Here is a 57,051-nt window from a genome sequence, read left to right on the forward strand (position 1 = left end):
AAGATGAACGAGACGGTGAAGTTGACGGTCGAGAAGGAAGGCGCCTACGTCGTCAAATGCACACCGCATCTGGGCATGGGCATGATCGCGCTCGTTGTCGTCGGCGACGCCGCGCCGGCCAATCTCGACGCCGTCAAGAACGGCAAACTGCCGAAAAAGGCACGTGACCGGCTGAACGACGAGATCGCCAAGCTCGGCCTCTAGGCGCATATCCCTTCGGTTCCGCGGCGGCTGTTGCTCCACAATCGGTGTGGAAAGCCATAATGGCCGGCGCGGACCGCAGGTTGAGAAAAGTTTCGCAATCATGTTGTATCCCGGTTGACCGGGACATATCTGGAAGACAGTAAATGACCGCGGTTTATACGAAGCGCCGAAGGGCGCGGGCGGGCCGCGTGTTTTTCTTCCGGCGTCCAGCCCCACGGGCAGAGGAGACTATGACGACATGATCGACCGGATCACCGCTTTGATTCAGGCAGCCTTCAGCGCCATCGGCAGGGCCGCCGGTCTTCTCGTCGCCTGGCTTTTGTGGCCCTTCATGGCCGCCCATGGCTGGTACAGCGGCCGCAACTGGCTCATCAAGGGCCCGATCGCCCTCATCGTCATTCTTCTTGCCGGCTTCTACGGATATTTCATCTGGCAAACCCAGGTCTGGACGAATTTCGACCCGGATTACGTCGCGCGCTACAAGCTTGAAGAGCGCACCGTGCCTGCCGGGCAGGAATTGCCGGCCGCCGCCCCGGCGGGTGGCGCAACGGGCGCCGCCGCAAACACATCCGCGCCGGTCTGCCAGCGTTCGGCCATCGTCGACGCGGCCGCCGATCTCACCGATTTCAACGTCAACCAGAACGCATGGATTTCCTCCATGCTGCTCTATCGTCTCGGCCTTTTCGGCATGGACTGGGACAGCACGCCATTTCTGGACAACAAGGCGTCATTCCAGCGCGGCGTAAATCAGGCCGTGCGCCGCACCTCGGTGGAACTGGTGGATACGCTCGGCCGCGTGCGCGGAACCTCCGGCATCAACAACAATCTCCAGGAAGCACGCGGGAACATGCAGTTCAGCGAATATTCCTGGTATTTCGGTCTCGATCCGTTCGGCCCGAAGACGCCGACCCCCAGCTATTACCGCGCCGCCATCCGCAGCTTCCAGGCCTTCAACGGCGAACTTGCCGCCTGCAAGGCCGTCTTCGATACACGCGCCGACAACCTCATCCAGTTCATCGACCGTATCGCCGGCGATATCGGCTCCACGTCTGCAATTCTGCGCGAGCGTTCGGAAAACTATAATGGCGGCTGGTTCGATACCCGCGCCGACGACCGCTTCTGGTTCGCCTATGGCCAGCTCTACGGCTATTACGGCGTGCTTTCCGCCGCCGGATCGGACTTCGCGCAGGTCATCCGCGAGCGTAACCTGACCAACCTTTGGAACGACACGCTGTTGCAGACCCGCGCAGCCCTGCGCATCCAGCCGGCGATCATTTCCAATGGTGAGGAAAGCGGCTGGATCATGCCCTCGCACCTCGCCACCATGGGATTTTACGTTTTGCGGGTTCGCTCTAATCTCGTCGAGCTTCGCTCGGTTCTTGACCGGTAAGGCGAGGCCTGCCAGCGACGACAGGATCGATCAGTCTATGAGGCCAAGGCGTATCGTCTTGGCCACGAGCTGGGTGCGGTTGACGCAGTCGAGCTTGCGGATAGCGTTGTTCATATAGGCATTGACGGTATGTTCCGAGATGGACAGAAGCTCGGCGATCTCCACGGAGGTCTTTCCCTGCGCCGTCCAGCGCACGACGTCTAGTTCCCGCTTCGTCAGCGGCGACGGACCTTTTGAGTTGGTGCGGCAAAGCCGGTCATAAACCTCCAGCGCATGCAGCACGATCATGCTCAGCTCGTTGAGCGCGGCTTGCGGCAGGATATCGCGATCGCCTGCGAAATTCATCAGATGCCGGTTGCCGTACATGCCGTGCACCGGCACCATCAGACCGGACGTAATGCCCATGCTGCTCAGCGAGGCCGCCGCATCCACCAGCGGTCCGCAGGCAATATCCGGATCCTGCAGCGACCAATATTGCGGCATCATCGATGACGCGCCGCGCTTGATGACGGGACAGTCCCCAAGCGCGCCGTCCCTGGTCATCGCATTCACGACCCAGATCGGCAGGCTGCTTTCGACAACCGTTGGCAAGGCATAGGCATTCTGTCCGCCGGGCAACCGCAAAAGCGTCACATAGGCGTAACCGAAGGCGCGCATCACTTCCCGCAGCGCCTCCAGCCATTGGGATTTGTCGGCCGCAGCCGACAGATCGTCGCAAAGTCTGGCCTGACGCTCCGTCTTCACCATTCACGCACCCTCGACACGCCGGGACGCAGCGCCCGGAGCGTAAAACATGCGGCATGGCCAGAACGGGGTTGCGACCTTCATATCGGCTGGACCATCCTGATCAAAGCACCGGCTTTTCGGATTTGTCCTTCGGCTTGGCCATCAGTTTTTCCAGGAAACCGAGCATGACCGCCGAGACGACAAAAGCCAGATGGATGATGGTGAACCACATCAGCTTGCTGTCCGAATATTGACTGGCGTTGAGGAAGATTTGCAGCAGGTGGATCGACGAGATCGCCACGATCGACGACGCGACCTTGATTTTCAGGCTGCCGGAATCGAGCTTGCCCAGAAAGGAAACCTCGGCATCGGCATCGTCGAAGCGGCTGACGAAGTTCTCGTAACCGGAAATCATCACCATGACGATCAGGCTGGCGACCAGCGCCGCATCGATCAGACCCAGCATGGCGAGGATCATGTCCGCTTCGTCGTAGGTGAAAACGTTCTTCGCAACTTTCAGAAACTTGAGCGCGAAGGAAAATGCATAAACCGCCAGTGCCGCGACGAGCCCGAGATAAAAAACGACGAGTAGCCAGCGGCTGGAGAGGATGATCCGCTCGACGAGCAGTTCAAGAGACTTCATTTCCGTATCCGATTAATAATCTGTTTATTGTTGGGGCATGGTTTGTTTCGCCATGTAAACTGGCTGCGAATATCCTAGCAAGCGGCAATGTCGGGACTTTGACCGTACCGTGGCGTTTTCACACCCCATTCGCCAGTCAGGTTCGAGAGCGGATAAGCGTCATATTTTTGCAACATACTGTTATGCTTTAAAACATGATGCAAAAAGTCATATATAATATGTTGACAGTTATCATCATGTTTTTTAGTCCTCGCTTATCGGCTCGCCCGTAACAATCAAAACAGTTTCAGCCGCGACGGCAAGCGCGGCGTGCTTTCGCACGCCGTGGCCCATTCGCGCGCCTACCTGGGGGTACTTAATGTCCATTTCGCGCACGCATTCCGCGCTGCTTCTGTGCACTGCCATCTCTTTTCTGCCGCTTGCCGGCCCCGCGCGGGCACAGGATGCCGCGGCGCAGGCGGACGGCGCCACCACGCTTGAAAGGATCGTCGTCAAGGGCAAGCGCGTCAAAAGCGCCAATGCCGCCGCCGACACGCCGCTGGCGAGCCAGACCACGGCGGAAGACATCCGCAAGAAGGACATCGGCAGCATCAAGGACCTCGGCAACAGCACGGAGCCGGGCGTCGATTACGTCGATGCCAAGCCCGGCCGGCCCGGCGGCCTGTTCATTCGCGGCCTCGGTGGCGCACGCGTCGTCACTTTGATCGACAATATTCCCGTTCCCTTCTTCGAAAACTTTGCCCGGCAGGGTCAGGCCACCACCACATTGAGCAATACGAATTCGAGCTTCGATTTTTCCTCGCTTTCGACGGTCGATGTGGTGCGCGGCGCAGATTCCAGCCGTATCGGCTCCGGTGCTCTCGGCGGCGCGCTGGTGCTGCGCACGCTCGAGCCGGAAGACCTGATCGGCGAAGGCAGGGACTGGGGCGGCGTGGCCAAGACCACCTATGACAGCGAAGACAGAAGCGTGGGCGGATCGCTCGCCGTCGCCAAGAAGATCGAGAATACCTCGGTCCTGTTCCAGGGTTCCTACAAGCGCGGCAACGAGACGGACAATAAGGGCACGGCCGATGTCTACGGCACGCGCCGTACCAAGCCCAATCCCGCCGACACCTATGAAAGCAACCTGATGTTCAAGATCCGTCAGGATCTTGAAGGCGGTCACCGCATCGGGCTGACAGCCGAGCGTTACTCGGTGAGAAACCGCAGCGACATGAAGACCCTGCAGGGCGTCAGCGTTTCGGGCTCGACCTACCGGATCGGCGACTACCGGGGCTACGAGGATACCGAGCGCGATCGCGTATCGCTCGACTATGAATACGAAGCGCCCTCGACCGACGGCTTCATCGATGCCGCCAATCTTTCGCTCTACTGGACGCGTCTTTCCAAGGAATCCGGCGCCGGTGACCGCCTGACCAACAATTCGCTCTATATTCGCGAAGACAGCATGCGCAACAGCGCATTCGGCATCGTCGGCGGCCTTGAATCCGGCTTCGAGCTTGGCGGTGTGCAGCACACGGTTCGTTTCGGCGGCAACGCCATGACGACCGATTTCAGCCAGGAGCTTTACGCCAACACGGCCGGCGTGACGTCTTCTTCCCAGTCCGACATGCCTGACGTGAGCGGCAAGAGCCTCGGTCTTTATCTCGATGACGAAATCGCCTTCGGCAACGGCTTCCGCCTGACCCCCGGCCTGCGCTTCGATTCCTATGACTACGACCCGGACGGCTCGGTTTCCAGCAATGGCGGCTACAGAACCTTCGGCCTGCCGACAGGCAACAGCGGCTCGCGCTTCTCGCCGAAGCTTCTCGCGACCTATGACGTCACACCGGAACTGCAGCTCTTCGCGCAATGGTCGATGGCCTATCGCGCCCCGACGATCAACGAACTGTACTTGAACTTCTCCAACATCAGCTCCGGTTACGCGGTGGTCGGTAATTCCTCCCTCAACCCCGAGACCAGCAACGGTTTCGAAATCGGCGCGAACTACGCCTCCGGCGACCTCACGGGAAGCCTGACGCTGTTCCACAACAAGTACAAGAACTTCATCGAGCAGTACACGACCTCGACGACGCTCTTCCCCGGCTTCGGCGGCAGGGGCAACGGATCGCTCTTCACCTATCGCAACCGTAACAACGTCGAAATCTCCGGTGTCGAAGCCAAGGTCCGCAAGGACCTCGCAAACGGCTTCTTCGCCCATGCTTCGCTCGCTTACGCCTATGGCAAGGACACCGACACCAACGAATTCATTCGCACGGTCGCGCCCTTCAAGTCCGTTGTCGGCATCGGCTACGAGCAGGACGTCTGGGGCACGGAACTTACCGGTGTCTTCTCCTCCGGCATGCGTGACGACCGGGTGGCCAACACCTTTGACGCCCCCGGCTACGGCGTCTTCAACCTGACCGGCTGGTGGGAACCGGAACAGACCAAGGGCCTGCGCATCCAGGCCGGCATCTACAATCTGTTCGACAGGAAATACTGGAATGCCGTCGGCGTTCGCGACGTGAACCCGAATTCCGTCAGCACCGTCAACCAGCCGGTGGACTTCTATACGGAAGCCGGACGCACCTTCAAAATCTCTCTGACCCAGAAATTCTAAAACCGGGCAGAAACATCATCTCCAGTCGGGGCGGCCTTCGGGTCGCCCCTTTTTTATCAGCGGCAATAGAGATAGCCGCCCTTGCGCTCCAGCACGTCGAGATGCAGGTGATCCTGATGGGTGGCGTCGCTGCCGGGCGAAAGAACCGTGCGGAAGAACAGGCAGGCGGCGGCGGTAATCGTGCGCTGGAAAGCGCCTTCCGGCGTTCCGTCCTCACCGCGCGGCTTCATCACCAGCGGCTCGCCCTTATCGAAGGCGATCGTGGAAATATCGACGGCATTGCCCTTGGCATGTTCGGAAATCTTGCCGTTTTCCGCGCTGTTGCGGTTGCGGCAGATATAGGTCGAGGCATTGGCGATGGCCGTCACCTTTTTCTCCGGCATAGCCAGAGCCGCCGCCGGCAGCATCATCTCCTTTGTCCAGCGGGAAAGCGCGAGCGCGGTTTCGCAGCGCATGGTGCCCGATGGTTCCAGCTTGATGCCGGGCAGAACCACGGAAAGCTCGACAGGCGCTTCGATGCCGCAGCCCTGCTCCGCATCGCGGATCGGTTCAAGCTGCTTGAACTCGGCGCCGATATCCTTCAACGCGCCAAGGCATGCCTGAAGCGTGGCCGGATCTTCCGGCTTCATCGGTTCCTGCGGCTTCTCTTCCGGTTTTGCAGCGTCAACATCCGGTTTCCGTTGTTCGCCCTCCTCTTTGCCCTCACCCACCTTGTCCTCGACGCCCTTCTTGCTGTCATCGGACCCCTTGTCTGCCGGCGTCTTGCCGTCATCCGGTTTCCCCTCTTCCGGGACCTGCGGTTTCGGGGCCGGTTTCGGCGCTTCCGTCGGGCTTTGCGGCGGCTCGTCCGATGGCTTGTCCGCGGGGGTGGCGGATTGCCCCTCACCCGGTTTCGGTTGCGGCACCGGCACCTGCGCCGGCGGTTCAGAGGCGGAAATCAATGCGATGGTGGTTACCAGAAGACACAGGCGATGAAGCATTTTTCGGGGCACTCCTGACCGTTTCGGCAGGAGTGCAACGCCGCGACGGCCCGTAAGGTTCATTCCCTCACCGAAATCCGCTTGCCAAGGCGGATCGTGCGCGCTAACAATTTTCCCATGAACATCGTGTCTAAGAACATTGCTAACTGGTGGTGGGGCAGCTTTTCGCGGCCTTGACCAGTCATGTCTTCAGACAAAGTCCAAGCCGCCCGAATTTTCAGGCGGCTTTTTTGTTATTTTGCCGCCTGTCATCGGGCTTGAACAACAGAAAGCATGCGCGCAAAAGTGCTTGACGGTTTTGCGATAACGACATGCGAAAAAACGAGTACGAAAGAAATGGTAACGATCATTCAGGATGACGGCGCGGAAACCTACGAGACGAAAGGCGGCATCAAGGTCAGCCGAAAGCGTCGGCCCGCCGATTACGCCAGCGCCATCGATAATTATATCGAAAAGCTCGATTCCCATCGCGGCGCGGTTTTTTCGTCCAACTATGAATATCCGGGCCGTTACACCCGCTGGGATACAGCTATTGTCGATCCGCCGCTCGGCATTTCCTGTTTCGGCCGCAAGATGTGGATCGAGGCCTATAATGGCCGTGGCGAAGTGCTGCTTTCCTTCATCACCGAGAAGCTGAAGGCGACGCCCGATCTCACGCTTGGCGCTTCCACCACGCGCCGTCTCGATCTCACCGTCAACGAGCCGGACCGCGTTTTCACCGAGGAAGAACGCTCGAAAATCCCGACCGTCTTCACGGCGCTGCGCGCCATCGTCGACCTCTTTTATTCGAATGCGGATTCGGCCATCGGCCTGTTCGGCGCCTTCGGTTACGATCTCGCCTTCCAGTTCGACGCGATCAAGCTGTCGCTTTCGCGCCCGGAAGACCAGCGCGACATGGTGCTGTTCCTGCCCGACGAAATACTCGTCGTCGACCACTATTCCGCCAAGGCCTGGATCGACCGCTACGATTTCGAAAAGGGCGGCGTGACGACGGACGGCAAGTCCTCCGACATTGCACCCGATCCCTTCAAGACCACCGATACCATCCCGCCCAAGGGCGATCACCGTCCCGGTGAATATTCCGAACTGGTGGTGAAGGCCAAGGAAAGCTTCCGCCGCGGCGATCTGTTCGAGGTCGTTCCCGGCCAGAAATTCATGGAGCGTTGTGAAAGCAATCCGTCGGCGATTTCGCGCCGCCTGAAGGCGATCAATCCCTCCCCCTATTCCTTCTTCATCAATCTCGGCCATCAAGAATATCTGGTCGGCGCGTCGCCGGAAATGTTCGTGCGCGTTTCCGGCCGCCGCATCGAGACCTGCCCGATTTCCGGCACCATCAAGCGCGGCGACGATCCGATTGCCGACAGCGAGCAGATCCTGAAACTGCTCAATTCGAAGAAGGACGAATCCGAACTCACCATGTGCTCGGATGTCGACCGTAACGACAAGAGCCGCGTCTGCGAGCCGGGTTCGGTAAAGGTCATCGGCCGCCGCCAGATCGAGATGTATTCGCGCCTCATCCACACGGTGGACCACATTGAAGGCCGCCTGCGCGATGACATGGACGCCTTTGACGGCTTCCTCAGCCACGCCTGGGCCGTCACCGTCACCGGTGCGCCGAAGCTGTGGGCCATGCGCTTCATCGAAGGCCATGAAAAGAGCCCGCGCGCCTGGTATGGCGGCGCGATCGGCATGGTCGGTTTCAACGGGGACATGAATACGGGGCTCACGCTGCGCACCATCCGCATCAAGGACGGCATTGCCGAGGTGCGTGCGGGTGCGACGCTGCTCAACGATTCCAATCCGCAGGAAGAAGAAGCCGAAACCGAACTGAAGGCCTCCGCCATGATCGCCGCCATTCGCGATGCGAAAGCCACCAACGCCGCTTCCACCAAGCGTGATGCCGCCAAGGTGGGCACCGGTGTCAAGATCCTGCTCGTCGACCACGAAGACAGTTTCGTGCACACACTGGCGAATTATTTCCGCCAGACGGGCGCGACCGTCTCCACCGTCAGAACGCCGGTTGCGGCAGAGGTGTTCGATCGCTTCCAGCCCGATCTCGTCGTGCTCTCTCCCGGACCGGGCAGCCCGACGGATTTCGACTGCAAGGCGACGATCAAGGCCGCCCGCGCCCGCGAATTGCCGATCTTCGGCGTCTGCCTCGGCCTTCAGGCGCTGGCGGAAGCCTATGGCGGCGAACTTCGCCAGCTTGCGGTGCCGATGCATGGCAAGCCATCGCGCATTCGCGTGCTGGAACCGGGTCTCGTCTTCTCCGGTCTGGGCAAGGAAGTGACCGTCGGCCGTTACCACTCGATCTTCGCCGACCCCTCCACCCTTCCGCGTGATTTCATCATCACCGCGGAAAGCGAGGACGGCACGATCATGGGCATCGAACATGCCAAGGAACCGGTGGCCGCCGTTCAGTTCCACCCGGAATCGATCATGACGCTCGGCCAGGACGCCGGCATGCGCATGATCGAAAACGTCGTGGTGCATCTGACCCGCAAGGCGAAGACGAAGGCGGCATGATGGCTGCTGCCGACGCCATCAGCATCGAACCCATCCGGGCGGAGCACGTTGAAAGCTTTCACCGTGCTCTCGATGCGGTATCGCGCGAGCGGAAATATCTGAGCTTCCTGGAGGCGCCGCCGCTCGATTCGGTCCGCGCCTTCGTTCTCGACATGATCGAAAACGACCATCCGCAATTCGTGGCGATTGCGGATGGCAAGGTGGTCGGCTGGTGCGATATTCGCCGCGAGAGCAGGCCCACCCATGCCCATCGCGGCACGCTTGGCATGGGCATCCTGCCGGCCTATCGCGACAAGGGGCTGGGTGGACGGCTGATGCGGCAGACGCTCGATGCCGCCCGTCAATGCGGGCTGCACCGTGTGGAACTGAGCGTGCATGCGGACAATACGAGAGCAATTGCGCTTTATGAAAAGATCGGTTTTGTGCATGAAGGCCGGGGCCGTGATGCCGTTCTGATCGACGGGCGTTACATCGACAGCCTGAACATGGCGATCATCTTCGGCAACTAACCCCTCGGCAGCGAGGCGGAAATGCACAGTGCGAATTTCTTCAGCAGCTGCATGTCGAAATGCCCCTCCCTTCGCAGCATCCAGGTCAGCGCGTCATTCGCCGTCCACGGCTTCTTGTAGGGCCTGACCGAGGTGATGGCGTCATAGACGTCGCAAATCGCCGCGATACGCGCATAGAGGCTGATCTGGCTGCCCGCACGGCCGCTTGGATAACCGCCGCCATCCATCCGCTCATGATGATTGAAGCAGACATCGAGCACCATCTCCGGCATCTGCGCGTTGCGCGACAATATATCCCGGCCGAATGCGGGATGGAGATTGATGATTTCCCGCTCGCTGGCGCTCAACCCTTCCGCCTTGTTAAGGATCGATGAGGGGATTTCCACCTTGCCGATATCATGCAGCAACCCGCTGATACCGAGCAGATTGACCGTTCCCCTGTCGAGCCCGAGATAATTGCCGAAGAGGATCATCAGCCCGCTGACGGAGACCGAGTGCACGAAGGTCGTTTCATCTTTCGATTTCAGGCGGGTGACGCCGATGAAAATCGCCGGGTTCGACTGCACGGCATCGGAAATCTTGCCAGCCGCCGCAGCCATGCCCTTCAGCGAAACAATGCCGCCGTCTTCTGCAGAAGCAAAGGTCTCGGCAATCGTATCGGCGGCCGAGCGTACGGCATGGGTGACGGCGGCGACGGTTTCCGGGCAATTGCCCGGTTGCGGCGAAACCGCCGCGGAACGCGCGCTGCCTTCGGTATCGTATCCCTTGGCCGTGTTGATGACGATGCTTTCGGCGCCGCTTGATTTCAATTGACGCATTAATTCCTCGTGCCGCAAAAGAAAGCGGTGCCGTTTTAAAAATCCCTGGTTCGAAAGCGTTCCTTCGATCGCTTCGATAAACATGCCAATCGTCAGTTGCTGGGTGGAAATTCGTTTGAGCATCAGATGCTTTTATTTTCCTTCCCGGGAATGATAACCTGAAACCGTAATTCGTAAAAATGTCGGCGCGCAACCGGCTAAACTATAAAGGTGAAGTCAAGTCTTCCCAACGCTGCCTAAACTTGCACCTCGGAAGATTAGATAACACAAATATGAAAATTTTTTACTCTGGATATATTTAAAACTCAAAGAATCAATCCGAATAGACCAAGAAACAACCTTAGAATGTAAATAGTGAAAATTCTCGCATACGACGTAAATCAGGAGCCGAAGAGACCCGCATGAATTCCACACTTGAAACGCGCATCGATCAGGGTACGGGCCGTGAACCGGCGGATATGGTTCTCAAGGGCGGACGCTTCTTCGACCTCGTCACCGGAGAACTCGTCGCTTCGGATATCGCCATCTGTGGCGACACCATCGTCGGCACCTGCGAGAACTACAAGGGGCGACAGGAAATCGACATTTCCGGAAAGATCGTCGTTCCGGGTTTCATCGATACGCATCTCCATATCGAATCGTCGCTGGTGACACCGCACGAATTCGACCGCTGCGTTTTGCCCTATGGCGTTACCACCGCCATTTGCGACCCGCACGAGATCGCCAATGTTCTGGGCGTTGAAGGGCTTCAGTTCTTCCTCGACAGCGCCATGGAAACCATCATGGATATCCGGGTGCAGCTCTCCTCCTGCGTGCCCGCCACCCATCTGGAAACCGCCGGCGCCGATCTGCCCATCGAAAAGCTACTGCCGTTCCGGGAGCACCCGAAGGTCATCGGCCTTGCCGAATTCATGAATTTTCCGGGCGTCATCCATAAGGATCCGGTGTGCATGGCGAAGCTCGAGGCGTTTCAGGGCCAGCATATCGACGGGCATGCACCGCTTCTCTCCGGCACGGCGCTGAACGGCTATCTCGCCGCCGGCATCCGCACCGAACATGAATGCACGAGCGCGACTGAGGCGCTGGAGAAAATTCGCAAGGGCATGCATATTCTGGTGCGTGAAGGCTCGGTCTCGAAGGACCTGCACGCCCTGATGCCGATCATCACCGAACGCCTGTCGCCCTATCTGGCCCTCTGCACGGACGATCGCAACCCGCTCGACATCGCCGAGCAGGGCCATCTCGACTATATGATCCGTACCGCAATCGCCAGCGGCGTGGAACCGCTCGCCATCTACCGCGCCGCCTCCATTTCCGCCGCAAAAGCCTTTGGCCTGCGGGATCGCGGCCTTGTCGCACCGGGCTGGCGGGCCGATCTTGTGGTCATCGACAGCCTGCAGAACTGCAAGGCCAGCATGGTGCTTTCCGGCGGCCGGATCGTCGATGACGCCCTTTTTGCCACGCGCAAACCGGTCGCACCCGTCGGCCTCGACAGCGTCAAGGCAAGACCCGTGCTCGCTTCCCATTTCGGCGTGCCGGTTACGGAAGGCGAAAGCCCCGTCATGGGCGTACTTCCCGGCAAGATCATTACCGAGCACCGCCGCTACAGGCTGCCGACGGATGGCAACCAGACCACCGTCGATCTTGCGAACGACATCATCAAGGTCGCCGTCATCGAACGCCACGGCAAGAACGGCAACCATGCCAATGGTTTCGTTCAGGGCTTTGGCCTGAAAAAGGGCGCCATCGCCTCCACCGTCGGCCATGACAGCCACAATATCTGCGTCGTTGGCGTGAGCGAGGACGACATGGCGCTGGCCGCCAACCGGCTCGGCGAAATCAAGGGCGGCTTCGTGGTGGTGGAAGACGGCAGGGTCACGGGCGAGATCGCGCTCCCCGTCGCAGGGCTGATGAGCCTCGAACCCTATGAGACCGTTCGCGATACGCTGCACACGCTTAGAAAAGCAGCCTATGCGCTCGGCACGACGCTGGAAGAACCCTTCCTGCAGGTCGCCTTCCTGCCCCTGCCCGTCATCCCGCATCTGAAGATTTCCGATATGGGTATGGTGGATGTGGACCGGTTTGCGCTGATCTGACGGTGGCTTGCCGACCGGAGGCAGTGGAAAACACTCAATCCGCGTTTTGAGGCCGCGAGAGCGGCCTCATGCTTTCGTCTCCGAAGGCCAGGTGACGTAATAATATTTGCCCGCGACCCGCCCAAAATAGGCGTGTTTTCCCGTCGCCTTGTCGACATAGCTTCCGCTTCCATCCTTGGAAAGCGCGCCGTCTTCGCTGCGCTTCAGCTGCGTGTTGAGGAAATCTACCCAGTTGGTCTTGGCAATGTCAGTGGCTGTCGTCGGCTTGGCGTTTTTCTGGTTCGGATCCCACGCATTAATCGTTTTGCCCTGGGTGGGGTTCGAAACCTGCAAGGCCCCACGCTCGAGAGCACTCATCATCGACCGGGCGCGCAGATATTGCGCCGGATCGTCCCCCGCCAGAGAAAGCTTGGCCCTCAGATTCCGCATGAAGGCGGGCGATGCGATATAATCGGCTGACGAGGTTTTGGGGGCTGGTTTCGGTGTCGATGCGCGGGCCGCCGATTGTCCGGAAAGGAAAACCTCTCGGATGGATGGAGGGGCGGCCTTAGCTTTGGCGCGCGGCGAGGTGGAATTCGCGGTATTGGGCTGATTGAAATTCTTGATTGAAACGGACATGACAATCCCTGCTTCACTTTATGGGTGGAGACCGAAAAATCTGTAGGTTTCAATGATTAATACTGGAAGCTTGCCCAAAGCTCGCTAAAAGATAAGTAAATTTGAAAAAACTACTGTTTAATCGTCATTAATACGATTAAATATAAGTTTTAATCATGAAATAATTAAAATTTAAGATATTATAAAATTCATAAATACTTAAATAGTACTATTCAACGCCCAAGACGCAATCATGGCGCCGCATCTGATCGGCGAAAGGCGGCCGCGAAGACTGACATCATCCGCTGGCCTAACAGTGTCGAGAGGTCATGAACCCAGAGGAAGAGACTTACGGAAATAAACCACCCGCTGCGTTTCCTCAAATCCCAGCGCCGCATGCATGCGGTGTGAATCGACATTGGAAATATCGGCATCGGAAGCAAGCTCGCTCACACCCTTGCTGGTCGCCCAACGGGTTACTTCGGCAATCAATGCAGCCGCAACGCCCTGTTTGCGAAAGGCCTCCTCCACATAAACGCCTTCGAGAAACGCCACGGGCGAGGTGTCGCATCCGTTGACATAATCGTGCCGCAGGCTGGCTTCGGCAAAACCGATGGCCATGCCCGCCGGATCATGGGCAATAAATCCAACCTCATTGTCGGAGACGTCCTGCAATTCCGCCCGGTGTTCGGCGGGTGAAGCATCGGGCCACAAGCGGTGCCGCAGAAGCGACCACTCATCGAGCGATGCTTCGCCAGCCGTCTCGATGGCAAATTGCGCGCTCATGCAACGACCCCGCAAAACACATCCAGCCCCTCGAGCTTCACGATCCCCGCATCGAATAGCGGTGCGAAACCCGGCATCGGCAGTATATCGGTGACCCGCATGGCCTTCGGTATCGGGAATTCCACCGCTTCGCGGGTGAGGTTGAAAACGAAGAGCAGTTTTTCATCGCCCTTCTGGCGCGTGAAGGCCAGCACATCGAGATTGGTCTTGATAAAGTGCATGTCGCCATCGCGCAGCGCGCCATGACCTTTTCGGAAGGACAAAACCGCGCGGTAATGGTTCAGAACCGAGTCCGGCTTGCGCTCCTGCGCATCCACAGCCTGCATGGCATGGACATAGGGCACCGGCAGCCAGGGTTTTTCAGCACTGGAAAAACCGGCATTCGGCTTGCCGGTTTCCCACACCATCGGCGTGCGGCATCCGTCCCGCCCCTTGAAGGCGGGCCAGAAGCGGATGCCGTAGGGATCGCGCAGATCCTCGAAGGCAAGTTCCGCCTCGGTCAGACCCAACTCCTCGCCCTGATAGAGACATATGGAACCGCGCAGGCTGGCGAGAACGCAGATGGCAAGCTTCGCCACCCGCACCTGCTCCTCCGCACTTTCGGAAAAACGGCTGAGGTGGCGCACCACATCGTGGTTGGAAAAGGCCCAGCACACCCAGCCATCCGTCACCACCTTGCCGAAGGTCTCGACCGAGGCGCGCAGATGCTTCGCGCTGAAATCCGGCCCCAGCAGGTCGAAAGTGTAGCACATGTTGAGCTTGTCATTTCCGGACGTATAGGCCGCCACCGTCTTCAGCGACCGCGCCCCGTCTCCCACCTCGCCCACCGTGGCGCGGCCCTCATAGTCGTCGAGCAGCGCGCGAAAACGCTTCAGGAAAGCTACGTTTTCCGGCCGCGTCTTGTCGTAAAGATGGTCCTGCATGCCATAGGGATTGACGTCGGAAGCATCGAGACCGAAACTTTCCTCGTCGAAAAGCGGCGGGTTGTCGCGCAAAAGCTTATCATGGAAATAATGGTTGACGGTATCGAGCCGGAAACCGTCCACCCCACGATCCAGCCAGAAACGCACGGTTTCGAGGAGCGCATCCTGAACCTCGCGATTGTGGAAGTTCAAATCCGGCTGCGAGGCGAGGAAGCTGTGCATATAATATTGCTTGCGCACGCCGTCCCATTCCCAGGCCGGGCCGCCGAACACGGAAAGCCAGTTGGTGGGTGCCGTGCCATCCGGCTTGGGGTTGGCCCAGACATACCAGTCGGCCTTGCTGTTGGTGCGGCTCGCCCGGCTGTCCACGAACCAGGGATGCTGGTCCGACGTGTGCGAGATGACCTGATCGATGATGACCTTCAGCCCCAGCCGGTGCGCCTCGGCCATCAGCGCGTCGAAATCGGCAAGCGTGCCGAACATCGGATCGACATTGCAATAATCGGAAACGTCATACCCCATATCGGCCATGGGCGAGGTGAAGAAGGGCGAGAGCCAGATGCCGTCGACACCGAGCGAAGCGATATAGGGCAGGCGTTTCGTCACCCCGGCAAGATCGCCGTAACCGTCGCCGGTCGTGTCCTGAAACGAACGCGGATAGACCTGATAGATCACCGCTCCCTTCCACCAGTCCGATTGCGCTTGGGGTTTGTGGACCGGGGCATGGGTTAGCGGCATGGGCGATCTCCTGATGGCGGCCGGCGCATGTCTCCCAAAAGTGTGACGCGGTTTTGGGAAAGAGACATGCGCAAAAAAGAGACACGGCGCTTTCGCGATTCGAAGAAAAGCGAAAGCGCCGTGGCACGAGAATATAAAGCTGTCGCGGCCGCGTAAACCGGAACTTCGCACATGCACAAACGGCCACAACCGCCCTTGTCAGCGGCGCGCACTCGTCGTAAGCCGCATGGCTGGAAAAAACGGGAGGATGACGGCGTGGGCGGACGGTTTCTGTCGATTGGCGAATGCATGGTGGAACTGTCGCAGGCCGGCAACGGGCTGCTGCGCAAGGGTTTTGCCGGCGATACGTTCAATACCGCATGGTATGCCCGGGCCTGCCTGCCGGGCGACTGGTCGGTCGATTATTTCACCGCGCTTGGCGACGATCCTCTCTCTGAAGACATGCTCACCTTCATCGCGGAAGCCGGCATCGGCACGGAAAAAATCCGCCGCATCAAGGGTGGCACGCCCGGCCTTTACCTCATCAACCTGAAGGATGGCGAGCGCACCTTCAGCTACTGGCGCAATGCCGCCGCCGCAAGGCAGCTCGCCGCCGATGCGGATTATCTGCGCAGGACGGTGGAAAGCGCCGATGTCGTCTATTTCTCCGGCATCACGCTCGCCATTCTCGCCTCCGCCCATGATGTCGATACGTTCCTCGCCGAACTGCGCCGCGCCAAGGCGGCGGGCAAGCTGGTGGTCTTCGACCCCAACATCCGACCGCGCCTGTGGGCGGATAAGGATACGATGCTTGAGACCGTCTCCAACGGCGCACGCGCCGCAACGCTTGTCATGCCAAGCTTCGATGACGAGGCGAGCCATTTCGGCGATGTCTCCGTGGAAGCGACCATCGACCGCTACCGTTCGCTTGGTGTCGAAAACATCGTCGTGAAGGACGGCGCCAAGGGTGCGACGCTCGATTTCGGCGGCAGTCGCAGTCACGCCCCGGCGGTGAAGGCCGTGGACGTGGTGGATACGACAAGCGCCGGCGACAGCTTCAACGGCGCTTTCCTCGCCCGTTATGTGACCGGCAGTTCGCCGGAGGAAGCGGCCACCTTCGCGGCAAGGGCGGCGGCAACCGTCATCGGCCACCACGGCGCGCTGATCAGCCCCGAACTGCTGCCGCTGGTGGGATAAGGCTCCGCCGCACTGGGAAGCGCCGTGAACAACCGCAAACTTCTGCGCGCAAACCACGCTTCCCCGCCGTCACACACCCTGACATGATCCTGTAACACGCACGCCGCATATACGGGCAGAAGCCGGGCAATGGGGATTCGCCCGCGCGCAGATGAGCAGGATCAGTGTTTCATGACGAGAATCACGATTGTCACAGATGCCTGGCACCCGCAGGTCAACGGCGTGGTTCGCTCCATAGAAAATACCAATACCGAACTCGCGCGGCTCGGCGTCGATGTGCGCATGGTCACGCCGCAGAGTTTTTACAGCATCCCCTGCCCCACCTATCCGGAAATCCGCCTCTCGGTCGCCGGTTATCGCCGTGTGGCGGCGGAGATCGAAAAAAGCCAACCCTCCTTCGTGCATATCGCGACGGAAGGGCCGCTGGGTTTCATGGCGCGGCGCTGGTGCGTGAAGAACCGCATGCGTTTTTCCACCAGCTATCACACCCGCTTTCCCGAATATGTCGCAGCGCGCTTCCCCGTGCCGGAAAGCTGGCTTTACGCCTTCGTGCGCTGGTTCCACAATGGCGGCAACACCTGCATGGTGGCGACGCCGAGCCTTGAGACCGAACTGGAAGCGCGCGGCGTGCGCAACCTGAAGCGCTGGAGCCGCGGCATCGACGCCGAGCTTTTCCATCCCCGCCCGAAAGCAAAACTGCCTTTCGACCTACCGCGCCCGATCTTCATGACGGTGGGACGTGTGGCGGTGGAGAAGAACCTGCCGGAATTTCTGGAACTGGACCTGCCGGGTTCGAAGGTCGTCATCGGCGACGGCCCCGCCCGCCATGAATTGCAGGAGAAATATCCGGACGTTTTGTTCACCGGCGTCAAGACCGGTGAGGAGCTGGCCGATGCCTATGCGCAGGCCGATGTCTTCGTCTTCCCCTCGAAGACCGATACGTTCGGCAACACCATTCTGGAAGCGCTGGCAAGCGGCGTGCCCGTGGCCGCCTTCCCCGTCACCGGACCAATCGACATCCTCGGCGGCAACCCGGCAGCCGGTGCGCTGGACGACAATCTTCACGCTGCCTGTCTCGCGGCGCTTCATTGTTCGCCGCAGGAGGCGCTGGCGCTTTCCAGAAGCTACAGCTGGGAAAAAGCCTCGCGGCAGTTCCTCGACAATGTCATTCACGCGGCGGGAAAATCCCTGCCGCTGCTGTCGCGTTCTCAACTTGCATGAGGCGATCCCCGAGATTCTGTTCGGGAGCGGTGGACGAAACGAAGCGGGAATGCCACAAGGCAATCAGGACGCGACTGCCGTTATCTTTAGAACGGGGTCGGGCTGCTGATTGACGTCAGGCGGCTGCCGCGAGAACACGCTGGCCGTCCTTTTTCCGGATGATACCGCCATTTTCAGATGCCGCTTCAGGATAAGGGAAGAAGCTCTTTCTGCTGGGCTGCGCACCAGTGATTGATCTTCTCGATGATGTCCTTTGCAGCAATCGGCAGAGCGCTGTTGGGTATGACAGCCACCGTCCCGTGGAAAACCAGCACCAGACTGTCCGGCGGCGTGAGTGCGAGGTGGTAGCGCGCCCAGCTCAGCTGCACGGTGTCCAGTCTTGTGACCTGCTTGTAACCCTCGGGTCCTATCTCGACCTCCGTGTGAGGCGAATACATCCGATCATTGGCAATATTCCAATGTGCCAGGACCTCGTAATAGGATTTCATCTCCTTTCTCGAGCCCCGCGCGATAATGAACCATATGGCGAGGGCCACAAACGGTGCGGGTGCAAACACCCAATAACCGACCACCGGCCAGACGCCCGGAAACCACGGCAGGCTTAAGGAATAGATGAAACCGGCAGCAAGTCCCGCAAACGAGGATAGATGCGCTCTGGCCGAGGCAAAATGCCGCTTCCAGGACTTGTCGAAAATCATGCTGTAATTTTCATAGGCCTGATGTTGATAGCCGTGGACATACTCAGGCACATGTTTCGGATCGGGCGTGAAGCTTATTGAAATGGTGTCATCGGCCATAGGAACACGTCACTCCCGTCGCTGTTGAAGCCCAGTCTGCGTAGCAACATTGCCCCTATAAATCAAAAGACCTTTTGCTGACAAAACCTTCGGGATCGACACTGCGCGGCGTAATCTGCCTTCACCACGCTCCGGTGAGCATCTGGCCGGAAAGCGGCACGGTCCGCGCCTTGCCGTCGCGATCCGTTACCGAAAGCGAAGCGGCCATCTGTTTCGGCGACTTGCGGAACCAGTTGGCGGCAACGCTCGCCATATCGCCGATCATCGCCTGCCTGTGCCAGTCGGCAAAGCGCTTGGCCGTGGCTTCGGGTTCGGAGCGATAGAAGAAATCGCCGGATTGTCCGAGATCGTTGATGGATGCCGCCATGGCGGCAAGCGGCCGCTGGAACATTTTCGCCGGCACGGAAAGCCCATCGGCGCCTTCCGAAAATGCCGGCGCCATGAAATCGATGGCCCAGCCATCGGCCTCCACCCAGCAGTGGAAGTTCTCGCCCGCACCCGTCACATAACCGTCTTCGCGGTGATCGGCGAATAGCAGCACGGTTCCACCGAAATTATAGGCCGCAAGCCCGCCCTTCGGCACCGCCTTCACCTTGTAATGCTGCTGCAGGATGAATGCGCCGAAGGTGCTGAAATACATGGAGGCCGAGGCGGGATCGGCATTCTGGCTGATGAGCAGGCTGTTGATGACGCGGTAAATCCGGTGATAGTCGGTCTGCTTGATCAGCATGGTCTTTTACTCTTCAAAACCGTGAAATTGGGACGAGCGGGTGCCCCTTGTTTCTTCTCCCCGAGGGGGAGAAGTCCGCGGCAGCGGGATGAGGGGGCAAGGCCAACGATATGCGGAGAGGTTGCCCCCTCATCTGACCCTTCGGGCCATCTTCTCCCCGGCGGGGAGAAGAAACAGGCCGCGACGCCCTGCGTCAGATCATCGCCGCTTCTTCGCCTTGCTCTCGAACGGATTATCCGAACCCCGATAATGCACACGGATCGGCACGCCCGGCATGTCGAAATCCTTGCGCAGACCGTTCACCAGATAACGCGTATAGCTTTCCGGAATAGCTTCCGGCCGCGTGCAGGAAATCATGAAGGCCGGCGGGCGGGCCTTTACCTGCGTCATATATTTCAGCTTGAGACGACGGCCGGAAACGGCCGGCGGCGGATGCTGGGTCGTCTGCGAATCCAGCCAGCGGTTGAGGCGGGCGGTGGAGATGCGGCGGTTCCAGACCTTGTCGGTATCGATGATGTTCTGCATCAGCCGGTCGAGGCCATAACCCGTCTGGCCGGAAATCGGCACCGCGCGAATGCCGCGCGCCTGCGGCAGCAGACGCTCGGTCTTCTCGCGCAAATCGGCCAGATAGGCCTGCGGGTCTTCGACCAGGTCCCATTTGTTGAAGGCGAGCACGGCGGCGCGGCCTTCGCGGATGACGAGGTCGACCAGCTGCAAATCCTGCTTTTCGAAGGGAATGGTGCTGTCGAACACGATCACCACGGTTTCGGCAAAACGGATGGAGCGCAGCGAATCCGCCACCGAAAGCTTTTCCAGCTTCTCCGTCACCTTGGCCTTGCGGCGCATGCCGGCGGTATCGAACATCTTGATGGTGCGGCCGCGCCAGTCCCATTCGACCGAAATACTGTCGCGGGTAATGCCCGCTTCCGGGCCGGTCAGCAGCCGGTCTTCACCGAGAAAGCGGTTGATGAGCGTCGACTTGCCGGCATTCGGCCGGCCGATAATGGCGACGCGCAGCGGCTTGGTCTCGTCATAGACCGGCTCTTCGTCTTCTTCATCCTCGCTGCCCGGCTCGCTGCGCGGCAGAACGATATCCGTCTCTGCCTCATCCACTTCCGGCGGGAAAGCGACGTCTTCGCCGATTGCCTCGACAATGGCGTCGCGCAGGTCGATCATGCCCTGACCGTGTTCGGCCGAAATCGGGCACGGATCGCCGAGGCCGAGCGTGAAGGCGTCATAGAAACCGGCATCGGAACCGCGCGCTTCGGACTTGTTGGCCACCAGCACCACCGGCTTGCCGCGACGGCGCAGCATTTCGCCCAGCGTTTCATCGGCAGGCGTCAGGCCGGCCTTGGCGTCGACGACGAACAGCGTCACATCGGCTTCGTCGATTGCCGCTTCGGTCTGCGCCCACATGCGGCCCTGAAGCGTTTCCGGCCCGGATTGCTCCAGACCGGCGGTATCGATGATGGTGAAACGCAGGTCGACAAGCTTCGCCTCGCCGGGGCGGCGGTCGCGGGTCACACCCGGCGTATCGTCCACCAGCGCCAGCTTCTTTCCGACGAGACGGTTGAAAAGCGTGGACTTGCCGACATTGGGGCGCCCGACTATGGCGACGGTGAAGCTCATTGATCCTGGTTCCTTAAAGCACGTCTGCCCAAAACGTTACCTGTTTTGGGCAAAGGACATGCGTAAAATAATGAGTTGGATCGCTTTGGCAATGCGGAGAATGCCGGCGCGATCTTTGTCGGGCAGCCGTGTTAGGCAGCTTTGCCCGAAGCGGTGATATTGTCGAGCATGATCTGCGCGCGGTTCGTCACGTTGCGCGGCACCTGCGCGTCGCTGACGATCTGCTCGAACCATTGTTTGGCCTTGACGAAATCGCCGGCCTTGTAGGCGGCAAGACCCAGAGCTTCGCGGGCGGAAGCGCGCATGGTCTGGCCCTCAGTGCTGAGCGGCTCGGCCAGTGCGACGACCTGATCATAGGTGCCGTTGTCCACCAGCAGCCAGGCCGCGCGCACCTTGGCGGTATCGCGGAAGACCTGCGGCGCGGACGTATCGTTGCCAATGGCGGTGAAGGCGGCGATGGCGCCGGCCGCATCGCCCTTCTGCGACAGCAGCGTGGCCGAGCGGAACTTCGCCAGAACCGGATAATTGCCATGACCGGAGGTTTCGAGATCGGCGAAGGCCTTCAGCGCCTCATCCGTCTTGTTGTCCGAAGCGAGCTTCAGCGCCGCAAGGAATTGGTCGCCGGAATTGGAAGCGCGGCTGGTGTTCCAGTATTCGTAGATACCGGCGCCGGCGGCGCCGAGAACCACGAGAACGGCCGCACCCACGACCACGATACCGTAACGGCCCCAGAAGCGCGACAGCTGCTCGGAGCGGATCTGCTCGTTCACTTCGCGGATAAAGGTATCATTTTCGTTTGCCATCAAATTCTCCGTTACCCGCGCGGAGATCGTCGCCGATCCATCCGTTCGCGGACATACCAAGCCGCTTACCCGGGTCAGCAAAAGCAAGGCCGACCGGGTCATGGTCGGCCTTCTAGCCTATTTTGCCTGATATGTAAGGGGGAAACGTTGATTTCCTACAGGACGATGGGCTGAACGCCGATCAACCATTCGTGCAGTTTCAGGATGAAAGCACCCCAGAGAACGATGCCACCGACAATGGCCACCAGATCGTAGCGGCTTGAAACGAAGTCCCGGACCACCTTTTCGCCCGCTCTTTCCCGGCGCTTCAGCGAAATCCGCATCACCACGCCCCAGGCAAGGAACGATGCGAAAAGAAGGATCGAAGACGTCTCACCATTGGCCAGAAGATGCGCAAGCGCCCAAATCTTGACCGAGAGGATGAGCGGATGTTTCGTCTTCACTGCGATGTGGCCAGCCGGTATGAGGCTGGCGATAAGACAGATCATCGCCGGCAGCATCAGGGTCACGGCGAGATGGCTCGTCCAGACAGGCGGATACCACAACATTCCGGTTTCCTGCCGCGCTTCGCCGAAGGCATAGATGACGAGGCCGAGCGTGATGAGGCTGACGAGGGAATAGACGCCCTTGAAGGGGCCTTCACCCATCGTCGCGATCATCCGCGCGCGAAATTGCGGTGCGACCACCTTCAAAAGATGCGTCAGCAGGAACAAGGCAAGACAGAGTGCGAGAAAAAGCATGAAACACGGTCCCCCGGTGGAACGAAGCGGCCCTATCACCGCAGTTGAGAACAGGAATTAGGCCGAAAGTCATGAAAACGCCAGACTATTCAAAGCTTCGCCTTATTCCACCCGCAAAAGGCCACGGTGTTTCATATGACGGATAACTGATGTTTCGCTCACTTGCCGCCTTTTCCCTGTCGCTTCTCGCCGCCCTTCCCGCTTTTGCCGAAGAGGCTGAGAAGCCGAAGCAGCTCGTCATCGTGTCCTTCGACGGTGCGGGCGACAATACGCTGTGGGAAAGAAGCCGGGCGACGGGCAAGCAAGTCGGCGCGCATTTTACCTATTTCCTTGCCTGCACGCTGGTAATGGACAGGAAGACCAGCGCCAAGACCTATCAGGGGCCCGGCCAGAAGGCGGGTCGTTCCAATGTCGGTTTCGGCCAGTCGCCCGAAGAGGTGGAGGCAAGGCTCAGAAACATCTGGGCCGCCTATCGCGAAGGTCACGAGATCGGCAACCACACCTGCGGCCATTTCGATGGCGGGCAATGGACCGCCGAACAATGGGACGGCGAATTCACCACCTTCACCAGCACGCTGGAAAACGCCTGGCAGATGATCGGCAAGAAAGGCGAGGAACCCGAAGGCTGGCGCGAGATGGTAAAAAAGATCAATGGTTTTCGCGCGCCCTATCTCTCGCAGGGGCCGGCGCTGACCGAAGCGCAGAAAAAGCACCGTTTCGTTTATGACGCCACCAGCATCACCAAGGGACCGGAATGGCCGGTGGAGCGCGACGGCATAGAGCATTTCGGCCTGCCGCTCATTCCGGAAGGTCCGGGCAACCGCCCGATCATCGCCATGGACTACAATCTCTTCATCCGCCACTCCATCGGCGTCGAGACGCCTGATCGTTCGAAGGAATTCGAGGAGCGCGCCTATACGGCCTTCCGCAATGCATTCGACAGGCAATATAATGGCGAGCGCATTCCGCTGCAGATGGGCTTTCACTTCGTGAAGATGAATGGCGGCGCCTATTGGAACGCCTATGAACGGCTGCTGCGCGAAGTCTGCGGCAGGCAGGATGTTGCCTGTGTAAGCTATGCCGAGGCGATGCCGATGATCGAGGCGCGGAAGAAACAGAAGACCGAGGGGTGAACTTCCCCTCATGCAAAAAGGCGGCCGATTGGCCGCCTTTTTGTTTGCTCAGGGGCGGTTGGCCGCCAGTTCACCTTCTTCCGCTTCGCGGCGCAGATAACGCATGTCGATATCCGGCAGCGGCTTGTCATCGATCGCTGCTTCGAAGGCCACAAGACGTTTGTGGATAGAAAGCAGTTCGATGATCGTCGACCAGTAATTCACCAGATACTGGAAGGAATTGCTGACCTCACCGAAGGCCGTGGCGATCTGCTGCCAGATGCCCATGGTGATCCGCCCGGCAACGAATGTCGGGATCAGGATGAAGTTCAGGAAGATCGCATCGAGCTGACCGTAGGAATAACGTGCCACGTTGAAATAGAGATAGTGCCAGTACATGCGGAAATAGTTTCTGCGCACGTTGGCGAACAGCTCCCGCACCGTTACGGGATCGGCCCGGTCGGCATGGTCCTCGCCATAAACCAGCTCCTTGCGATATGCCGCCTCCACGCGCTGGTTGCGGAAGTTAAGCCCCGGCAGCTTGATACCGGCAAGCGCAAGCAGCGCGGTGCCGAAGATCGACCAGACGATCGCCAGCCAGAAAAGCGCGTGCGGAATGGCGCCAATCACCGGCAGGTCGCCCACATGTTCGGACATGCGGAACAAAAGCGGCAGGAACACCACCAGCGTCATCACGGAATTGATGAGCGTGACGCCCAGCCCTTCGAGAATATTGGCGAACCGCATCGTATCTTCCTGGATACGCTGGGATGCACCCTCGATATGGCGCAGCTTGTCCCATTTCGACATGTAGTAGTCGTTCATGGCCGTACGCCAGCGGAACACATAATGGTTGGTGAAGAAGGCGGTCACCACATTCATCACCACGCCGACAGCGCCGATCTCGAGGAACTTGAGCTGATAATCGTAAAACTGCGCGGCCGTCACGTCGCCCTGCTTGGCGAGCGCATTCTGCAGGAGATCGAAGAATGGGCCGCGCCAGTTGTTCAGCGCCACGGAAACCTGCACCGCAAAATAGGCGATGAAAATGATAAAGGCCGATCCCCAGATGGACCATGCGGTCCATGGGTGATCCTTCGCGATCAACTGCCATGCAATGCCGAATATTGCGACGAAGATCGTGAAATAGAGATAGAACCAAAGATTGTCGGGCGAGAAGAAGTAGGCGAGCCCGATGGGCGCGGTCTGTCCGGGCGCCAATGGCGGCAGGCCAATGGCCGCGCCGATCTGCGGGCCGACACTGTACCAGACAACGATGCACACGATTGTCCACAGCGCGGCCGACGTGAAGAAGATTTTCGGTTTGGGAAAGAAGGAATGAAACACGTTTCGAACTCACGCGCGTTTGAAATCAGCCATTATTGGCGAAGCACTTATTGGCCCGAACCTAGGGCAGAAATTTGTGCACAGCAATGAAGAAGCGCTGACCTTAACAAGATGTAAGGCGCAGAGAGTTGCGCGATCCCCGCAAAACAGCGTGAATTCGGGCCGGTCAGGACGTCGTCAGAGACTTAACGCCGCCGCTCCGTGGCAAGCACCGGCAGCATCAGAACAATACTGACGACGAGCACGGCCGAAGCGAGAATGCTGGGCGCGGTGAAACTTCCCGTCGCCTCGGCAATCCAGCCGGCGGCAAGCGGCCCAACGATCTGGCCCGTGCCGAAAGCAGCCGTCATCAACGCAAAGGCGCGACGCGGGCTCGGCCCGGCAAACTCCCGGCCGAGCTGCAGGCCATAAGCGGTGATGACCATGAAGGTCAGCCCGAGAAGCAGGCCTCCGGCGAGAACACCCGGCACCGGCGGCAGCATGACGGAAGCGAAGACGCCGACGGCTTCGACGGCAAGAACGATGACGAAGGCGCGTTTCAGCCCCTGCGATTTCAGCACCGGTTTCCAGAGGAAAAGCGAAATGGCGGCGGCGCAGCCGGTGATGAACCAGGCCAGAAACTCCACGAAAGCACCGGCGGCGGCCATGCGGGCGATTGCCACGATGAAGGTGGCGGTGATGACGTAACCGAAGCCGAAAAGCCCATAGGCCAGCGTCGTCAGGAAGAGCGGCCGCGTCCAGTGGAGCGGCGGTTCCGCCACAGAGGATGCATGTCGCGGCGGGCCTGCGGGCAGCACCCGCCAGACGAGAATGAACGTGATGAAGGAAAAGACAGCGCCTGCGATCCACTCCTCCCGCCACGAGGAACCGCCGCCGTCAAAAACGACGCCGATCAGATAGACCGCAAGCGAGGAGATCGCGATGCCGGCACCGACGCCGCCATAATGCAGCGCCTGAACGCTGTCCCTGCCCGCCTTGACGGCATGGCCGATAACGATCTGCGAGGTGAAGATCATGGTGAGCGCACTGGCGACACCGGCCAGAAACCGGATGACGGTGAAAGCCGCGACGGAGTTGAAAGCTGCCATGGCAAGCAACAATGCCCCGGTGGCAAACAGGCCGCAAAGCGCCACCGGCCGTTCCCGTCCCGAACCCCATGAATAGGCCGCCAGAACCGCCCCCGCCAGATACCCGGCGAAGTTACCCGCCGCCACGATCCCCGCATCCCCCGCCGAGAGCGGAACATCCGCCATCATGCCCGGCAGAATGGGGGTGAAGGAAAAGCGGCCGAAACCCATGGCGGAGGCCATCATCAGCGCCCCGGAAAATCCAAGTGCAGTCAGATGTTTGGCGGAAAGTGGCTTGTCGATGCTCATGCATGGCTTATCGCAACGGGGCGGATAAGGGACAAGCGAGTTATTTTGATCGGCCTTATAAGCGGTCGTTATCTGTCATGAATGTTCGGATGTTGCCGCTTGTTCTTCTCCCCGCCGGAGAGAAGGTGGCCCGAAGGGTCGGATGAGGGGGCAAGCTCTCCGAATCCAGTGAGGGCGCCCCCTCATCCCGCTGCCGCGGACTTCTCCCCCTCGGGGAGAAGAAACAAGGGGCACCCGCTCGCCTCACTCAGGAGCCAAGGCGAGGCAATGGACATTTGTAATTTGCCCTTGATAGACCGAACTCAGTCCCCGCTCCTCACTCAGCGAGCGTCAGCACCAGCGGCCCGTTCTTGGTCGCAACCACGGTGTGCTCATACTGCACCGTCGGCGCGCTCGGATCGCTATAGAGCGTCCATGGATCGTCATCGCCATCCTCGGCCCAATAGGCGCCCGTCGAAAGAAACGGCTCGACGGTAAACACCATGCCTTCCTGCATGATGCGCCGCTCGTCCTTGTCCGGCCAGGTCGCCAGTTCCTTCGGCTCCTCGTGCAGCGAGCGGCCGATGCCGTGGCTGGCGAGATTGGTGATCAGCGTATAGCGGTTCTTCTTGGCGAAAGCGCCGATGGCATTGCCGATATCGGCAAAAGGCCGGCCGGTCTTCACCTGCTGCAGGCCCGTCCACATGGCGCGCTTGCCATCGCGGCAGAGGCGCTCGATGTCCTTCTTCACCGGCGGCACGGCGAAAGACGAACCGGTATCGCCGAAAAAGCCGTTCTTTACCGCCGAAACATCGATATTGACGAGATCGCCCGCCTTGATGATGCGGGGACCCGGAATGCCATGGGCCACTTCCTCGTTGACGCTGATGCAGGTCGCGCCGGGAAACTTGTAGCAGAATTCCGGCGCCGATTGCGCGCCGTTATCCTCCAGCACCTTGCGGCCAATAGCATCAAGCTCGGCCGTGGTGATGCCGGGTTCCAGCGCGTCCGCCATGGTCTGCATCGCGACGGCGCACAAACGGCCGATGTCCTTCAGCAGAACCAGTTCTTCTTCGGTGGAAATGACCATGTCTCTGTCCGTCGTTCTGTATGGCGGGTCTCAAAACGCCCGCCTTGGCAATCATCAGGCCGTGGCTTTCACCGGATCGGCGCTCCCCGTCAATTCTTTTCTGACGATAGGGGCGACTTTCGTACCATAAAGCTCGATGCCGCGCATGATCTGATCGTGCGGCATCAGGCCGATGGCCATCTGCAGCAGGAAGCGGTCATTCCTGAACACGCCATGCGCCTTGATGATCTTTTCCGCCACGAGCTCCGGCTCACCGAGGAAGAGATTGCCCTCCGGCCCGCGTGCGGCGTCGAAATGCGCGCGGTTCGTCGGCCCCCAGCCACGCTCGCGGCCGATGCGGTTCATCACCTCCGCCTGCGGGCCGTAAAACTGGTCCGCCGCCTTGTCGGTGGTGTCGGCAATGAAGCCGTGCACATTGATGCTGGTGCGCAGCTTGGTCTTTTCCTGCCCGGCGCGGCGCGCGGCCTCATGATAGAGATCGAACAGCGGCGCAAAGCGGCGATATTCACCGCCGATGATGGCAAGCGCCACCGGCAGACCCATGGCGCCTGCCCGCGCCACCGATTGCGGCGTGCCGCCAACCGCGATCCACACCGGCAAACGCTCCTGCAGGGGACGCGGATAAACGCCACGCCCGTGAATGGCTGGGTGCTTGGTGCCGGACCAGGTGACGATTTCCTGCTCCCGCAGCGCCAAAAGCAAATCGAGCTTTTCGGCGAAGAGCACGTCGTAATCCTCAAGATCGTAACCGAACAGCGGGTAGGATTCGATGAAGGACCCGCGCCCGGCCATGATTTCGGCGCGGCCGTTCGACAGGAGATCGACGGTCGAAAACTGCTGGAACACCCGCACCGGATCGTCCGAACTCAGCACCGAAACGGCGCTCGTCAGGCGAATATTCTTCGTCTTCACCGCCGCCGCCGCGAGCACGGTGGAGGGCGAGGAGACTACATAATCCGGACGGTGATGCTCCCCGAGGCCAAAGACATCGAGCCCGACCTGATCGGCAAGCTCGATCTCTTCGATGAGTTCCCGCAGCCGGCGCGCGCCTTCCGGCCCACGGCCATCGGCGGGGTTGGGATTGACATCCGCGAATGTGTAAAGACCGAGTTCCATAGATGATACCTCTGTTTGCTTGCCTCAGAGATAGGGACGGAAGCCCCGGCAGGCAAATACAGAATCTGGCGCAAAATCTGGATGCTTAGCTTCGAAAAAATGGATGGGCGCGGCCTGTTTGACCGCGCCACCGAGTTCCCACGAAATGGCGCCCGAAATGGCGATTGCCAGCCCGCCCCCTTTGGGCATAACTTGCTTAAACATGTGCGAAGTAATGCAAAAAGGGGAAAGCATGCATCGGACAGTTATCGTGACGGGCTCTACAAGCGGTATCGGCCTTGCGATTGCGCAGCGATTTGCGCGGGAGGGCGCCAATATTGTGCTGAACGGTTTCGGCGATGAGGACGAGATCGAAAAACTGCGCCTTTTGCTGGAAGCGGAAAGCGGCGGGCGTGTGCTTTATCACCCCGCGGATATGACGAAACCGGACGAGATCGCCGATCTCATCAATTCCGCCAACGAAAAACTCGGCTCTGTGGATGTGCTCGTCAACAATGCCGGCATCCAGCATATCGCGCCCATCGAGGAATTTCCGCCGGAGAAATGGGACTGGATCATCGCCATCAATCTGACCAGTTCCTTCCATACCATGCGGGCTGCGATACCGCTGATGAAGAAAGCCGGAAAAGGCCGTATCATCAACATCGCATCCGCCCACGGTCTCGTCGCCTCGCCATTCAAATCGGCCTATGTGGCGGCCAAGCACGGCATCATGGGCCTGACGAAGACGGCGGCGCTCGAGCTTGCCCAGACCGGGGTTACCGTCAATGCCATCTGTCCGGGTTATGTGCTGACCCCGCTCGTCGAAAAGCAGATACCGGAAATGGCGAAGGTGCGCGGCATCAGCGAAGAGGCGGTGAAGAACGACGTGATGCTGGAATTGCAGGCAACCAAGCAGTTCGTCACCGTCGACGATGTGGCCGCCGCCGCGCTGTTTCTGGCAAGCGATGCCGCAAGCAACATCACCGGCACCCATATTTCCGTGGATGGCGGCTGGACGGCGCAATAATTGCCGAACTTTCTTTCCTTTTTGGAAGCAATGAATTGCCAAAACGGAAATCGATATACGCCTGCGGGCGTGCATATGATGCGCAGGGATAATGACAAGAAACCGGCTCGGCAGCCGGTCAAAAAAGCAGGGCATTGCATGAACGACGCGATCAGCTTCATCCTCAACAGCGAAACCATCTCGCTGAAGGATTTCGGACCGACAGACACACTTCTCGATTATCTCCGCATCAGCAAGCGGTTGACCGGGACCAAGGAAGGCTGCGCCGAAGGCGATTGCGGCGCCTGCACGGTGCTGGTCGGGCGGCTGCTGGACGGTTCGCTGCGTTATGAAAGCGTCAATGCCTGTATCCGTTTTCTGGGCTCGCTGCATGGCACCCATATCGTGACGGTCGAGCATCTGGCCGCCCGCGATGGCACGCTTCACCCCGTGCAGCAGGCGATGGTGGATTTCCACGGCTCGCAATGCGGTTTCTGCACGCCGGGCTTCATCATGTCGCTTTACGGTCTCTGGCTTTCCAGTGAAAACCCCGGCCGCGCCGACATTGAAAAGGCGCTGCAAGGCAATCTCTGTCGATGCACGGGTTATGAGCCGATCGTGCGCGCCGCCGAAAAGATCGCCGCTGCCCGCCCGAGCGCCCTCTTCGACCCGCTGCAACGCGACCGCACCGATATCATGGCAAGGCTCTGGGCCATTCGCGCCAATGAGACGATCACCGTCACCCACGGCGAGGACCGCACCATCATTCCGGCGACACTGGCCGAACTGACCGAGATTTACGCTGCTGAACCAAAGGCGACCATCGTGGCTGGCTCCACCGATGTCGGCCTGTGGGTGACGAAGCAGATGCGGGCGCTGAACCCGGTGATCTTCATCAACAATCTCGGGGATCTGCAAACCATCACCGCGGATGAGGACGGCGTAACACTCGGCGCCGGCGTCACCTACAGCCAGGCCTTCAAGACCATTGCAAACCATTTTCCGCCGCTTGCCCGGCTGTTCGACCGCCTTGGCGGCGAGCAGGTTCGCAATATGGGCACCATCGGCGGCAATATCGCCAACGGCTCCCCCATCGGCGACACGCCGCCGGCGCTGATCGCGCTCGGGGCGACGCTGACCTTGCGATCCTCCTCCGGTAACCGTAGCCTGCCGCTGGAAAGCTATTTCATCGATTACGGCAAACAGGACCGGCTGAGCGGCGAATTCGTCGAAAAGCTCTTCATTCCGTTCCAGAAGCCGGAAAGCCTCTATGCCGTCTACAAGATTTCCAAGCGCCGCGACGAGGATATTTCCGCGCTCTGCGGCGCCTTCAACCTGACGCTCGATGCCGATGGCGCGGTCGAAGACATCCGCATCGCCTTCGGTGGCATGGCCGGCACACCCAAACGCGCCGCACATCTGGAGGCAGCCCTTCTCGGCAAGCCATGGCGCCAAGAAACGATCGATGCGGCGCGCGATGTGCTGGACGAGGATTTCACCCCGCTGACCGACTGGCGGGCGACTGCCGAATATCGGCAACTGACGGCCAAGAACCTGCTAACGCGGTTTTTCCTCGAGACTTCGGGGCAAAAGCAGGAACTTGTGCGTTTTGTACTGGAGGAGGCTTGAACCATGGACACCACAAGCTTCGACAAGACCAAGGCCGAAATCGACGGCCCGATGCACGCTTCGCTCCGGCACGATTCCGCCCATAAGCATGTGACCGGCAGCGCCGAATATATCGACGATATTCCCGAACCCGCCGGACTGATCCACGGCGCGCTTGGCCTTTCCGACCGGGCACATGCCGAAATCGTCTCGATGGACCTCTCGGAAGTGGAAAAAACACCCGGCGTGCTCTGGGTCATGGTTGCCAAGGACGTGCCCGGCGAAAACGACATCTCTTCCGGCGGCCGTCACGACGAACCGCTGCTGGCCGAAACCAAGGTGGAATTCCACGGCCAGCCGATCTTCGCGGTTTTTGCCGAAACCCGCGATATTGCCAGAAAGGCGGCCCGCAAGGCGAAGATCACCTATAAGGACCTGCCGCATTTCACCGATATCGACACGGCGATTGAAAATGGCGGCGCGCTGGTCATCGATCCGATGACGCTTAAGCGCGGCGATGCCAAGATCGAAATGGATGTCGCACCCCGCCGCCTCACCGGCACCATGCGGATCGGCGGGCAGGAGCATTTTTATCTCGAAAGCCACATCGCCATGGCCGTGCCGGGCGAGGATGACGAGGTAACGCTGTGGAGCTCCACCCAGCATCCGAGCGAAATCCAGCACATTGTCAGCCATATGCTTCAGGTGCCATCCAATGCCGTCACGGTGCAGGTGCGCCGCATGGGCGGCGGTTTCGGCGGCAAGGAAACGCAGGGCAACCAGTTCGCCGCCCTCTGCGCCATCGCCGCCAAGAAGCTGAATCGGGCCGTGAAAATCCGCCCGGACCGCGACGAGGACATGACGGCAACTGGCAAACGCCACGATTTCCGCGTCGATTACGAACTTGGCTTCGATGAGGAAGGCCGCATCCACGCCGTCGACGCCACCTATGCCGCCCGCTGCGGCTTTTCCTCCGATCTCTCCGGCCCGGTGACAGACCGCGCCCTGTTTCACGCCGATTCCAGCTATTTCTATCCGCATGTGCACCTCACCTCGCGGCCGCTGAAAACCCACACGGTCTCCAACACCGCCTTTCGCGGTTTCGGCGGCCCACAGGGCATGCTGGGCGCGGAACGTTTCATCGAGGAAATCGCCTATGCGGTGGGCAAGGATCCGCTCGATATCCGCAAGCTGAATTTCTACGGCGAGACCGGCTCAGGCCGCACCACGACGCCCTATCATCAGGAGGTCGAGGACAATATCATCGCCCGCATCGTCGAGGAGCTGGAAACCTCCAGCGACTATCGCGCCCGGCGAGACGCCATCATCGAGTTCAACAAAACGAGCCCGATCATCCGCAAGGGCATCGCGCTCACCCCTGTCAAATTCGGCATCTCCTTCACCATGACCGCCTTCAATCAGGCGGGTGCGCTGGTGCATATCTATAATGACGGCTCCATCCACCTGAACCATGGCGGCACCGAAATGGGTCAGGGCCTTTACACCAAGGTGGCGCAGGTGGTGGCCGATGCCTTCCAGGTGGATATCGGCCGGGTGAAGATAACGGCAACGACCACCGGCAAGGTGCCGAACACCTCGGCCACCGCCGCCTCCTCCGGCACCGACCTCAACGGTATGGCGGCCTATGATGCCGCCCGTCAAATCCGCGAAAGGCTGGTCAAATTCGCCGCCGAGAACTGGAACGTGCCCGAAGAGGAAGTCGTCTTTCTGCCGAACCGGGTGCGCATCGGCCTTGAGGAAATCGCCTTCAACGACTTCATCAAAAAGGCCTATTTCGCCCGCGTGCAGCTTTCCGCCGCCGGTTTTTACAAGACGCCGAAAATCCACTGGGACCGCGCCGCCGGCCGTGGCACGCCGTTTTATTATTTCGCCTATGGCGCGGCCTGCTCGGAAGTGTCGATCGATACGCTGACCGGCGAATATATGATGGAACGCACCGATATCCTCCACGATGTCGGCAAGTCGTTGAACCCGGCCATCGATATCGGCCAGATCGAGGGCGCCTTCGTGCAGGGCATGGGTTGGCTGACGACCGAGGAATTATGGTGGGACGGCAAGGGACGGCTGCGCACCCACGCGCCTTCCACCTACAAAATCCCGCTCGCCTCCGACCGGCCGAAGAGTTTCAACGTCAGGCTGGCGGAATGGGCGGAAAATGCCGAACCCACCATTGGCCGCTCCAAGGCCGTGGGCGAGCCGCCCTTCATGCTGGCGATCTCGGTTCTCGAAGCCCTCTCCATGGCGGTCGCCTCCGTCGCCGACTACAAGGTCTGCCCGCGGCTTGACGCGCCGGCAACGCCGGAGCGGGTTCTGATGGCGGTGGAACGGCTGAAGAAGGTGTGAGGGGGAGTATCCATGCGGCCAAGCCCCCTCATCCGGCCCTTCGGGCCACCTTCTCCCCGGCGGGGAGAAGAAATCTGCCGCACCGTCGCGGCAATTCAAAAGGCTTTTGGTAGCAGCGGGGAGCGTGCGGGAACTTTCTTCTCCCCGTCGGGGAGAAGGTGGCCCGAAGGGCCGGATGAGGGGGCCAGCACCAATGCCTGACACCTCCTTGCCCTCTTTCCTCACCCGCTCCCCCGCTACGATCCTCGTGGAAATCGAGGCCGTGAAAGGGTCCTCCCCACGTGAGGCCGGAACCTTCATGCTGGTCTCGCAAGACGGCCTGTGGGAAACCATTGGCGGCGGGCAGTTCGAATATATGGCCATAGACCACGCCCGAGCCATGCTGCGGAGCGGTGTTACCGAAGACCGCATGGATATTCCGCTTGGCCCGGAAATCGGCCAGTGCTGCGGCGGCCGCACCCTGCTCCGGTTCCGGCTGATAACGGCGGAAATCGCGGCAGCGCTGGAGGCGAGACTAAAGGGCGAGGCCGAGCAGCAGCCGGCCGTCTTCATTTTCGGGGCGGGCCATGTCGGCAAGGCGCTGGCTGAAGCGCTGTCGCTGCTACCCCTGACGCTGACAGTGGTGGAAACGCGGGAAAACGAACTGCACGATCTTCCAGTGAACGTCGCATCCGTGCTGACCCCCATGCCGGAGGCGCTCGTCGCGAAAATCCCGGCAAACGGGGCGGCCATCATCGTTACCCACGATCACGCGCTCGATTTCCTCATCGCGAAGGAAGCGCTCGCCAGCGACGATCTCGCCTATGTCGGCATGATCGGCTCGAAGACCAAACGCGCCACCTTCGCCCATTGGCTGGAGCGGGAGGGAGAGCCCCTGTCCCGCCTTGCAAAGCTCATCCTGCCCATCGGCGGCAACAGCGTCAGGGACAAGCGGCCTGCGATCATAGCGGCCCTTGTGGCAGCCGAGTTGTTGCAAGAATTTTCCGCTGCCGAAATCCGTCGCAGCGAAAATCGACACGGCCATCCTCAAGGCCAAGATCACGCCTGAGCCCGTCCGGCAGGCTTTCATCCGCCAGATTGTCCGGTGCAAGGCTTTCAAGAGTAAACCGTTCCGCTGTCTGCAGGCCCGCACGCAGGCGGGACCACGCGCGCAAGAGTGCTGTGCGCATGTTCGTCTCCATTCAAAAATGTCAGAAGCTCAGTTGATGAATTGAGCTAAAAATGCTCTGTTTTCCGGAGAAAAACCAATGAAACCTTCGGCAATTGGCATAAAGAGAACTTATCCATGAAAATGTCCCGCCAGTTTCCCCTGAACGCCCTGCGGGTGTTCGAAGCTGCCGCAAGGCATCTGAGCTTCACCAAGGCCGGCGAAGAGCTGGGCATGACCCAGACGGCGGTGAGCTATCAGGTGAAACTGCTGGAGGAGAATATCGGCGAGCCGCTCTTCATCAGAAAGGCGCGGCAGGTCTCACTGACGGAGGCCGGGCAGAAACTCGCGCCGAAAGTCGCGGAAGCCTTCAACAATCTGCGGGAGGCCGTCGACAATGTGCGCGACACATCCGACGCGACCCTGACAATCCATTCCACCGCTACCTTCGCCTCGCGCTGGCTTTCGCGGCATCTGGGTGCTTTCCAGCTTGAACATCCCTCGATTGCCGTGCGGCTCGACACATCAAGCGCTTTGATCGATTTCTCCCAGTCCGATTGCGATGTCGCCATTCGCTGGAGCAAAGATAACGGCAAAGGGCTGATCTATCATCAATTGCTGCGCGGCGTTTATACGCCGATGCTGCATCCGGGCCTTGCCGAAAGCATCGGCGGATTGCACAAGCCGGAAGACCTGCTGCGCCTGCGCATCATCGATCCCGGCGATATCTGGTGGAGCCAATGGTTTCGGGAAGTGGGTGTTGAAAATCCCGGCCTTGACCGTTATCCCCGCAGCCGCCTCAATGTGCAGGCCTTCGAAGCCGCCGCCGCAATCGCCAGCCAGGGGGTGGCCATGCTCACCCCTGAACTCTATGCCGATGAGATTGCGCTCGGCCGCCTTTATCAACCCTTCGAGCACCTTAGCAGCGAAGGAAAGAACTATTGGCTGGTCTACCCCGAAAACCGCAGGAACATTCGCAAGATAAGGCTGTTCCGCGACTGGATATTGAAGCGGATCGAGGAAAGCCGGCCGCAGCAACTGCCTCAAAACCCCATGTCCGGCGCATAAAAACAGCGCGGCGTGTCCTCATCCGGAAACAGGCAGAGGTGATATTCGCCATCCTCGGATCGTCTTGCTTCGCGCTGCGACCAGTTGAAGACATGGCGTCGCGTGACCATGCGGTGATCGCCGGGTGCGAGCGAGACCTCGTAACCGTCAGGCGTGACACGAACACTGCGCGTGGGAATCATCTGGCAGTCGCCGGTTTCGGCGTCGCCATTGCAGCAATAGCTTTCATATTTGAACCCCTTGTGGGATTCATGGGCAAGCGCGGTGGCGCTGAACGCCAAAAGCAGGAAGAGGACCGTCAGAACAAGGCGCATCGGCATGGTCTCCGTTGAAACAACGGCGGCTGCCGGAAGATCATTGCGTCCCTTTATTCAAATTTCACATCAACACCCACCCGGACACAACGGCGCCGGGAACTGCGATACCTGCCCCCTGATCTGCCCCCACCCAGGGTTCGCAGCGCCCGCTTTCGGAAGAACCGCCAGCGAAACATGTCATGGAAGCCCTGCGCATCGGCGTAAAACCGGAATGGATTTCCGGCAAGGCGCCCCGCAGGACTCCGCAGCCTTATATTTTAGCACATCGGCAGACTGCACAAAGGATAATAGCTGAGTCGCGTTAGCCAGCTAAGCACAAACTATGCGACAGGAATGAGCGGCTGCAACTTTACCGGGCCAACCCACCTGCACGGGCGAACTCAACTGAGATTGCGGACACAAAGGCGCCAGATTGTGAACAATCGCCTCCTGCCCTCTGCTTTTCCCTTTCCTAAAGGTCAATTTTCTCGCAAGGTGCGCTGCACAAGGATCAGGGGAACCGCATGTACGAATATGCCATTGCGTGGGAATGGATGGCCTTTGCCGTCCGCTGGCTCCACGTCATCACCGCCATCGCCTGGATCGGCTCATCCTTCTATTTCATCGCGCTCGATCTCGGGCTGGTCAAACGGCCGCATCTGCCGCCGGGGGCCTATGGCGAGGAATGGCAGGTGCATGGCGGCGGTTTTTACCACATCCAGAAATATCTGGTTGCGCCTGCCCAGATGCCCGAGCACCTGACATGGTTCAAATGGGAAAGCTACGTCACCTGGCTTTCCGGCTTCGCCATGCTCTGCATCGTTTATTATGGCGGCGCCGATCTCTTCCTCATCGACCATTCGGTGCTGGCGCTTACCCAGTTCCAGGCCATCTGTCTGTCGCTCGCTTCGCTTGCCATCGGCTGGCTGTTTTACGATTTCCTCTGCAAATCGCCGCTCGGCAACAATACCTGGGGCCTGATGATCGTGCTCTATGTCGCGCTGGTGGCGATGGCATGGGGTTATACGCAGGTCTTCACCGGCCGTGCCGCCTTCCTGCATCTCGGTGCCTTCACCGCCACCATCATGTCAGCGAATGTGTTTTTCATCATCATCCCCAACCAGAAGATCGTCGTCGCCGACCTGATCGCCGGGCGCACGCCGGACCCGAAATATGGTCGCATCGCCAAGCAGCGCTCGCTGCACAACAACTACCTGACGCTGCCCGTCATCTTCTTCATGCTGTCGAACCATTATCCGCTGGCCTTTGCCACGCAGTTTAACTGGATCATCGCCGCACTCGTCTTCCTGATGGGCGTCACCATCCGCCACTGGTTCAACACCACCCATGCCCGCAAGGGCAAGCCGACTTGGACCTGGCTGCTGACCGCCCTCATCTTCATCGTCATCATGTGGCTTTCCACCGTGCCGAAGGTGCTGACCGGCGAGGAGGAGCAGAAGGCAGCGACGCTTTCGCCGATGCAGCAGCAATTCGTCGCCGACGCCCATTTCGCCAAGGCGCGTGATGTGGTTCAAGGCCGCTGTTCCATGTGTCATGCGGCCGAGCCGGTGTGGGAAGGCGTGCCGTTCACACCGAAATCGGTGAAGCTCGAAACCGACGAGCAGATCGCCGCCCATGCGCGTGAAATCTATTTGCAAGCCGGCCGCAGCCATGCCATGCCTCCCGGCAACATCACCGCCATCACCCCGGATGAGCGCAAGGTGCTGACCGCCTGGTACGAAAGCGCGGTTTCCGGGGCCGTAAAAGCCGAAGGAAAGACTGAATGAGCATGGTTCTGCTGCGTGGCCGCCTGCTGAGCTTCCGCCGCGCGCCGCTCGCAATCGACGATACGCAAAGCTATCTCTATATCGAAGACGGTGGCCTGCTGATCGAAGACGGCAGGATCGCCGCCATCGGCGACTACGCCGATATCCGCAAGCAAGCCCCCGAAGACATCAAGGAAAAGGACCACCGGCCGCATCTCATCGTGCCGGGCCTCATCGACATGCACCTGCATTTCCCGCAGATGCAGGTCATCGGCTCCTATGCCGCCAATCTGCTGGAATGGCTGAACACCTATACTTTCCCCGAAGAATGCCGCTTCGTCGAAAGCGCCCATGCCCAGCGCATCGCCACGCATTTCTACGACGAGTTGCTGCGCCACGGCACCACCACGGCCGCCGCTTATTGCTCCGTGCACAAGACCTCCGCCGACGCCTTCTTCACTGAGGCCATGAAGCGCAACATGCTGATGGTGGGCGGCAAGGTGATGATGGACCGCAACGCCCCGCAGGGCCTGCTGGACACGCCGGAAACCTCCTATGACGAGACGCGTCAGGTCATCGCCGACTGGCACGGCAAGGGCCGTAACCACGTCGCCATCACGCCGCGCTTCGCCATCACCTCCACCCCGAAGCAGATGGAAGCCGCCCAGGCGCTGGCGCAGGAATTTCCCGATCTCTTCATCCAGACGCATCTCTCGGAAAATCTCGACGAGATCAAATATACCTGCGAACTTTATCCCGAAGCGACCGACTATACCGATATCTATGTGCGCTACGGACTGATGGGAAAAAAGACCCTGCTCGGCCACGCCATCCACCTCTCCGAGCGCGAGGCGGACGTGCTGTCGGAAACCGGCGCGGTGGCCGTACATTGCCCCACCTCAAACCTCTTCATCGGCTCCGGCCTCTTCCCGATGAAAAAGCTGCAGCGGCGCGAAAAGCCTGTTCGTATCGCGGTTGCGACCGATATCGGCGGCGGATCGAGCTATTCCATGCTGCGCACCATGGACGAGGCCTACAAGATCCAGCAATTGCTGGGCGAGCGCCTCAACCCGCTGGAAAGCTGGTATCTGATGACCCGCGGCAATGCCGAGGCCCTCTCGATGGTCGACCGGATCGGCACGCTGGATGCCGGCACGGACGCAGACATCACCGTGCTGAACGCTTCCTCGACACCCGCCATGGCGCTGAAGATGGAAGTGGTGAACAGCCTGACGGAAGAACTCTTCCTGATGCTGACCATGGGCGACGACCGCACGGTGGTGGAAACCTATGTGGCCGGCAGGGCGATGAAGAGTGTGCTGGCATAGTTCGGCTGGGGCCGAAACATTTGCTCATGGCCTCATGTATCAGTGGCCTATCAAATCGAGCGGGTGCCGCTTGTTTCTTCTCCCCGCCGGGGAGAAGTCCGCGGCAGCGGGATGAGGGGGCCAGCTCTCGATTTATCACCGACGTTGCCCCCTCATCCGACCCTTCGGGCCACCTTCTCCCCGGCGGGGAGAAGAAACCGTGCCGCACCCGCTCGCTTCAAATGACTGGCTGGCATCACCCGGCCGAAATGCGAATGACCTCTGGAGTGCGCCCTTGCCGGATTTAGACACAACCACCATGCTGATGGTTTTTGCCACCTTCACCGTCGCGGGCATCGTCAAGGGGGTGACCGGCATGGGACTGCCCACCGTCGCCATGGGCGTGCTCGGCCTGTTCATGCCGCCCGTCCTTGCCGCAGGGCTGCTGATCCTGCCCTCCTTCGTTACCAATATCTGGCAATTGCTGGCCGGGCCGGATTTCAGGGCCATCGTCGCCCGTCTATGGCCGATGATGATCGCCATCGCCGCCGGCACTCTCATCGGCATCCGGCTGATGACGGCAGGCACCGGCATCTGGACCACCTCGGCACTCGGATTATGCCTTGCTGCTTATGCGGCCTACAGCCTCTTCGCCAAACCCCTCTCCGTTCCGGCACGGCTGGAATCCAGGCTCTCGCCGGCCATCGGGCTGACAACCGGCCTGCTGACCGGCGGCACCGGAATTTTCGTCGTGCCCGCCGTGCCCTATATCCAGTCGCTCGGTTTCAACCGCGACGATCTCGTGCAGGCGCTCGGCCTTTCCTTCACGGTTTCGACCGTTGCACTTGCCGCCGGCCTAGCCTCGCAAGGTGCCTTCCGCGTCGAGCATCTGTCGCTTTCCGCACTCGCGGTGCTGCCCGCGCTTCTCGGCATGTGGCTCGGCCAGAAGATCCGTAACATCGTCAGCCCGGCCACATTCCGGCGCTGGTTCCTCATCTGCCTGCTTTTATTGGGAGCCGAGCTGTTTTTGCGGGCTTTCTGGTGATGAAACCTGTCGATTTTGATGTTGCAGCCGTCCCATTCATGTTATGTGAAGCCATCATTCAAATGTGAAGGCTTTATCCATGGGCAAAATCCTGACCATAGCTGACCTGAAGCAACAGGCTCAGCGCCGCGTGCCAAAAATGTTTTTCGACTATGCCGATAGCGGCGCATGGACGGAAGGCACCTACCGCGCCAATGAGGATGATTTTTCCAAGATAAAGCTGCGCCAGCGCGTGCTGGTGGATATGACCGACCGGTCGCTTGCCACCGAAATGGTCGGCGAGAAGGTTTCGATGCCGGTCGCGCTCTCCCCCACCGGCCTGACCGGCATGCAGCACGCCGATGGCGAAATGCTGGCCGCAAAAGCAGCCGAAGAATTCGGCGTGCCTTTCACGCTTTCCACCATGAGCATCTGCTCGATCGAAGATGTCGCTTCCGTCACCTCGAAACCCTTTTGGTTCCAGCTTTACGTGATGAAGGATCGGGACTTCGTCAACAATCTCATCGACCGGGCGAAGGCCGCCGGCTGCTCGGCGCTGGTGCTGACGCTCGACCTGCAAATTCTCGGCCAGCGCCACAAGGATTTGCGCAACGGCCTCTCCGCACCGCCGAAATTCACCCCGAAACACATCTGGCAGATGGCGACCCGGCCGAAATGGTGCATGGACATGGCTCGCACCAAGCGCCGCAGCTTCGGTAACATCGTCGGTCATGCGAAAAATGTCTCCGACCTCTCCTCGCTCTCCTCCTGGACGGCGGAGCAGTTCGATCCGCGCCTGTCGTGGAAGGATGTCGAATGGATCAAGGAACGCTGGGGCGGCAAGCTCATCCTCAAGGGCATCCTTGACGAGGAAGATGCACGCGCCTCGCTCGATACCGGCGCTGACGCCATCATCGTCTCCAACCATGGCGGCCGCCAGCTCGACGGCGCGCACTCCTCCATCGCCATGTTGCCGAAGATCGTCGATGCCGTCGGCGACAGGGTCGAGGTGCATATGGATGGCGGCATCCGCTCCGGTCAGGACGTGCTGAAGGCCGTGGCGCTCGGCGCCAAAGGCACCTATATCGGCCGCCCCTTCCTCTATGGCCTCGGTGCCGATGGCAAGCAGGGCGTGACAACGGCGCTGGAGATCATCCGCAAGGAGATGGATGTCAGCATGGCGCTTTGCGGCAAAAGGCTGATTACGGATGTGGACCGCAGCGTTCTGGCGTGATGGTGACGCTGTAGCAGGTGAGGTGATGCCTCAGAGCCGGCGTCTCAGAAAGTCCGTACGCTGCCTCCCTCATCCCTGTGCTTGTCACAGGGATCCAGCCAGCCCAAGTCCTTGGGCTGAAAGAAAGTCCCTCCGTCGCGCAGACGCGCGCCGGCTGGTTTCCTGTGACAAGCACAGGAATGAGGTGGAGAGGCCCTATCAATGCCCCACCGTCTTCGAAAATACATTCACGATCACCACCCCCGTCACGATAAACCCGAGGCCGACGACAGCGGCGATATCCAGCGCCTGGCGGAACACGAAATAACCGATACCGGAAATCAGCACGATGCCGAGCCCGCTCCAGATCGCATAGGCCACGCCCACCGGCAGCGCCCGCAGCGTGAACGACAGCAGATAAAAGGCCGCACCGTAAAACAGCGCCATCAGCACCGTCGGCAACAGCCGGGTGAACTGCTGCGACTGCTGCAGGAACGAGGTGGCGATGACCTCGCAGACAATGGCCGCGACGAGCGCCCCGTAGGTGAAGATAGCCGCGTTCATTGTTCCATTTCCTTTTTCGTCTGCGCGATCATCCGGGCTCTGAGAGCCGCCCTGTCGCCACCTTCCCTGCCGTCATCGGCCAGAAGATCGGCAAACCAGATGCCGTCAGCCGCTAGCCTTACGAGTTCCAATACCACCCCCTCATCCGTTTCCTTATGACGGATGAGACGTCCTTCGAACCAGCTGGTCCACATGCGCCTGAGCGACGGTTCACCAACCATCGACACCGATAACGCCGCCCATTGCCTGCCCGATTCCCGGTCGCGATCGGCGAAAACCGCGTTCACATAGGCCCTCGTGAAGCATCCGTAAGCTTCACAATCCTGTGAGATGAGCGCATCGATTTCCGCGTCCAGCGCCGAAAGAAGGTCCGCCATCACCGCCTCCAGCAAAGCCTGCTTGGAGGCGAAATGATGAAACAACCCACCCTTCGTCACCCCGGCGGCATCCGCCACCGCCTGCACGGAAAGTGCTGCAACACCCTGTTCGGCAGCGAGTTTCGACGCGCAATCGAGAAGACTGCGGCGAACGATCTCAGGCTGCTTTTTCCGTTCATGTGCATTTTTCATGTTTCGGAACATACCGGACGGTTGGTTTCTTTGCAAGGAAATTGTGAGGCCCGCCGCCGCCTTGAAATTCATACTTAATTAAGCATGAAAGCGATCTCTAAAGTTTTAGCGGTTTTGTTGCCGGAAAGTGTCAGTAAAACTTCGCTCATCGCGGCGGCCGAACAAAAGGGGTGGATCATGTCGGGAACGATCAAACGGGGAATGGCGGGCGCATGGGTCTTCGCACTCGCCTTCTTTTGCGCGATCCTCTCATTGCAGGCATCGCCTGCCCAAGCCGGTTACGCCCATTTCATCATGGATGCCAATACCGGCAAGGTTCTGGCCGCCCGCAATGCCGATGTGCTGAACCACCCCGCTTCGCTCACCAAGATGATGACGCTCTACATGACCTTCGAAGCGCTGCATGCCGGCCGGCTTCGCTGGGACCAGAAGATAAAGATGTCCAAGAACGGTGCAGCCGTTATCCCCTCGAAGCTTTATGTGCGCCAGGGGCAGACCTTCACCGTGCGCGAGGCGGTCTACGGCATGATCGTCAAATCCGCCAATGACATGGCGGAAGGCATGGGCGATCATCTCGGCGGCTCCGAGGCAAGGTTCGCCGAGATGATGACCCGCAAGGCCCGCCAGCTCGGCATGACGAAAACGGTGTTCCGCAACGCTTCCGGCCTGCCCAGCAAATCGCAGGTGACGACGGCGCGCGACATGGCGAAACTCGGCCTGGCGCTGCAGCGCGACTTTCCCAAGGAATATGGCCTCTTCGCCATGGAATCCTTCAGTTTCCGAGGCAAGCGCATCCGTGGCCATAACAATCTGATGTATCGTTATCAGGGCATGGACGGCATCAAGACCGGTTATACCAATGCCTCCGGCTTCAACCTCGTCAGCGCCGTCAATCACAATGGTCGCCGCGTCGTCGGCGTGGTGCTGGGCGGCAAGACGGCGCGTAGCCGCGATGCGCAGATGGCCGCCCTTCTCGACAAGGCCGTGCCGCAGGCATCGAGAAGCCGCAACACCGAACAGCTCGTCGCCAGCGCCAATGTCAGCCGCACCTTTGCTGTGACGCCCGCAGCCGCGCCCACGGCCTCAGTAACCCCCACCTCCATACCATTGCCGATGTTCGCCGAACGCCGCCAAGATCCGGTCGCCATGCAGATCGCCACGGCGAATAACCAGATGGCCGACATGATGCAGGTTTCGGCCATCCCGCGGCCGGCCCCCGCGGCAGCCTCCGTCAGCCAGCCCACGGGCCAGAGAAGCCGCTGGGAAGTGCAGATCGCCGCCACCGACAGCGAAGCCGCCGCCCGCACGCTGCTCGCCAATGCCCGCTCCAACATCGCCGGAAATTATGCCGGGATCGCTCCCTATACCGAAGCCGTGCAAAGCGGATCGGCGACCCTCTACCGCGCCCGTTTCACCGGCTTCGAAGACCAGTCTTCGGCGGTTTCTGCCTGCAAGGAACTGAAGGCGCAATCTTATTCCTGCGTGGTGATGACCAGCGAGGGGTGAGGATCAGTAGTGGAAACGGCACTGGTGAATGATCAGAACCGTCTTTTCCGCTTCGCCGCGCAACTCGTAGACAAGCCGATGCTCCTGCGAAATCCTGCGTGACCATAGGCCCTTCAACTGAAAACGCAGTGGCTCAGGTTTTCCGATCCCTTCAAACGGATGCCGTCGACAATCCTTGATGAGTTCATTGATGCGTTCGAGCATCTTGCGATCATATTGCTGCCAGTGAAGATAGTCTTCCCAGCCCTGATGGCTCCAGCCGAGAGCAATCGCGCCCTTTTGCTGCATGAGAGTTTCTCCTGATGGAAGCTCGCACTCATGCGCGATGGGTTTGAAAAATCAGTCGATAAGATCATGGCTTTCGAAAGTACCCGCGTCCACATCGGACATCGACTTTCTAAGTCTGGCGAAATTCTCCGGCGACGAGCAGAGATGCAAGGTTTCCATCAAGCCTTCATACTCGTCCTTATCGATAAGAACGGCGGACGGCTTGTCGCGGCGCACGATTTCCACAGTCACTCGGTCCTGCGACACTTCATCCAGAAGCGATGCAAGGGATTCGCGTGCTTTTGAAAACATAACGGTACGCATGGATGAACCCCGATGAAAGTTGTACAACAAATAGTACAACTCCCTGGGCAATTCAAGCCCGTTTGCGAAGCCAACCACTCGCCAGCGCATCGGAGAGACGAGGCATGCCGTTGACCTTCGCCATCTCGGCCATCGCCATATTGTCGTAACGGATGTTGCGGAAATAGACCTGCCAGCCGCGCCCGGTCTCTTCCAGCACGGCATAGGTGGCAAGCGGGTGGCCGGCCTCGACGTGATGGTCGAAAGGCGTGTCGTCCTTCCAGCCGGGGCAGCCGACGCTGCCGGGATTGACGATCAGCCGGCCGTCGGAAAGCTGCACGGTGCGGGGAATATGGGTATGGCCACACAGCATCAGCGGCTGGGTGATGCCTTCCGCCATGGCTTCGATTTCGGCCAGTGGCCGCAATTTCAGAACGCCTTCCGGCGACAGCGTTTCCAGCCAATATTCCAGATCGTCACGCGGCGAGCCATGGCAGCAATAGGCGACATCCTTGAACACCATGCTGAATGGCAGGGTTTGCAGCCAGTCCAAATGGGCGGCGCTCAGCTGCGCATGCGCCGGCCTTTCCCAGCTTCCCATCTCCTCCGGGGCACGGTCGATCAGTTCCCGGTCATGATTGCCGCGAATGCTGGGAATCCAGTTGCTAACAAGCACATCGCCGGTAAACCCCGCTTCCAGCGGGCCGCTGAAACAATCGCCGAGATTGACGATGTCCTTGATGCCAAGCCTCGCGATATCCTCCAGCACGGCTTCAAGCGCGGCGCAGTTTCCGTGAATATCGGCAATGGCGGCAAAGATCATGGCAATCAGCTTCCTCGATAGGTGGAATAACTATAGGGCGAAAGCAGAAGCGGCACATGGTAGTGGCCGCTCTCATCGGCAATGCCGAAACGGATCGGGATAATATCGAGAAAGGCCGGCTCCGGCAGCGCCACACCCTTGCCGCGCATGTAATCGCCGGCATGGAAAACCAGCTCATATTCGCCGGCCTTGAAACTGTCGCCAACGAGCAGAGGCCCGCCATCGACACGGCCGTCGCTATTGGTCTGCACCGTTTTCAGCTTCTCGCGGCGATCGCCGGAGAGCCGGTAGAGCTCGATCGTCAGCCCTTCGGCGGGCGTGCCCTGGGCGGCATCGAGGACATGGGTGGTCAAACCGGTCATGGCTTGGGCTCCGCGATCATATAGGGCTTATCGAAAAAATACTCTTCCAGATTGTTACCCGGTCCATCGCGGTCGGCAACCAGAAAATCCGAAACCGCCTGCAACGGCATCAGCGGATAATGCCAGACATTGCGGCGGTAATTCACGCCCTGATCGCCCCGCGCCAGAAACACCTGCGGCCGGCCGGGCCGGCCGCCATCGTCATCGGCGACGACCACGAGGAAGGGTCGGCCGGAAAGCGGCGAAAAACTCTGGCTGCCGAGCGGATGCCGCTCCATCATTTCGATTTGATGCGGAAAGGCGCGCGGCTGCCCGCGGAAAATATTGAGGATGACACGCGCACCCTCACCCGCCGTCTCCGGAGCTGCAAGCGCATGGTGCCGCTCGGTCTGGCCGCCATTGATATGCCGCATGGAAGAGGGTGTCGTTTCGATCACATCGCCGAAGGATGCGAAAGCCTCTTTGGTGAGAGGTTTTATGTCGAGAAAATCAGTCAAATGTCATTCACCTTGGGCATGCCAGTTTCGGAGGAGGGAGAGACGCGCCTGCAGATCAGGAATGCTCTGCGTTATCGTTTTCCAGACGACCGAGAGCTCCGCCCGGAAATAATCATGCACGATCAGATTGCGCATACCCTTCATCTTGATCCAGGGGATTTCCAGGTGCTGCTGTAAAAATGCGGGGTAGTGCTTGTCCAGCTTGGCGACCGCCTCGCCAATCAGGGCAAGACCCATCATGACCGCCATCTGCGTCCGCGTGTCGGAAGAAAAAGCGGCCTCATCCATATCCTGAATGAAATCCTGTATTCTGGAGGCGGCAACATCCATCTCCTTCAGATAGAGCAGAAGCCGATCCGTACTCATACCGCTTTGGCTTCCTTCAGAACGCGCGCCCGTATATCCGAATGCAGGCCGCCTGAGGTGACGACGTCGACCTCGACACCAAGCAGCGCCTTCAATTCCTCCAGCAAACCGCCGAGATCGAACAATGTCGTGCCCGGCAGCGCATCCACCAGGATGTCGAGATCGCTGTCCGGCCGGTCCTCGCCGCGGGCGACGGAGCCGAACACGCGCGGGTTTGCCGCGTTGAAGCGTTTCGTCGCTTCGCGGATCGCTTCCCTGTTCTTTTCCAGCACCTCGGAAGGTCTCATGATCTTCATCTCCAGACGGCGCGATTCTAGCAGAACGGCCACCGCTCGCCAATTCAGCCTTCCGGCAGCATCGAGGAAAGGCGAAGCCAGGCGATCTTTTCCACCTGCGCCGTCGCCGTCTCAAATTCTTCGGCTGCACCGTTACCGATGCGCGTCTCGAAGGCGGAAAGAATATCGTGCCTGTTCAGCCCCTTGACCGCGATGATGAAAGGAAAGCCGAATTTTTCGGTATAGGCGCTGTTCAACGCGGTAAAACGGGCGTGCTCTTCCGGGGTAAGGCGGTCCAGCCCCGCACCGGCCTGTTCGTTGCGGCTGTCGGCCGTCAACTCGCCCGCAATCGCCAGCTTGCCGGCAAGATCGGGATGCGCCCGCAATACGCCGAGCCTTTCCGCCTCGGAAGCGGCGCGAAACTGCGCGCTAAGCGCGGCGTGAACCGCCTTCGCCGTCAGCTCAAGGCCGGCTCCACCAGCATCATAGGCTCGCTCGGCGATGAAAGGCGAATGTTCGAACACGCCGCCGAAACGGGTGACAAAGTCCTCACGCGTCACCATCAAAGCACCTCCGGCTTGTGATGTTCATGCCAGTGACGGGCAATCTCGATGCGCTGCGGGATCCACACTTTCTCATGGCCGAGCACATATTCGATGAAACGGCGAAGGGCTGCGGCGCGGCCGGGACGGCCGACAAGGCGGCAATGCAGGCCGACGCTCATCATCTTGGGCGCACCCTCGACACCTTCCTGATAAAGCACATCGAAAGCGTCCTTCAGATAGGTGAAGAACTGGTCGCCGGAATTGAAGCCCTGCGGCGTGGCGAAACGCATATCGTTGGTTTCGAGCGTATAGGGAATGATCAGGAAAGGCTCATCCTTCGCACCCTTCACCCAATAGGGCAGATCGTCCGCATAGGAATCCGACGAATAGAGGAAACCGCCCTCTTCCATGACAAGGCGCAGCGTATTGTCCGAAGGCTTGCCCTGATACATGCCGTAAGGACGCTCGCCGGTAACCTCCGTATGCAGACGCACGGCTTCGACTATATGCTTGCGCTCTTCCTCTTCGGAAAAATCCTTGTACTCCAGCCAGCGATAACCGTGGCTGGCGATTTCCCAGCCCGCTTCCTTCATCGCCGCAACGGCTTCCGGGTTGCGGGCCATGGCGGCGGTCACGCCGTAAACGGTGGTGGTGACGCCAAGACCGGTGAACATGCGCCACAGCCGCCAGAAACCGGCGCGCGAACCATATTCATAGATCGATTCCATGTTCAGGTTGCGCTGGCCGGGCCAGGGCTGGGCGCCGACGATTTCCGACAGCAGCGATTCCGACGCCTTGTCATTGTCGAGAATGCAGCTCTCACCACCCTCCTCGTAATTGATGACGAATTGCACGGCGATGCGCGCGCCGCCCGGCCATTTCGGATCGGGAACATTGCGGCCATAGCCCACCAGATTGCGGGAGTAATTTTCGGAAATCATGCAGCCACCCAGAACATCTCTCCCAAGGCGGAAACCGATTTCGGGAGACATAAAACAGACCTCCGAAGCGCGATGACCCGGAAGGGGCGCAACACACGCTTCAGATATGCGATATCCGAACGGTAGCATCCGCATCCGGAATGTCGAGATCAATCTTGCCGACATTCCGATGCTTTTTTGTATACGATTACTCCGACGCGCTCTTCAGGCGATCTTTCGGGCGGAAACGCGGCCCATGGGGTGAAGCGAGTGTACCCGGAAAGGCGCGCCCGGCTCATCCTCGATGAAAAGCGCAAGGCTGGAAAACTGCAGGGACCGGGTGAGCAGCGGCTCGAAAACCTTGCGCACGGCCCGCTCTATCCTCTGGCTGCTGGAAGCTTCCACACCGCCCGTCAGCGACATCTGGAACCGGAACTCGTCCATCACGTGCGGGCTGCCCCAGCGATGCAGATTGGTGAGCTGCGAGGCCGAAAGCCGGTCCGGATCCGCGCGCTCGATTTCCGCGTCGGAGAGCGGCGCCCGGTAACGGTCGAATTCCTGCACCACCCGGGCGGCAAAGAAATGCAGCACTTCGCAGGGGCGCTCGGGAACGAGGCTGAAGACATTCTCCTGCCTTGCCACCACCAGTTGCGGCAGCGTGAAGGGCTCCTGCCTGCCGGAAAAATACATCAGGTCGCGCAGAAGCGCGGCCTCTGAATGGCCCTCCGCAAGACGGAAGGGAGCCTTGATCGTGCCATGGAAACCGTAACGGCGCGGCAGCGCCGTATGGTAGGAAATCTCCTGCATGCCGAGATCGATCATGCCCGGCGGCTCCACCGCCTGACCGGAATAGGCATCGCGCCCCAACCACGCGGCAGCCGCCTGCGTCAGGGGGTCATTGGGGGAAGGCGTGAAATGAATGGCGTATCGCATGCGCTGTCACCTCGCCGCAAAAGCGGACAAACCGGCCTCGTTGCAGGCCAGCAGATAAGTGATTTGCGTGACAGATTAACGACGTGGGCGGCCTGATCAGAACTTTCTAAAGTCCGCGACGGCAATACTCACGTGTTGTTGAAGGTGAAAGCCCGAGGGGATGACAGGCGTGTGACCGCGCACGGTCTGCAACGCCGCATCGGCAAGAAAATACGCAAGCCCGAAGCTGACCTTGAAGCCGCCGGTCAGCGCAACGAGCTTCGGATGGCCGGGGATCGTGCCCACCATCGGGTCCCTCCCCACCGCCTTCGGGCGCAGCCCGGCCCAGCGTTCCAGCACCGGCGCGCCGGCAAGCGAGGGAACAACGGCAGACGCATCCGCAAGCAGTTTTTCGAGCTTTTCATCGGTACTGAAGGGATCGGAAAAACAATCTTCGCTGGTACTGCCGATCGCGACCGTGCCATCCTCATGCGGCACGATATAAAGACCGTTCAGGAACACGACCGGCATCGCCGGGTCGGCCGTCGCGTCGAGAAGTGCTGCCTGCCCCTTCACCGCCTGCCCCAGCGTCACACCGGCCTCCAGGCCGAGGGCATCGCGGATCAGGGGGAAGGAACCATGGCCACTGGCGACGATGACATGGCCGAAAGAAACCGCGTCGCCCGACGACAGCACCGCCCGCCCGGCATCCGCGTCGAGCGAAAGAACGCGGCAACCTTCCGCCAGCCGCACATGCCGCGCCTTGCCGAGAAAAGCCGAAAGAAGGGCGATCATCGCACGTGGCGAGACCCGCGCCGCCAGCGTATCGAACACGAAACCCGCCTCACCCACCGCATCATCCACCCAGCCAGCGACCGAAGGCCTGTCGCCGACATGCCAATGGAACCGGCGCTCGCCCGACACCCAGTTCTCCAGCGCATCCCGTTCGTGCCGTTCGGCAATGGCGCGCAGATGCGGCTTCGGCAATGGAATGATACGGCCGGAACGGCGATAGCCGGCGGAAAGCCCGGTCTCCGCCTCCAGCCCGGCAATCTCTTTTTCCAGCGCAACGAGGGCATCGAACTGGAACTGCTTCTTGTCCGACCAGCGGTCCGGCATATGCGGCATCAACGCGCCCAGCAGCCCGCCGCTGGCGCCGCCGCCGGGGCGATCCGCCTCCACCAGCAACGTCTCGATGCCGAGCCGTTCCGCCTTGACGGCGGCCCACAGCCCCATGATGCCGCCGCCGACGATGAGAAGCGGCACGGAGGCCGGCAATCTTGGAGATTGACCCTGTTCGAAAGCGGGATTATCGGCTTTAGCCATGAAACATTCCAACGAAAATATCACAGAGACCGGCGCAGCGGCCGGTTCACCGGCTGGGGAAGCCCCCGCCGCGCTCGACTGGCGTGACGGGGATATGCCCTATTCACTGGCCTTTGACGACCATTTTTATTGCCAGACGGATGGCCGGCTGGAATGCGGCCATGTGTTCCTCTCCGGAAACGGCCTGCCAGAGCGTTGGCTCGGACGGGAGGGCGCCTTTCGCATCGGCGAACTGGGCTTCGGCACCGGGCTTAACCTCTGCGAGACATGGCGCCAGTGGAAAGAGATGCGCAACAGCCGCTCCAGTCTGCATTTCATCTCCTTCGAACTCTACCCGATGAAGGCGGAGGAAATCGACCGGGCGCTTTCCCGCTGGCCGGAAGTGGATGCCGAACGCAAGGCGCTCACCGCCCTCTGGCCCGCCGAGCCGAAAGGGCGGGTCGAAATCCAGCTCGATGACGAAACGCGCCTGACGGTGGTTTGCGGCGAAGCGCTCGCCGGCATTTCCGCAAGCGAGGAAAGTTTCGACGCCTGGTTTCTCGATGGCTTCGCACCCGCGCGCAATCCTGACATGTGGTCGCTGGAAATCATGCAGACGCTTTTCGCAAAGACGGCGCCGGGCGGCACATTCGCCACCTATGCCGCCGCCGGCTTCGTTCGCCGCAACCTCATCGCCGCCGGTTTTCAGCTGGAGCGCCGGAAAGGTTTTGCCGGAAAGCGGGAAATGCTCTGCGGGACCAAAGCATTTTCAGCAAAACTGTGAAGCGGTTTTGCGTCTGAAAATGCGTCATGGAAATAGCGCTCCGGCTGAAGCAATTCGGAGACCCGCAGTCGCTGCGGATAGTCACACGCCCGGCACGTCGCGGCGCGGCATGTTTTCGCCCAGCCATTGCGCGATCTTGTCTTCGAGCGTTTCCGGGCTGATGGGCTTCGACAGATAATCATCCATGCCTGCCTCAAGGCATAGTTCCCGATCCGCCTCCTGCGTATGGGCGGTAACGCCGATGATCGGCACATGCCGGCCGTCGGCGGCGGTCTGTTCCGCGGCGCGGATGGCCTGCGTCGCCTGATGTCCGTTCATGACCGGCATCGAGACATCCATCAGGATGATGGCGGGATTGTTCTCCTGCCATGCCTGCACGGCTTTCTTGCCATTGCCGACGATCAGAAAGCGCAGACCCGCCTGCTGCAATATCTGGGTGAAGACAATCTGATTGACGTCATTGTCCTCGGCCACCAGCACATCGACAAGGCTCGGCCGATGCCGCGCCGGCACCGCCGTCGATACGGCATCGCGCTGCTTTCTTTCGGCGGAGCCTTTTTCCGGCCGGACGGCGCCGTCACCGCGACCTGTTTCACGCGGGACCGGCGCTTGCCGGGCACGTTTCAGCCGCACATCCCGCACCACATCGAACAGGGTGGAACGCAGGAGGCGCGCCCGCGCCGGCTTCATCAGATGCGCCTGCACATTGAGATCGGTGAACAGCGTCTCGTCGCCGACGACATCCATGGAGGTCAGGAAAACAATGGCAATGTCGTCAAAGCGCGCATCCGCCCGGATCCGCTCCACCACATCCAGCCCGTTCATGACAGGCATATGATAATCGAGAACGATGGCGTCGATGGAAAAACCGAGCGACGCCGCCTCCTCAAGCACGGCGATGCCGGAAGGCCCGTCTTCCACCGCGTGGCCGTCTATGCCCCAACTGCGCAACTGCTCCGTCAGGATGCGGCGATTGACGTCGTTATCGTCGATGACGAGCACGCGGATATCGTCGATCGCCACGGAAAGAAGCGGGAGGTCGCGCTGTCTCTCGGTCACCTGAAAGGGAATATTGACCTCGAAGGTCGATCCCCTGCCGACATCGCTGACGACCTTGATCGCGCCGTCGAACAGGCCGACGAGACCGACCGTAATCGCCAGCCCCAGCCCCGTTCCCTCGTGCCGGCGCGTGGCGGAGCCGTCGACCTGGCTGAACTTGTCGAAGATGGTTTCAAGCTTGTCGGCCGGAATGCCGATGCCGCTGTCTTCGACGCGCAGCGACAGGATGGCCTCGGAGGCTTCCGCCGAACGTGCCGAAAGCTGGACCAGCACATGCCCCATTTCGGTGAACTTGACGGCGTTTCCAACGATATTGGTGACGATCTGCCGAAAGCGCCCGGCATCGCCGATGACCTTGCCGAAGACAGAGGCATCGATCCGGACGATCAGCTCTATGTCCTTTTCAAGCGCCGCCGAGGACAGCAGCGACACCACATCCTCGACCGCCTCCGCCGGATCGAAGGGCACGCTGCGCAGCCTCATCTGCCCGGCCTCGATCTTCGAGAAATCGAGAATGTCGTTGATGATCGTCAGAAGCGCATTGCCGGATTTGACGATGATATCGGTGAAGGTCTTCTGGCGCGTATCGAGATTGGACTTGGCCAGAAGCTCCGCCATGCCGAGAACGCCGTTCATCGGCGTGCGGATTTCATGGCTCATATTGGCCAGGAATTCCGATTTGGCCCGGTCCGCCGCTTCCGCGCGTGAAAGCAGCCGCTGCAATTCCTCTTCACGCAGCTTCATCTCGGTCACATCGGTGACGATGATGAGCCAGTAATTGCCGGAACTGTTGGTAGCCTCCAGATTGAGCCAGCTTTTGCCGGCGACATGGATGAGCCAGGAAAACGGCCGGTTGGCGGCGATATTCTCCCTCCAGGCGCGCAGCGTCTCGGCAGCCTCCCCGGCCGTGCCGAAATCGCCGCGCCCGGCGCAATGGGCGAAGAAACCCGACCAGTTGCAACCCTTTTCCAGAAGATGCGGCGGCACGTCGAACATGCGCGCCATCGCCTCGTTGGACATGATGATGGTGCCCTGCTCGACCAGCACCAGCCCCTGCGCCATGGCGCGGGTAGCGCCCTGCATATATTCGCCGACCCGCTCCAGTTCGGCCTTCGCCTTGCTGATCTCAACATCGCGCATGCGCACATCGGTAACATCGGCATAGGTGCTGAGGATTTTCCCGCCTTCGAGCCGGGTTTTCGAAATGACCGTGACCTTGCCGCTTTTGCTGCGCACCTCGCGGGGCGCAAAGACCTCCTCCTTCAGAAGCCGCTGCACCCGCTCGCCATAGACCTCATCGAAAGGCCTGTCGCCATAGTCATAAAGGCCGCTGTCGAAATTCATCTCCATGAATTCGCGATAACTTTTGCCGACAAGCGACTTCTCGCCGCCGATCTCGCCCCAGACCTCATAAAAGAACGGATTGACATATTCGATGATGAGATCGGCGCTGAGCAGCAGCACGCCCACCGGCAGGGCATGAAGAACCGCTTCGAGCTGGCGGTGCAGCGCCTCAGCCTCGGCCTGCGCGGCGATCAGCGCCTTTTCCCGGTCCTGCAGCAGGCTGGCATCGGTGACCGAGCCCACCAGATAATAGTCGTCGTCCGGCGTCGCGACCCGGCCGAGCCTTGTGATGACGGGAATGGCCCCGCCATCCGAAAGCGGAACGCTTCCGGTCTTTTCAATGGCTTCACCGGTTTGCAGAATATGCTCGTTTTCTCGCTGGAACTGCGGGCCTTCCTCCGGAAACATCTCGCATTCGGTCTTGCCGATATGGTCGGCGAGGCTGCCGCCCAGAAATTTCTCATAGGCCGCATTGGCAAAGGTCAGCCGTCTGTCCTGATCTCTCAGGAACACGCCGACCGGCAATTGCTCAAGCGCGGCGCGCAGAAGCCAGGTCTCGCGGATCTGCGTGCTCAGAAGCGTCTCATGCGCCTTGAACTCGGTGACATCCACCCGCAGCCCCACCAGCATGCCGTTTTCCAGCCGCTTGTTGACCATGCGCACCCAGCGGCCATCGGCAAACTGCTCCACCCTTTCGAGATAGGGCAGTGAAAAATCCCGTAGCTGCTCCTGCATCCACCCTTCGAACGCCGGATCGCCGTCCTTCGCATCGCGGTAACCGCTCGAAAAATAAATCGCCCTCATCAGCGTCTCGAGCGGAACGCCGGCCTTCAGGTCGACACCGAGCGCGCTGTAGAATTCCCTGAAGCGAGTATTGCAGTAGACCAGCCGGTTTTCGCGGTCATAGATCACGATACCCGCATCGACGAGATCGATCACGCCGCTGCCGAACAGCAGCTCCGAAGCGCTGTCGGCTTGCGGAAAAACCTCCACGGTGGCGGACGGCATGTCCTCGAACGCTTCGAACAGGAACAGATTGCCGTCGTCACCGGTGAAACGTTCGCAGCGAAGCGTGTATGGCCCGGACGCGCCCCCACCATGGCAGGCAATCATCTCATCCGTGGCGAAGACCAGCGAACGGCGCTCCCTGTCCTCACGCTCGGCATCGCGAATATCGGCGGAAAGGGAAAGGCTGGTGTGTCCTTTGAATGCCCCGGACGGACGCCCCATGATCCGGGCATAGGCGGAATTGACCGCGATATAGCGAAGTTCGCTGTCCTTGATGCACGCGGGCAGGTCCAGGGCGGCCACGGCCCTGCAAGCCTTTTCCAGCAACCCGCAGCCTTCGGTCAATCGATACTCCACACCTTGCAGTCCATTCCTGTCGAATCAAATATTTCCGGACGCCATCATAAAAAACGTTATGTGAGAAAATCGATCTTTGCTATGTATCCGAGGGTGCCGTTACCCTTTTTTAACCATAATTCTTCGCTGGCGCCCGCGCCGTCCCGGCAATCGCCGGCTACCGGTACGCATGGCTGCCATGCGCCCTCCGGCGGCGGCGTTACAAAACTATCGCTTGACTTTGACGCACAAAACGCCCACATGGCCCTCAAGCTTTCACCTTCGGCAGCCGCGTGAGCTGCAGCGTATGACCGGAAGACATCCTTAAAAAGGAATCTGGCCCGCATGAAGGAAAAGCGCAGAGAATACAGAAGACGGCATGTGCCGCACTGATGCGCAGAAAGTTATTCCAACCCACAAGTTCCCAATTCACGCGGGGTTCTTGACGCCGAAACCGCCGGACAGCAGCCCTGTTCCGGACGATTGGTTTTTGGCGCCCCGAAAGGCATTATATTGACCAGTTTTAGCGAACTCGGCCTCTCCGAAAAGATCGTGGCCAGCGTTACCCAGCTTGGCTATACGACCCCTACTCCCATTCAAGCAAAGGCCATTCCGCTGCTGCTCGAAGGCCGTGACCTGATCGGCCTCGCACAGACCGGCACCGGCAAGACCGCCGCTTTCGGCCTGCCCATCATCGAAATGCTGATGAAGCAGGCGGACCGCCCGGCAAACCGCACCTGCCGCACCCTCATCCTCGCCCCCACGCGCGAGCTGGTGAACCAGATCGGCGAAAACCTGCGCTCCTTCGTGAAGAAGACGCCGCTGCGCATCAACCAGGTGGTTGGCGGTGCGTCGATCAACAAGCAGCAGCTCCAGCTCGAAAAGGGCACGGACATTCTGGTGGCGACCCCCGGCCGCCTGCTGGACCTCATCGCCCGCAACGCCATCTCGCTCTCCAAGGTCACCTATCTGGTGCTCGATGAAGCGGACCAGATGCTCGACCTCGGCTTCATCCACGATCTGCGCAAGATTTCGAAGATGGTGCCGGCCAAGCGCCAGACGCTGCTCTTCTCGGCCACCATGCCGAAGGCGATCGCCGATCTGGCCCACAGCTACCTGACCGATCCGCTCAAGGTGGAAGTGACCCCGCCCGGCAAGGCAGCCGACAAGGTGGAGCAATATGTTCACTTCGTCGCCGGCAAGAACGACAAGACCGAGCTTCTGAAGAAGTCGCTCAACGAAAACCCGGATGGCCGCGCCATCGTGTTCCTGCGCACCAAGCACGGCGCCGAGAAGCTTTACAAGCATCTCGAACATATCGGCTTCAAGGTCGCCTCCATCCACGGCAACAAGAGCCAGGGCCAGCGCGAGCGCGCTCTCAAGGGCTTCAAGGATGGCGAGATCAAGGTGCTGGTGGCAACCGACGTCGCTGCCCGCGGCATCGACATTCCGGCCGTCACCCACGTCTTCAACTACGACCTGCCGGAAGTGCCCGACGCCTATGTCCACCGCATCGGCCGTACCGCCCGTGCCGGTCGCGACGGCATCGCCATTGCGTTTTGCGCACCGGACGAAACCCGCCTGCTGCACGACATCGAAAAGCTGATGAAGATCGATATTCCGGTCGCCTCCGGCGAACGCCCGGCCGGTCTTGCCAGCCCGACGCGCCCCAACAACAACCGCGGCGGCCGCAACAACAATGGCGGCCATCAGCGCGGTCCCCGCGAAGGCGGCCGTCACAACGGCGAATCCCGCCCGTCGCGCCACCATGCTCCGCGCGACGCGGACAACGATCTGGAAGTCACCTCCGACTTCAAGCGCGTCAAGCAGGCTGAAGGCGACGCAGGCCGCCCGGCCGGCCCGCGCAAGCACCG

The 57,051-nt window shown here is 60.1% G+C and carries 52 protein-coding genes (2 of these 52 running past the window's edge); 21 read left to right on the top strand and 31 right to left on the bottom strand.

Annotated features, from left to right (window positions below; translation table 11 throughout):
* On the top strand, positions 1 to 204 hold the final stretch of the coding sequence (locus ACQZ5N_RS17490) for a pseudoazurin (protein WP_448733627.1). The gene continues 249 nt to the left of window position 1, outside the view; the window shows 204 of its 453 coding nt (coding positions 250-453); its start codon lies beyond the left edge, outside the window; it ends in the stop codon at positions 202 to 204.
* A gap of 238 nt (positions 205 to 442) precedes the next feature.
* Positions 443 to 1,594 (top strand): DUF2333 family protein, encoded by a 1,152-nt coding sequence (locus tag ACQZ5N_RS17495; RefSeq protein WP_078051758.1) that lies wholly within the window; start codon positions 443 to 445, stop codon positions 1,592 to 1,594.
* Between the two features lie 30 nt (positions 1,595 to 1,624).
* Here ACQZ5N_RS17495 and ACQZ5N_RS17500 read toward each other — a convergent pair whose 3' ends face one another.
* Positions 1,625 to 2,341 carry a helix-turn-helix transcriptional regulator gene (locus ACQZ5N_RS17500; protein ID WP_448733628.1) on the bottom strand — a complete coding sequence of 239 codons (717 nt, stop codon included), beginning with the start codon at positions 2,339 to 2,341 and terminating at the stop codon, positions 1,625 to 1,627.
* A gap of 100 nt (positions 2,342 to 2,441) precedes the next feature.
* Positions 2,442 to 2,963 carry a TIGR00645 family protein gene (locus tag ACQZ5N_RS17505; RefSeq protein WP_003524933.1) on the bottom strand — a complete coding sequence of 174 codons (522 nt, stop codon included), beginning with the start codon at positions 2,961 to 2,963 and terminating at the stop codon, positions 2,442 to 2,444.
* Between the two features lie 358 nt (positions 2,964 to 3,321).
* Between ACQZ5N_RS17505 and ACQZ5N_RS17510 the strand changes: the two genes are divergently transcribed.
* The gene (locus ACQZ5N_RS17510; RefSeq protein ID WP_448733629.1) at positions 3,322 to 5,562 is read left to right on the top strand and encodes a TonB-dependent hemoglobin/transferrin/lactoferrin family receptor; all 2,241 of its coding nucleotides are present in this window, start codon (positions 3,322 to 3,324) and stop codon (positions 5,560 to 5,562) included.
* A 56-nt stretch (positions 5,563 to 5,618) separates the two neighbouring features.
* Here the strand turns inward: ACQZ5N_RS17510 and ACQZ5N_RS17515 are convergent, their stop codons facing one another.
* Positions 5,619 to 6,542 (bottom strand): extensin family protein, encoded by a 924-nt coding sequence (locus ACQZ5N_RS17515; protein ID WP_448733630.1) that lies wholly within the window; start codon positions 6,540 to 6,542, stop codon positions 5,619 to 5,621.
* A 336-nt stretch (positions 6,543 to 6,878) separates the two neighbouring features.
* Between ACQZ5N_RS17515 and ACQZ5N_RS17520 the strand changes: the two genes are divergently transcribed.
* A complete protein-coding gene (locus ACQZ5N_RS17520) occupies positions 6,879 to 9,068 on the top strand; it encodes an anthranilate synthase (RefSeq protein WP_196379229.1) in 2,190 nt (729 codons plus the stop codon).
* Positions 9,065 to 9,577 carry an N-acetyltransferase family protein gene (locus ACQZ5N_RS17525; RefSeq protein ID WP_448733631.1) on the top strand — a complete coding sequence of 171 codons (513 nt, stop codon included), beginning with the start codon at positions 9,065 to 9,067 and terminating at the stop codon, positions 9,575 to 9,577. Before ACQZ5N_RS17520 ends, ACQZ5N_RS17525 begins: the two co-directional genes overlap by 4 nt.
* On the opposite strand, the gene ACQZ5N_RS17530 is transcribed toward ACQZ5N_RS17525, so the two are convergent.
* Positions 9,574 to 10,518 (bottom strand): HD-GYP domain-containing protein, encoded by a 945-nt coding sequence (locus ACQZ5N_RS17530; protein WP_304981527.1) that lies wholly within the window; start codon positions 10,516 to 10,518, stop codon positions 9,574 to 9,576. The genes ACQZ5N_RS17525 and ACQZ5N_RS17530 overlap by 4 nt on opposite strands.
* 278 nt (positions 10,519 to 10,796) lie before the next feature.
* On the opposite strand from ACQZ5N_RS17530, the gene ade reads away from it, so the two are divergent.
* Positions 10,797 to 12,491, top strand: coding sequence for an adenine deaminase (gene ade, locus ACQZ5N_RS17535; protein ID WP_448733632.1), 1,695 nt, complete (start codon positions 10,797 to 10,799; stop codon positions 12,489 to 12,491).
* Between the two features lie 66 nt (positions 12,492 to 12,557).
* Here ade and ACQZ5N_RS17540 read toward each other — a convergent pair whose 3' ends face one another.
* From ACQZ5N_RS17540 to bglA, 3 genes are all read right to left on the bottom strand, one after another.
* Entirely contained in the window at positions 12,558 to 13,109 is a 552-nt protein-coding gene (locus tag ACQZ5N_RS17540; protein WP_448733633.1) for a hypothetical protein, read from the bottom strand.
* A 306-nt stretch (positions 13,110 to 13,415) separates the two neighbouring features.
* Positions 13,416 to 13,874, bottom strand: coding sequence for an aminoglycoside 6'-N-acetyltransferase (aac(6'), locus tag ACQZ5N_RS17545; RefSeq protein ID WP_448733634.1), 459 nt, complete (start codon positions 13,872 to 13,874; stop codon positions 13,416 to 13,418).
* Positions 13,871 to 15,535 (bottom strand): beta-galactosidase BglA, encoded by a 1,665-nt coding sequence (gene bglA, locus ACQZ5N_RS17550; protein WP_448733635.1) that lies wholly within the window; start codon positions 15,533 to 15,535, stop codon positions 13,871 to 13,873. The genes aac(6') and bglA overlap by 4 nt, the downstream gene beginning before the upstream one ends.
* 255 nt (positions 15,536 to 15,790) lie before the next feature.
* Between bglA and ACQZ5N_RS17555 the strand changes: the two genes are divergently transcribed.
* Complete coding sequence (locus ACQZ5N_RS17555; protein ID WP_269829572.1) at positions 15,791 to 16,711, top strand: sugar kinase; 921 nt, start codon at positions 15,791 to 15,793, stop codon at positions 16,709 to 16,711.
* 171 nt (positions 16,712 to 16,882) lie between these two features.
* On the top strand, positions 16,883 to 17,932 hold the full coding sequence (locus ACQZ5N_RS17560; protein WP_269829573.1) for a bifunctional monoglucosyl/glucuronosyl diacylglycerol synthase: 1,050 nt from the start codon (positions 16,883 to 16,885) through the stop codon (positions 17,930 to 17,932).
* A gap of 185 nt (positions 17,933 to 18,117) precedes the next feature.
* On the opposite strand, the gene ACQZ5N_RS17565 is transcribed toward ACQZ5N_RS17560, so the two are convergent.
* The 5 genes from ACQZ5N_RS17565 to ACQZ5N_RS17585 all read right to left on the bottom strand — a co-directional run bounded on the left by ACQZ5N_RS17565 (position 18,118) and on the right by ACQZ5N_RS17585 (position 22,631).
* The gene (locus ACQZ5N_RS17565) at positions 18,118 to 18,729 is read right to left on the bottom strand and encodes a hypothetical protein (RefSeq protein ID WP_269831381.1); all 612 of its coding nucleotides are present in this window, start codon (positions 18,727 to 18,729) and stop codon (positions 18,118 to 18,120) included.
* A gap of 121 nt (positions 18,730 to 18,850) precedes the next feature.
* Positions 18,851 to 19,459 (bottom strand): DUF2026 family protein, encoded by a 609-nt coding sequence (locus ACQZ5N_RS17570; protein WP_448733636.1) that lies wholly within the window; start codon positions 19,457 to 19,459, stop codon positions 18,851 to 18,853.
* Between the two features lie 198 nt (positions 19,460 to 19,657).
* The gene (gene der / locus ACQZ5N_RS17575) at positions 19,658 to 21,088 is read right to left on the bottom strand and encodes a ribosome biogenesis GTPase Der (protein WP_059754235.1); all 1,431 of its coding nucleotides are present in this window, start codon (positions 21,086 to 21,088) and stop codon (positions 19,658 to 19,660) included.
* A gap of 131 nt (positions 21,089 to 21,219) precedes the next feature.
* Positions 21,220 to 21,891, bottom strand: a complete 672-nt coding sequence (locus ACQZ5N_RS17580; protein ID WP_448733637.1) for a tetratricopeptide repeat protein — start codon at positions 21,889 to 21,891, stop codon at positions 21,220 to 21,222.
* 155 nt (positions 21,892 to 22,046) lie between these two features.
* The gene (locus tag ACQZ5N_RS17585; protein WP_125146610.1) at positions 22,047 to 22,631 is read right to left on the bottom strand and encodes an NnrU family protein; all 585 of its coding nucleotides are present in this window, start codon (positions 22,629 to 22,631) and stop codon (positions 22,047 to 22,049) included.
* Between the two features lie 149 nt (positions 22,632 to 22,780).
* Between ACQZ5N_RS17585 and ACQZ5N_RS17590 the strand changes: the two genes are divergently transcribed.
* Entirely contained in the window at positions 22,781 to 23,764 is a 984-nt protein-coding gene (locus ACQZ5N_RS17590) for a polysaccharide deacetylase family protein (RefSeq protein ID WP_448733638.1), read from the top strand.
* A 48-nt stretch (positions 23,765 to 23,812) separates the two neighbouring features.
* Here the strand turns inward: ACQZ5N_RS17590 and sbmA are convergent, their stop codons facing one another.
* From sbmA to ACQZ5N_RS17610, 4 genes are all read right to left on the bottom strand, one after another.
* Positions 23,813 to 25,090: a peptide antibiotic transporter SbmA gene (gene sbmA / locus ACQZ5N_RS17595; RefSeq protein WP_448733639.1), complete on the bottom strand. Its 1,278-nt coding sequence runs from the start codon at positions 25,088 to 25,090 to the stop codon at positions 23,813 to 23,815.
* A gap of 185 nt (positions 25,091 to 25,275) precedes the next feature.
* The gene (locus ACQZ5N_RS17600) at positions 25,276 to 26,466 is read right to left on the bottom strand and encodes an MFS transporter (protein WP_448733640.1); all 1,191 of its coding nucleotides are present in this window, start codon (positions 26,464 to 26,466) and stop codon (positions 25,276 to 25,278) included.
* A 316-nt stretch (positions 26,467 to 26,782) separates the two neighbouring features.
* On the bottom strand, positions 26,783 to 27,535 hold the full coding sequence (map, locus tag ACQZ5N_RS17605; protein WP_065655656.1) for a type I methionyl aminopeptidase: 753 nt from the start codon (positions 27,533 to 27,535) through the stop codon (positions 26,783 to 26,785).
* 54 nt (positions 27,536 to 27,589) lie between these two features.
* The gene (locus tag ACQZ5N_RS17610; protein ID WP_269831375.1) at positions 27,590 to 28,651 is read right to left on the bottom strand and encodes an LLM class flavin-dependent oxidoreductase; all 1,062 of its coding nucleotides are present in this window, start codon (positions 28,649 to 28,651) and stop codon (positions 27,590 to 27,592) included.
* A 232-nt stretch (positions 28,652 to 28,883) separates the two neighbouring features.
* Between ACQZ5N_RS17610 and ACQZ5N_RS17615 the strand changes: the two genes are divergently transcribed.
* The 5 genes from ACQZ5N_RS17615 (at position 28,884) to ACQZ5N_RS17635 (ending at position 35,826) form a co-directional block, all read left to right on the top strand.
* Positions 28,884 to 29,660 carry a 3-hydroxybutyrate dehydrogenase gene (locus ACQZ5N_RS17615; RefSeq protein ID WP_059754597.1) on the top strand — a complete coding sequence of 259 codons (777 nt, stop codon included), beginning with the start codon at positions 28,884 to 28,886 and terminating at the stop codon, positions 29,658 to 29,660.
* A 138-nt stretch (positions 29,661 to 29,798) separates the two neighbouring features.
* The gene (gene xdhA, locus ACQZ5N_RS17620; RefSeq protein WP_448733641.1) at positions 29,799 to 31,268 is read left to right on the top strand and encodes a xanthine dehydrogenase small subunit; all 1,470 of its coding nucleotides are present in this window, start codon (positions 29,799 to 29,801) and stop codon (positions 31,266 to 31,268) included.
* Positions 31,269 to 31,271: 3 nt separating this feature from the next.
* Positions 31,272 to 33,611, top strand: coding sequence for a xanthine dehydrogenase molybdopterin binding subunit (gene xdhB / locus ACQZ5N_RS17625; RefSeq protein ID WP_448733642.1), 2,340 nt, complete (start codon positions 31,272 to 31,274; stop codon positions 33,609 to 33,611).
* 193 nt (positions 33,612 to 33,804) lie between these two features.
* Positions 33,805 to 34,659, top strand: coding sequence for a xanthine dehydrogenase accessory protein XdhC (xdhC, locus tag ACQZ5N_RS17630; protein ID WP_262533610.1), 855 nt, complete (start codon positions 33,805 to 33,807; stop codon positions 34,657 to 34,659).
* Between the two features lie 237 nt (positions 34,660 to 34,896).
* On the top strand, positions 34,897 to 35,826 hold the full coding sequence (locus ACQZ5N_RS17635; RefSeq protein ID WP_020810938.1) for a LysR substrate-binding domain-containing protein: 930 nt from the start codon (positions 34,897 to 34,899) through the stop codon (positions 35,824 to 35,826).
* On the opposite strand, the gene ACQZ5N_RS17640 is transcribed toward ACQZ5N_RS17635, so the two are convergent.
* Positions 35,802 to 36,140 carry a hypothetical protein gene (locus tag ACQZ5N_RS17640; protein WP_162936601.1) on the bottom strand — a complete coding sequence of 113 codons (339 nt, stop codon included), beginning with the start codon at positions 36,138 to 36,140 and terminating at the stop codon, positions 35,802 to 35,804. The genes ACQZ5N_RS17635 and ACQZ5N_RS17640 overlap by 25 nt on opposite strands.
* A gap of 506 nt (positions 36,141 to 36,646) precedes the next feature.
* Here ACQZ5N_RS17640 and puuD point away from each other — a divergent pair.
* The 4 genes from puuD (at position 36,647) to ACQZ5N_RS17660 (ending at position 41,453) form a co-directional block, all read left to right on the top strand.
* Positions 36,647 to 37,909, top strand: a complete 1,263-nt coding sequence (gene puuD, locus ACQZ5N_RS17645; protein ID WP_448733643.1) for a urate hydroxylase PuuD — start codon at positions 36,647 to 36,649, stop codon at positions 37,907 to 37,909.
* On the top strand, positions 37,906 to 39,216 hold the full coding sequence (gene guaD / locus ACQZ5N_RS17650) for a guanine deaminase (protein WP_448733644.1): 1,311 nt from the start codon (positions 37,906 to 37,908) through the stop codon (positions 39,214 to 39,216). Before puuD ends, guaD begins: the two co-directional genes overlap by 4 nt.
* A 304-nt stretch (positions 39,217 to 39,520) precedes the next feature.
* Positions 39,521 to 40,240, top strand: coding sequence for a sulfite exporter TauE/SafE family protein (locus tag ACQZ5N_RS17655; RefSeq protein ID WP_448733661.1), 720 nt, complete (start codon positions 39,521 to 39,523; stop codon positions 40,238 to 40,240).
* A 79-nt stretch (positions 40,241 to 40,319) separates the two neighbouring features.
* Positions 40,320 to 41,453 carry an alpha-hydroxy acid oxidase gene (locus tag ACQZ5N_RS17660; RefSeq protein ID WP_059754267.1) on the top strand — a complete coding sequence of 378 codons (1,134 nt, stop codon included), beginning with the start codon at positions 40,320 to 40,322 and terminating at the stop codon, positions 41,451 to 41,453.
* A 198-nt stretch (positions 41,454 to 41,651) separates the two neighbouring features.
* Here the strand turns inward: ACQZ5N_RS17660 and ACQZ5N_RS17665 are convergent, their stop codons facing one another.
* Together ACQZ5N_RS17665 and ACQZ5N_RS17670 are read right to left on the bottom strand one after the other, a co-directional pair.
* Positions 41,652 to 41,996, bottom strand: a complete 345-nt coding sequence (locus ACQZ5N_RS17665; protein WP_003524247.1) for a DMT family transporter — start codon at positions 41,994 to 41,996, stop codon at positions 41,652 to 41,654.
* Positions 41,993 to 42,577, bottom strand: a complete 585-nt coding sequence (locus ACQZ5N_RS17670) for a TetR/AcrR family transcriptional regulator (protein WP_448733645.1) — start codon at positions 42,575 to 42,577, stop codon at positions 41,993 to 41,995. Before ACQZ5N_RS17670 ends, ACQZ5N_RS17665 begins: the two co-directional genes overlap by 4 nt.
* Positions 42,578 to 42,766: 189 nt before the next feature.
* Here ACQZ5N_RS17670 and ACQZ5N_RS17675 point away from each other — a divergent pair, with 189 nt between their 5' ends.
* Positions 42,767 to 44,071: a serine hydrolase gene (locus tag ACQZ5N_RS17675; RefSeq protein ID WP_448733662.1), complete on the top strand. Its 1,305-nt coding sequence runs from the start codon at positions 42,767 to 42,769 to the stop codon at positions 44,069 to 44,071.
* Between the two features lie 3 nt (positions 44,072 to 44,074).
* On the opposite strand, the gene ACQZ5N_RS17680 is transcribed toward ACQZ5N_RS17675, so the two are convergent.
* From ACQZ5N_RS17680 to ACQZ5N_RS17730, 11 genes are all read right to left on the bottom strand, one after another.
* Positions 44,075 to 44,359 carry a Txe/YoeB family addiction module toxin gene (locus ACQZ5N_RS17680; protein WP_206696310.1) on the bottom strand — a complete coding sequence of 95 codons (285 nt, stop codon included), beginning with the start codon at positions 44,357 to 44,359 and terminating at the stop codon, positions 44,075 to 44,077.
* 51 nt (positions 44,360 to 44,410) lie between these two features.
* Entirely contained in the window at positions 44,411 to 44,662 is a 252-nt protein-coding gene (locus tag ACQZ5N_RS17685) for a type II toxin-antitoxin system Phd/YefM family antitoxin (protein WP_035260938.1), read from the bottom strand.
* A gap of 52 nt (positions 44,663 to 44,714) precedes the next feature.
* Positions 44,715 to 45,464, bottom strand: a complete 750-nt coding sequence (locus ACQZ5N_RS17690) for a metallophosphoesterase family protein (RefSeq protein WP_448733646.1) — start codon at positions 45,462 to 45,464, stop codon at positions 44,715 to 44,717.
* A 5-nt stretch (positions 45,465 to 45,469) separates the two neighbouring features.
* Positions 45,470 to 45,826, bottom strand: a complete 357-nt coding sequence (gene uraH / locus ACQZ5N_RS17695; protein ID WP_448733647.1) for a hydroxyisourate hydrolase — start codon at positions 45,824 to 45,826, stop codon at positions 45,470 to 45,472.
* Positions 45,823 to 46,323, bottom strand: coding sequence for an ureidoglycolate lyase (locus ACQZ5N_RS17700; RefSeq protein ID WP_448733648.1), 501 nt, complete (start codon positions 46,321 to 46,323; stop codon positions 45,823 to 45,825). Before ACQZ5N_RS17700 ends, uraH begins: the two co-directional genes overlap by 4 nt.
* 3 nt (positions 46,324 to 46,326) lie before the next feature.
* Positions 46,327 to 46,689, bottom strand: a complete 363-nt coding sequence (locus ACQZ5N_RS17705) for a HepT-like ribonuclease domain-containing protein (RefSeq protein WP_448733649.1) — start codon at positions 46,687 to 46,689, stop codon at positions 46,327 to 46,329.
* Positions 46,686 to 46,976, bottom strand: a complete 291-nt coding sequence (locus ACQZ5N_RS17710; protein WP_035220685.1) for a nucleotidyltransferase family protein — start codon at positions 46,974 to 46,976, stop codon at positions 46,686 to 46,688. Before ACQZ5N_RS17710 ends, ACQZ5N_RS17705 begins: the two co-directional genes overlap by 4 nt.
* Positions 46,977 to 47,029: 53 nt before the next feature.
* Positions 47,030 to 47,527: a 2-oxo-4-hydroxy-4-carboxy-5-ureidoimidazoline decarboxylase gene (uraD, locus tag ACQZ5N_RS17715; protein WP_448733650.1), complete on the bottom strand. Its 498-nt coding sequence runs from the start codon at positions 47,525 to 47,527 to the stop codon at positions 47,030 to 47,032.
* Positions 47,527 to 48,450, bottom strand: a complete 924-nt coding sequence (gene puuE / locus ACQZ5N_RS17720; RefSeq protein ID WP_003524262.1) for an allantoinase PuuE — start codon at positions 48,448 to 48,450, stop codon at positions 47,527 to 47,529. The genes uraD and puuE overlap by 1 nt, the downstream gene beginning before the upstream one ends.
* 204 nt (positions 48,451 to 48,654) lie before the next feature.
* Positions 48,655 to 49,362, bottom strand: a complete 708-nt coding sequence (locus ACQZ5N_RS17725; RefSeq protein WP_003524263.1) for a DUF1045 domain-containing protein — start codon at positions 49,360 to 49,362, stop codon at positions 48,655 to 48,657.
* Positions 49,363 to 49,458: 96 nt separating this feature from the next.
* Positions 49,459 to 50,667: an NAD(P)/FAD-dependent oxidoreductase gene (locus tag ACQZ5N_RS17730; protein ID WP_448733651.1), complete on the bottom strand. Its 1,209-nt coding sequence runs from the start codon at positions 50,665 to 50,667 to the stop codon at positions 49,459 to 49,461.
* Between ACQZ5N_RS17730 and mnmD the strand changes: the two genes are divergently transcribed.
* Positions 50,666 to 51,430 (top strand): tRNA (5-methylaminomethyl-2-thiouridine)(34)-methyltransferase MnmD, encoded by a 765-nt coding sequence (mnmD, locus tag ACQZ5N_RS17735; protein ID WP_448733652.1) that lies wholly within the window; start codon positions 50,666 to 50,668, stop codon positions 51,428 to 51,430. The two genes, ACQZ5N_RS17730 and mnmD, sit on opposite strands and share 2 nt — an antisense overlap.
* A gap of 81 nt (positions 51,431 to 51,511) precedes the next feature.
* Here mnmD and ACQZ5N_RS17740 read toward each other — a convergent pair whose 3' ends face one another.
* A complete protein-coding gene (locus ACQZ5N_RS17740; protein WP_448733653.1) occupies positions 51,512 to 55,186 on the bottom strand; it encodes a response regulator in 3,675 nt (1,224 codons plus the stop codon).
* A 504-nt stretch (positions 55,187 to 55,690) separates the two neighbouring features.
* Between ACQZ5N_RS17740 and ACQZ5N_RS17745 the strand changes: the two genes are divergently transcribed.
* Positions 55,691 to 57,051: the 5' portion of a DEAD/DEAH box helicase gene (locus ACQZ5N_RS17745; RefSeq protein WP_035261393.1), read on the top strand. It continues 112 nt past the right edge of the window; the window shows 1,361 of its 1,473 coding nt (coding positions 1-1,361); its start codon is at positions 55,691 to 55,693; its stop codon lies beyond the right edge, outside the window.

The organism is Agrobacterium sp. 22-221-1 (assembly GCF_053522445.1).

Bases quoted from the DNA above. Each gene is read 5' to 3' on its own strand.
- ACQZ5N_RS17730 (WP_448733651.1), bottom strand. From the start codon at position 50,667: ATGGCTAAAGCCGATAATCCCGCTTTCGAACAGGGTCAATCTCCAAGA.
- ACQZ5N_RS17600 (WP_448733640.1), bottom strand. From the start codon at position 26,466: ATGAGCATCGACAAGCCACTTTCCGCCAAACATCTGACTGCACTTGGA.
- ACQZ5N_RS17665 (WP_003524247.1), bottom strand. From the start codon at position 41,996: ATGAACGCGGCTATCTTCACCTACGGGGCGCTCGTCGCGGCCATTGTC.
- xdhA (WP_448733641.1), top strand. From the start codon at position 29,799: ATGAACGACGCGATCAGCTTCATCCTCAACAGCGAAACCATCTCGCTG.
- ACQZ5N_RS17615 (WP_059754597.1), top strand. From the start codon at position 28,884: ATGCATCGGACAGTTATCGTGACGGGCTCTACAAGCGGTATCGGCCTT.
- xdhC (WP_262533610.1), top strand. From the start codon at position 33,805: ATGCCTGACACCTCCTTGCCCTCTTTCCTCACCCGCTCCCCCGCTACG.
- ACQZ5N_RS17610 (WP_269831375.1), bottom strand. From the start codon at position 28,651: ATGGAACTCGGTCTTTACACATTCGCGGATGTCAATCCCAACCCCGCC.
- ACQZ5N_RS17515 (WP_448733630.1), bottom strand. From the start codon at position 6,542: ATGCTTCATCGCCTGTGTCTTCTGGTAACCACCATCGCATTGATTTCC.
- ACQZ5N_RS17565 (WP_269831381.1), bottom strand. From the start codon at position 18,729: ATGGCCGATGACACCATTTCAATAAGCTTCACGCCCGATCCGAAACAT.
- ACQZ5N_RS17705 (WP_448733649.1), bottom strand. From the start codon at position 46,689: ATGAGTACGGATCGGCTTCTGCTCTATCTGAAGGAGATGGATGTTGCC.
- xdhB (WP_448733642.1), top strand. From the start codon at position 31,272: ATGGACACCACAAGCTTCGACAAGACCAAGGCCGAAATCGACGGCCCG.
- ACQZ5N_RS17655 (WP_448733661.1), top strand. From the start codon at position 39,521: ATGGTTTTTGCCACCTTCACCGTCGCGGGCATCGTCAAGGGGGTGACC.
- ACQZ5N_RS17640 (WP_162936601.1), bottom strand. From the start codon at position 36,140: ATGCGCCTTGTTCTGACGGTCCTCTTCCTGCTTTTGGCGTTCAGCGCC.
- bglA (WP_448733635.1), bottom strand. From the start codon at position 15,535: ATGCCGCTAACCCATGCCCCGGTCCACAAACCCCAAGCGCAATCGGAC.
- puuE (WP_003524262.1), bottom strand. From the start codon at position 48,450: ATGATTTCCGAAAATTACTCCCGCAATCTGGTGGGCTATGGCCGCAAT.
- mnmD (WP_448733652.1), top strand. From the start codon at position 50,666: ATGAAACATTCCAACGAAAATATCACAGAGACCGGCGCAGCGGCCGGT.
- ACQZ5N_RS17670 (WP_448733645.1), bottom strand. From the start codon at position 42,577: ATGTTCCGAAACATGAAAAATGCACATGAACGGAAAAAGCAGCCTGAG.
- der (WP_059754235.1), bottom strand. From the start codon at position 21,088: ATGAGCTTCACCGTCGCCATAGTCGGGCGCCCCAATGTCGGCAAGTCC.
- map (WP_065655656.1), bottom strand. From the start codon at position 27,535: ATGGTCATTTCCACCGAAGAAGAACTGGTTCTGCTGAAGGACATCGGC.
- ACQZ5N_RS17680 (WP_206696310.1), bottom strand. From the start codon at position 44,359: ATGCAGCAAAAGGGCGCGATTGCTCTCGGCTGGAGCCATCAGGGCTGG.
- ACQZ5N_RS17690 (WP_448733646.1), bottom strand. From the start codon at position 45,464: ATGATCTTTGCCGCCATTGCCGATATTCACGGAAACTGCGCCGCGCTT.
- guaD (WP_448733644.1), top strand. From the start codon at position 37,906: ATGAGCATGGTTCTGCTGCGTGGCCGCCTGCTGAGCTTCCGCCGCGCG.
- ACQZ5N_RS17520 (WP_196379229.1), top strand. From the start codon at position 6,879: ATGGTAACGATCATTCAGGATGACGGCGCGGAAACCTACGAGACGAAA.
- ACQZ5N_RS17590 (WP_448733638.1), top strand. From the start codon at position 22,781: ATGTTTCGCTCACTTGCCGCCTTTTCCCTGTCGCTTCTCGCCGCCCTT.
- ACQZ5N_RS17585 (WP_125146610.1), bottom strand. From the start codon at position 22,631: ATGCTTTTTCTCGCACTCTGTCTTGCCTTGTTCCTGCTGACGCATCTT.
- ACQZ5N_RS17525 (WP_448733631.1), top strand. From the start codon at position 9,065: ATGATGGCTGCTGCCGACGCCATCAGCATCGAACCCATCCGGGCGGAG.
- ACQZ5N_RS17685 (WP_035260938.1), bottom strand. From the start codon at position 44,662: ATGCGTACCGTTATGTTTTCAAAAGCACGCGAATCCCTTGCATCGCTT.
- puuD (WP_448733643.1), top strand. From the start codon at position 36,647: ATGTACGAATATGCCATTGCGTGGGAATGGATGGCCTTTGCCGTCCGC.
- ACQZ5N_RS17560 (WP_269829573.1), top strand. From the start codon at position 16,883: ATGACGAGAATCACGATTGTCACAGATGCCTGGCACCCGCAGGTCAAC.
- uraH (WP_448733647.1), bottom strand. From the start codon at position 45,826: ATGACCGGTTTGACCACCCATGTCCTCGATGCCGCCCAGGGCACGCCC.
- ade (WP_448733632.1), top strand. From the start codon at position 10,797: ATGAATTCCACACTTGAAACGCGCATCGATCAGGGTACGGGCCGTGAA.
- ACQZ5N_RS17570 (WP_448733636.1), bottom strand. From the start codon at position 19,459: ATGCTGATCAAGCAGACCGACTATCACCGGATTTACCGCGTCATCAAC.
- ACQZ5N_RS17500 (WP_448733628.1), bottom strand. From the start codon at position 2,341: ATGGTGAAGACGGAGCGTCAGGCCAGACTTTGCGACGATCTGTCGGCT.
- ACQZ5N_RS17725 (WP_003524263.1), bottom strand. From the start codon at position 49,362: ATGCGATACGCCATTCATTTCACGCCTTCCCCCAATGACCCCCTGACG.
- ACQZ5N_RS17495 (WP_078051758.1), top strand. From the start codon at position 443: ATGATCGACCGGATCACCGCTTTGATTCAGGCAGCCTTCAGCGCCATC.
- ACQZ5N_RS17505 (WP_003524933.1), bottom strand. From the start codon at position 2,963: ATGAAGTCTCTTGAACTGCTCGTCGAGCGGATCATCCTCTCCAGCCGC.
- ACQZ5N_RS17510 (WP_448733629.1), top strand. From the start codon at position 3,322: ATGTCCATTTCGCGCACGCATTCCGCGCTGCTTCTGTGCACTGCCATC.
- ACQZ5N_RS17660 (WP_059754267.1), top strand. From the start codon at position 40,320: ATGGGCAAAATCCTGACCATAGCTGACCTGAAGCAACAGGCTCAGCGC.
- ACQZ5N_RS17540 (WP_448733633.1), bottom strand. From the start codon at position 13,109: ATGTCCGTTTCAATCAAGAATTTCAATCAGCCCAATACCGCGAATTCC.
- ACQZ5N_RS17580 (WP_448733637.1), bottom strand. From the start codon at position 21,891: ATGGCAAACGAAAATGATACCTTTATCCGCGAAGTGAACGAGCAGATC.
- uraD (WP_448733650.1), bottom strand. From the start codon at position 47,527: ATGGTGACGCGTGAGGACTTTGTCACCCGTTTCGGCGGCGTGTTCGAA.
- ACQZ5N_RS17675 (WP_448733662.1), top strand. From the start codon at position 42,767: ATGGCGGGCGCATGGGTCTTCGCACTCGCCTTCTTTTGCGCGATCCTC.
- ACQZ5N_RS17530 (WP_304981527.1), bottom strand. From the start codon at position 10,518: ATGCTCAAACGAATTTCCACCCAGCAACTGACGATTGGCATGTTTATC.
- ACQZ5N_RS17710 (WP_035220685.1), bottom strand. From the start codon at position 46,976: ATGAGACCTTCCGAGGTGCTGGAAAAGAACAGGGAAGCGATCCGCGAA.
- ACQZ5N_RS17635 (WP_020810938.1), top strand. From the start codon at position 34,897: ATGAAAATGTCCCGCCAGTTTCCCCTGAACGCCCTGCGGGTGTTCGAA.